The sequence below is a fragment of the Agromyces excoecariae genome, assembly GCF_051715505.1.
Classification (GTDB): domain Bacteria; phylum Actinomycetota; class Actinomycetes; order Actinomycetales; family Microbacteriaceae; genus Agromyces.
This window is the reverse complement of record NZ_JBPSLA010000006.1, coordinates 112,927-170,597: the sequence shown is the minus strand read 5'-3', so window position 1 is coordinate 170,597 and position 57,671 is coordinate 112,927. Positions and strand designations below refer to the sequence as shown.

49 protein-coding genes and 1 tRNA gene (2 of these 50 only partly in view) are annotated in these 57,671 nt (G+C 70.5%); 36 read left to right on the top strand and 14 right to left on the bottom strand.

The window, feature by feature from the left end:
* Together menD and ACSJD1_RS07995 are read left to right on the top strand one after the other, a co-directional pair.
* Positions 1-212, top strand: partial view of a 2-succinyl-5-enolpyruvyl-6-hydroxy-3-cyclohexene-1-carboxylic-acid synthase gene (gene menD / locus ACSJD1_RS08000; RefSeq protein ID WP_438854785.1) — the final stretch only. It extends 1,666 nt beyond the left edge of the window; only the last 212 of its 1,878 coding nucleotides appear in the window; the start codon falls outside the window, past its left edge; its stop codon occupies positions 210-212.
* Between the two features lie 121 nt (positions 213-333).
* Positions 334-1,158: a PPK2 family polyphosphate kinase gene (locus ACSJD1_RS07995; RefSeq protein ID WP_438854798.1), complete on the top strand. Its 825-nt coding sequence runs from the start codon at positions 334-336 to the stop codon at positions 1,156-1,158.
* Positions 1,159-1,189: 31 nt separating this feature from the next.
* On the opposite strand, the gene ACSJD1_RS07990 is transcribed toward ACSJD1_RS07995, so the two are convergent.
* Both ACSJD1_RS07990 and ACSJD1_RS07985 read right to left on the bottom strand, forming a co-directional pair.
* Complete coding sequence (locus ACSJD1_RS07990) at positions 1,190-2,494, bottom strand: isochorismate synthase (RefSeq protein ID WP_438854784.1); 1,305 nt, start codon at positions 2,492-2,494, stop codon at positions 1,190-1,192.
* Between the two features lie 31 nt (positions 2,495-2,525).
* Positions 2,526-2,810, bottom strand: a complete 285-nt coding sequence (locus ACSJD1_RS07985; protein WP_438854783.1) for a DUF427 domain-containing protein — start codon at positions 2,808-2,810, stop codon at positions 2,526-2,528.
* Positions 2,811-3,021: 211 nt separating this feature from the next.
* Here ACSJD1_RS07985 and ACSJD1_RS07980 point away from each other — a divergent pair, with 211 nt between their 5' ends.
* The 3 genes from ACSJD1_RS07980 to ACSJD1_RS07970 all read left to right on the top strand — a co-directional run bounded on the left by ACSJD1_RS07980 (position 3,022) and on the right by ACSJD1_RS07970 (position 6,338).
* Positions 3,022-3,741 (top strand): demethylmenaquinone methyltransferase, encoded by a 720-nt coding sequence (locus ACSJD1_RS07980; RefSeq protein WP_438854782.1) that lies wholly within the window; start codon positions 3,022-3,024, stop codon positions 3,739-3,741.
* 61 nt (positions 3,742-3,802) lie between these two features.
* A complete protein-coding gene (locus ACSJD1_RS07975; protein ID WP_438854781.1) occupies positions 3,803-4,921 on the top strand; it encodes a polyprenyl synthetase family protein in 1,119 nt (372 codons plus the stop codon).
* Positions 4,922-4,958: 37 nt separating this feature from the next.
* On the top strand, positions 4,959-6,338 hold the full coding sequence (locus tag ACSJD1_RS07970) for an FAD-dependent oxidoreductase (protein ID WP_438854780.1): 1,380 nt from the start codon (positions 4,959-4,961) through the stop codon (positions 6,336-6,338).
* Positions 6,339-6,350: 12 nt separating this feature from the next.
* Here ACSJD1_RS07970 and ACSJD1_RS07965 read toward each other — a convergent pair whose 3' ends face one another.
* Both ACSJD1_RS07965 and ACSJD1_RS07960 read right to left on the bottom strand, forming a co-directional pair.
* Entirely contained in the window at positions 6,351-9,413 is a 3,063-nt protein-coding gene (locus ACSJD1_RS07965; protein ID WP_438854779.1) for a cell wall-binding repeat-containing protein, read from the bottom strand.
* A 250-nt stretch (positions 9,414-9,663) separates the two neighbouring features.
* Positions 9,664-9,984 (bottom strand): hypothetical protein, encoded by a 321-nt coding sequence (locus ACSJD1_RS07960; protein ID WP_438854778.1) that lies wholly within the window; start codon positions 9,982-9,984, stop codon positions 9,664-9,666.
* Positions 9,985-10,063: 79 nt separating this feature from the next.
* Between ACSJD1_RS07960 and ACSJD1_RS07955 the strand changes: the two genes are divergently transcribed.
* The 9 genes from ACSJD1_RS07955 (at position 10,064) to ACSJD1_RS07915 (ending at position 18,257) form a co-directional block, all read left to right on the top strand.
* Complete coding sequence (locus ACSJD1_RS07955) at positions 10,064-10,723, top strand: prepilin peptidase (protein ID WP_438854777.1); 660 nt, start codon at positions 10,064-10,066, stop codon at positions 10,721-10,723.
* Positions 10,724-10,979: 256 nt separating this feature from the next.
* Positions 10,980-11,180, top strand: a complete 201-nt coding sequence (locus tag ACSJD1_RS07950) for a Flp family type IVb pilin (RefSeq protein WP_438854776.1) — start codon at positions 10,980-10,982, stop codon at positions 11,178-11,180.
* Between the two features lie 96 nt (positions 11,181-11,276).
* Positions 11,277-11,621, top strand: coding sequence for a TadE/TadG family type IV pilus assembly protein (locus ACSJD1_RS07945; protein WP_438854775.1), 345 nt, complete (start codon positions 11,277-11,279; stop codon positions 11,619-11,621).
* Positions 11,622-11,626: 5 nt separating this feature from the next.
* Complete coding sequence (locus ACSJD1_RS07940; protein ID WP_438854774.1) at positions 11,627-12,628, top strand: pilus assembly protein TadG-related protein; 1,002 nt, start codon at positions 11,627-11,629, stop codon at positions 12,626-12,628.
* A gap of 46 nt (positions 12,629-12,674) precedes the next feature.
* Positions 12,675-13,421 carry a Flp pilus assembly protein CpaB gene (gene cpaB, locus ACSJD1_RS07935; protein WP_438854773.1) on the top strand — a complete coding sequence of 249 codons (747 nt, stop codon included), beginning with the start codon at positions 12,675-12,677 and terminating at the stop codon, positions 13,419-13,421.
* A gap of 92 nt (positions 13,422-13,513) precedes the next feature.
* Positions 13,514-14,806: an AAA family ATPase gene (locus ACSJD1_RS07930; RefSeq protein WP_438854772.1), complete on the top strand. Its 1,293-nt coding sequence runs from the start codon at positions 13,514-13,516 to the stop codon at positions 14,804-14,806.
* Positions 14,807-15,051: 245 nt separating this feature from the next.
* Positions 15,052-16,431: a CpaF family protein gene (locus ACSJD1_RS07925; protein ID WP_438854771.1), complete on the top strand. Its 1,380-nt coding sequence runs from the start codon at positions 15,052-15,054 to the stop codon at positions 16,429-16,431.
* Positions 16,428-17,381, top strand: a complete 954-nt coding sequence (locus tag ACSJD1_RS07920) for a type II secretion system F family protein (RefSeq protein WP_438854770.1) — start codon at positions 16,428-16,430, stop codon at positions 17,379-17,381. Before ACSJD1_RS07925 ends, ACSJD1_RS07920 begins: the two co-directional genes overlap by 4 nt.
* A 9-nt stretch (positions 17,382-17,390) precedes the next feature.
* Positions 17,391-18,257, top strand: coding sequence for a type II secretion system F family protein (locus ACSJD1_RS07915; RefSeq protein ID WP_438854797.1), 867 nt, complete (start codon positions 17,391-17,393; stop codon positions 18,255-18,257).
* A 48-nt stretch (positions 18,258-18,305) separates the two neighbouring features.
* Here ACSJD1_RS07915 and ACSJD1_RS07910 read toward each other — a convergent pair whose 3' ends face one another.
* Together ACSJD1_RS07910 and ACSJD1_RS07905 are read right to left on the bottom strand one after the other, a co-directional pair.
* Entirely contained in the window at positions 18,306-19,145 is an 840-nt protein-coding gene (locus ACSJD1_RS07910) for an HTTM domain-containing protein (RefSeq protein WP_438854769.1), read from the bottom strand.
* Positions 19,142-19,510, bottom strand: a complete 369-nt coding sequence (locus tag ACSJD1_RS07905) for a hypothetical protein (RefSeq protein ID WP_438854768.1) — start codon at positions 19,508-19,510, stop codon at positions 19,142-19,144. The genes ACSJD1_RS07910 and ACSJD1_RS07905 overlap by 4 nt, the downstream gene beginning before the upstream one ends.
* A 93-nt stretch (positions 19,511-19,603) precedes the next feature.
* Here ACSJD1_RS07905 and ACSJD1_RS07900 point away from each other — a divergent pair, with 93 nt between their 5' ends.
* A complete protein-coding gene (locus ACSJD1_RS07900) occupies positions 19,604-20,659 on the top strand; it encodes an alpha/beta hydrolase (protein WP_438854767.1) in 1,056 nt (351 codons plus the stop codon).
* Between the two features lie 51 nt (positions 20,660-20,710).
* On the opposite strand, the gene ACSJD1_RS07895 is transcribed toward ACSJD1_RS07900, so the two are convergent.
* Complete coding sequence (locus tag ACSJD1_RS07895) at positions 20,711-21,109, bottom strand: nuclear transport factor 2 family protein (RefSeq protein WP_438854766.1); 399 nt, start codon at positions 21,107-21,109, stop codon at positions 20,711-20,713.
* A 145-nt stretch (positions 21,110-21,254) separates the two neighbouring features.
* Positions 21,255-21,743, bottom strand: a complete 489-nt coding sequence (locus ACSJD1_RS07890) for a YajQ family cyclic di-GMP-binding protein (RefSeq protein WP_129233407.1) — start codon at positions 21,741-21,743, stop codon at positions 21,255-21,257.
* A 372-nt stretch (positions 21,744-22,115) separates the two neighbouring features.
* Here ACSJD1_RS07890 and ACSJD1_RS07885 point away from each other — a divergent pair, with 372 nt between their 5' ends.
* Entirely contained in the window at positions 22,116-22,976 is an 861-nt protein-coding gene (locus ACSJD1_RS07885) for a hypothetical protein (RefSeq protein WP_438854765.1), read from the top strand.
* 219 nt (positions 22,977-23,195) lie between these two features.
* Here ACSJD1_RS07885 and ACSJD1_RS07880 read toward each other — a convergent pair whose 3' ends face one another.
* Together ACSJD1_RS07880 and ACSJD1_RS07875 are read right to left on the bottom strand one after the other, a co-directional pair.
* Positions 23,196-24,944, bottom strand: coding sequence for a glycoside hydrolase family 13 protein (locus tag ACSJD1_RS07880; protein WP_438854764.1), 1,749 nt, complete (start codon positions 24,942-24,944; stop codon positions 23,196-23,198).
* A 117-nt stretch (positions 24,945-25,061) separates the two neighbouring features.
* Positions 25,062-27,182, bottom strand: a complete 2,121-nt coding sequence (locus ACSJD1_RS07875) for an alpha-galactosidase (protein WP_438854763.1) — start codon at positions 27,180-27,182, stop codon at positions 25,062-25,064.
* A 116-nt stretch (positions 27,183-27,298) separates the two neighbouring features.
* Between ACSJD1_RS07875 and ACSJD1_RS07870 the strand changes: the two genes are divergently transcribed.
* A complete protein-coding gene (locus ACSJD1_RS07870) occupies positions 27,299-28,504 on the top strand; it encodes an ROK family protein (protein WP_438854762.1) in 1,206 nt (401 codons plus the stop codon).
* Between the two features lie 156 nt (positions 28,505-28,660).
* Here the strand turns inward: ACSJD1_RS07870 and ACSJD1_RS07865 are convergent, their stop codons facing one another.
* The gene (locus ACSJD1_RS07865; protein ID WP_438854761.1) at positions 28,661-29,680 is read right to left on the bottom strand and encodes a LacI family DNA-binding transcriptional regulator; all 1,020 of its coding nucleotides are present in this window, start codon (positions 29,678-29,680) and stop codon (positions 28,661-28,663) included.
* A 176-nt stretch (positions 29,681-29,856) separates the two neighbouring features.
* Here ACSJD1_RS07865 and ACSJD1_RS07860 point away from each other — a divergent pair, with 176 nt between their 5' ends.
* From ACSJD1_RS07860 to ACSJD1_RS07840, 5 genes are all read left to right on the top strand, one after another.
* Positions 29,857-30,021, top strand: a complete 165-nt coding sequence (locus ACSJD1_RS07860; RefSeq protein ID WP_401000898.1) for a hypothetical protein — start codon at positions 29,857-29,859, stop codon at positions 30,019-30,021.
* Between the two features lie 10 nt (positions 30,022-30,031).
* Positions 30,032-30,709: a PH domain-containing protein gene (locus ACSJD1_RS07855; protein WP_438854760.1), complete on the top strand. Its 678-nt coding sequence runs from the start codon at positions 30,032-30,034 to the stop codon at positions 30,707-30,709.
* 98 nt (positions 30,710-30,807) lie between these two features.
* A tRNA-Tyr gene (locus ACSJD1_RS07850) sits at positions 30,808-30,892 on the top strand.
* Positions 30,893-31,001: 109 nt separating this feature from the next.
* Positions 31,002-31,838 carry an inositol monophosphatase family protein gene (locus tag ACSJD1_RS07845; RefSeq protein WP_438854759.1) on the top strand — a complete coding sequence of 279 codons (837 nt, stop codon included), beginning with the start codon at positions 31,002-31,004 and terminating at the stop codon, positions 31,836-31,838.
* Between the two features lie 1,384 nt (positions 31,839-33,222).
* Positions 33,223-34,455, top strand: coding sequence for a M23 family metallopeptidase (locus tag ACSJD1_RS07840; protein ID WP_438854758.1), 1,233 nt, complete (start codon positions 33,223-33,225; stop codon positions 34,453-34,455).
* A gap of 147 nt (positions 34,456-34,602) precedes the next feature.
* Here ACSJD1_RS07840 and ACSJD1_RS07835 read toward each other — a convergent pair whose 3' ends face one another.
* On the bottom strand, positions 34,603-36,285 hold the full coding sequence (locus ACSJD1_RS07835; protein ID WP_438854757.1) for a glycoside hydrolase family 13 protein: 1,683 nt from the start codon (positions 36,283-36,285) through the stop codon (positions 34,603-34,605).
* A gap of 251 nt (positions 36,286-36,536) precedes the next feature.
* On the opposite strand from ACSJD1_RS07835, the gene ACSJD1_RS07830 reads away from it, so the two are divergent.
* From ACSJD1_RS07830 to ACSJD1_RS07820, 3 genes are all read left to right on the top strand, one after another.
* Positions 36,537-37,769, top strand: a complete 1,233-nt coding sequence (locus tag ACSJD1_RS07830) for a sugar ABC transporter substrate-binding protein (protein WP_438854756.1) — start codon at positions 36,537-36,539, stop codon at positions 37,767-37,769.
* Between the two features lie 134 nt (positions 37,770-37,903).
* A complete protein-coding gene (locus ACSJD1_RS07825; protein WP_438854755.1) occupies positions 37,904-39,526 on the top strand; it encodes an ABC transporter permease subunit in 1,623 nt (540 codons plus the stop codon).
* The gene (locus ACSJD1_RS07820; protein ID WP_438854796.1) at positions 39,523-40,518 is read left to right on the top strand and encodes a sugar ABC transporter permease; all 996 of its coding nucleotides are present in this window, start codon (positions 39,523-39,525) and stop codon (positions 40,516-40,518) included. The genes ACSJD1_RS07825 and ACSJD1_RS07820 overlap by 4 nt, the downstream gene beginning before the upstream one ends.
* Before the next feature lie 66 nt (positions 40,519-40,584).
* Here the strand turns inward: ACSJD1_RS07820 and ACSJD1_RS07815 are convergent, their stop codons facing one another.
* Positions 40,585-42,735 (bottom strand): hypothetical protein, encoded by a 2,151-nt coding sequence (locus ACSJD1_RS07815; RefSeq protein ID WP_438854754.1) that lies wholly within the window; start codon positions 42,733-42,735, stop codon positions 40,585-40,587.
* Between the two features lie 79 nt (positions 42,736-42,814).
* Positions 42,815-43,132, bottom strand: coding sequence for a PAAR domain-containing protein (locus ACSJD1_RS07810; RefSeq protein ID WP_438854753.1), 318 nt, complete (start codon positions 43,130-43,132; stop codon positions 42,815-42,817).
* A gap of 162 nt (positions 43,133-43,294) precedes the next feature.
* Here ACSJD1_RS07810 and ACSJD1_RS07805 point away from each other — a divergent pair, with 162 nt between their 5' ends.
* The 11 genes from ACSJD1_RS07805 to ACSJD1_RS07755 all read left to right on the top strand — a co-directional run.
* The gene (locus tag ACSJD1_RS07805) at positions 43,295-43,918 is read left to right on the top strand and encodes a response regulator transcription factor (RefSeq protein ID WP_438854752.1); all 624 of its coding nucleotides are present in this window, start codon (positions 43,295-43,297) and stop codon (positions 43,916-43,918) included.
* A 113-nt stretch (positions 43,919-44,031) separates the two neighbouring features.
* Positions 44,032-44,670 (top strand): DUF4255 domain-containing protein, encoded by a 639-nt coding sequence (locus tag ACSJD1_RS07800; protein ID WP_438854751.1) that lies wholly within the window; start codon positions 44,032-44,034, stop codon positions 44,668-44,670.
* 1 nt (position 44,671) lies between these two features.
* Positions 44,672-46,723 (top strand): ATP-binding protein, encoded by a 2,052-nt coding sequence (locus ACSJD1_RS07795; protein ID WP_438854750.1) that lies wholly within the window; start codon positions 44,672-44,674, stop codon positions 46,721-46,723.
* Positions 46,720-49,134 carry an SH3 domain-containing protein gene (locus ACSJD1_RS07790; protein ID WP_438854749.1) on the top strand — a complete coding sequence of 805 codons (2,415 nt, stop codon included), beginning with the start codon at positions 46,720-46,722 and terminating at the stop codon, positions 49,132-49,134. Before ACSJD1_RS07795 ends, ACSJD1_RS07790 begins: the two co-directional genes overlap by 4 nt.
* Positions 49,135-49,241: 107 nt before the next feature.
* Positions 49,242-49,952: an eCIS core domain-containing protein gene (locus ACSJD1_RS07785; protein WP_438854748.1), complete on the top strand. Its 711-nt coding sequence runs from the start codon at positions 49,242-49,244 to the stop codon at positions 49,950-49,952.
* Positions 49,953-50,025: 73 nt separating this feature from the next.
* Positions 50,026-53,898 (top strand): phage tail protein, encoded by a 3,873-nt coding sequence (locus ACSJD1_RS07780; RefSeq protein WP_438854747.1) that lies wholly within the window; start codon positions 50,026-50,028, stop codon positions 53,896-53,898.
* Positions 53,899-54,016: 118 nt separating this feature from the next.
* Positions 54,017-55,579, top strand: coding sequence for a phage tail sheath family protein (locus ACSJD1_RS07775; protein WP_438854746.1), 1,563 nt, complete (start codon positions 54,017-54,019; stop codon positions 55,577-55,579).
* Between the two features lie 70 nt (positions 55,580-55,649).
* Positions 55,650-56,096: a phage tail protein gene (locus ACSJD1_RS07770; protein ID WP_401000940.1), complete on the top strand. Its 447-nt coding sequence runs from the start codon at positions 55,650-55,652 to the stop codon at positions 56,094-56,096.
* On the top strand, positions 56,096-56,569 hold the full coding sequence (locus tag ACSJD1_RS07765) for a hypothetical protein (protein ID WP_438854745.1): 474 nt from the start codon (positions 56,096-56,098) through the stop codon (positions 56,567-56,569). Before ACSJD1_RS07770 ends, ACSJD1_RS07765 begins: the two co-directional genes overlap by 1 nt.
* The gene (locus ACSJD1_RS07760) at positions 56,566-56,724 is read left to right on the top strand and encodes a DUF6760 family protein (protein WP_438854744.1); all 159 of its coding nucleotides are present in this window, start codon (positions 56,566-56,568) and stop codon (positions 56,722-56,724) included. Before ACSJD1_RS07765 ends, ACSJD1_RS07760 begins: the two co-directional genes overlap by 4 nt.
* 3 nt (positions 56,725-56,727) lie before the next feature.
* Positions 56,728-57,671 carry the 5' portion of a hypothetical protein gene (locus ACSJD1_RS07755; protein WP_438854743.1) on the top strand. The gene runs 1,552 nt beyond the window's last position, so the window shows 944 of its 2,496 coding nt (coding positions 1-944); the start codon lies at positions 56,728-56,730; its stop codon lies beyond the right edge, outside the window.

Genomic DNA, 57,671 nt, shown 5'->3' with positions numbered 1-57,671 from the left:
GCACGATCTTCGACGCGCTCGAGGTCGCGGCATCCGCCCCGGACGACGCCTTCGACCGCGTGCAGTACACGCCGCAGTCGGTCGACCTCTCGGCGCTCGCGGCGGCCTACGGCTGGGAGTACCGGCGCGCGGCAACGCGCGGCGAGCTCGACGAGGCGCTCGGCACGGCCGTCACGGGCCCGACGCTGCTCGAGGTGCCGCTCCCACGCTGAAGCCCGTGGCGCGACCCCTTGCCGTGGCATCCGTCGGCCCCCGATGATGGGGGAGCGCCGCGGCCGTCGCGGCCGTGAGGGGAGCACCGTGGGGCTGGAGAAGTACTGGGCGAGCGATCCGATGGACGTGCTGCGCGTGCGGCAGGACTTCGTGCTCGCCGATGTCGAGACGGGCTCGACTCCCGGGTTCGAGGGCAAGAAGCGCGAGGCCGAGAAGTCGCTCGACGTCGGTGCGAAGATCTTCGCGGACCTGCAGGAGCAGCTCTTCGCCGGTCATCAGATGGGCGACGACCCGCGCCGCGTGCTGCTCGTGCTGCAGGCGATGGACACCGCCGGGAAGGGCGGCATCGTCAAGCACGTGATGAGCGCCGTCGACCCGCAGGGCGTGCAGCTCGCGACGTTCAAGAAGCCCAGCGAGGAGGAACTCGCGCACGACTTCCTCTGGCGCATCCGCAAGGAGGTGCCGGAGGGCGGCATGATCGGCGTGTTCGACCGGTCGCACTACGAGGACGTCCTCATCGCACGGGTGCGGGAACTCGCGCCGCCCGAGGAGATCGAGGAGCGCTACGAGGCCATCAATGAGTTCGAGGCCGAGCTCGCCGCATCCGGCACGACCATCATCAAGGTCATGCTGCACATCTCGATGGACGAGCAGCGGTCGCGCCTCCTGAAGCGCCTCAAGCGGCGGGACAAGCACTGGAAGTTCAACCCGTCCGACATCGACGAGCGCATGCTCGCGCCGAAGTACCGCGAGGCGTACCAGCTCGTCTTCGATCGCACGACGACGCCGTACGCGCCCTGGTACGTGGTGCCCGCCGACCACAAGTGGTACGCGCGACTCGCGGTGCAGCACCTGCTCATCGACGCGCTCGAGGGCATGAAGCTCGACTGGCCGCTCGCGGACTACGACATCGAGGAGCAGAAGGCGCGGCTCGCGACGGGGTGACGCGCGGGCGGATGCCGCCTCGCCGACGGGTCTAGGGAACCGGCGGCGACGGCGGCGGCGCGCCGAACGCCTCGACGATCGGCCGGAACTTCATGTCGGTCTCGGCGAGCTCGTCGGCCGGCACCGAGTCGTGGACGATGCCGCATCCGGCATATGCGCGCACGGTGCCGTCCGCCGACACCTGCGCGCAGCGCAGCGCGATCGCCCACTCGCCGTCGCCCTCGGCGTCGACCCAGCCCACGGGCCCGGCGTAGCGCCCGCGGTCGAAGCCCTCGAGCTCGGCGATCGCCCTGAGTGCGACGGCCCGGGGCGTGCCCGCGACCGCGGCGGTCGGGTGCACCGCGCGGACGAGGTCGAGCGAGCTCGAGCCGTCGCCGAGCGTGCCCTTGAGGTCGGTCGCGAGGTGCCACAGGTTCGGCAGCTGCAGGGTGAACGGTTCGGGGCTCGCGTCGAGCCGGGCGGTGTGCGGGGCGAGCGTCGCGACGGCGCTCTCGACGGCGAGGGCGTGCTCGGCGAGGTCCTTGTGCGAGGCCGCGAGGTGCGCGGCCTGGCCGCGATCGGATGCCGCATCCCGTCCGCGCGACGCGGTGCCGGCGAGCACGCGCGCCGAGACCGTTCCGTGGTCGACGCGGACGAGGGTCTCGGGGCTCGCGCCGATGAGTCCGTCGACGGCGAAGACCCACGTGTCGGGGTAGTCGTCGGCGAGCTTCGCGAGTGCTGCACGCAGCCCGGCGCCCTCGTGCAGCGTGCCGACGATCTCGCGAGCGAGCACCACCTTCTCGAAGCGTCCGTCGTCGATGCGGCGCACCGCCTCGCCGACGGCGTCGGTGTACGCCTCGGGCGGCATGGCGCCGGGCTCGAAGCGCACCCGGGGCACGTCGCGCTTCGGCGCGGGATCGGGCAGTTCGACCGGTGCGGGCGGCGCAGCGGATGCCGCGTCGACGAGTTCGATCCGCGTGACCCACGCACGCCCGTCGCGCCGACCGAGCACGATCTCGGGGACGACGAGCACGCTCGTCGCCGCGGACTCGTCGGCGAACGCGATCGCGCCGAACGCGACGAGCCCGCTGCCGGGGAGGCCGACGCGGTCGTCGACGTCGGCCGCGGCGGCGACGCGCTGCCACTCGCGCGCGGCGTCGGCGACCCGATCGGGGCCACGCGACTCGATGCGCAGCACCTCGCCGAGGCCGATGATGCCCTCGCCGCGGCGCATCCAGAGCAGCGGACGCCTCGGGTCGAGGCGTGGCACGAGCGGAGCGGTCTCGTCCACCGCGACGGTGCGGACGCGCAGCCCCGTGTCGGCGGCGGGAGGCGCCGCGGCATCCGTTCGCGTCACCGGACCAGCCTACGCCGGGCCGTCGGCCGGATCAGGCCGGGACGACGTCGACGCCGTGCCAGAACGCGACGTACTCGCGGATCTCGGCGGCCGCGTCGGAGGGGGTGTTGTAGGTCCAGGCGGCGTTCGGGTTGCGCTGCCCGTCGACCTCGACGTGGAAGTAGTTCGCGGTGCCCTTCCAGTGGCACACGGTGCGGTTGTCGCTGGCCACGAAGTACTCCGGGCGGATCGCCTCACGCGGGAAGTAGTGGTTGCCCTCCACCACGACGGTGTCGTCGGAGTCCGCGATGACCGTGCCGTTCCAGATCGCCTTCATGCCCAGTTGTTCCTTCCTTCGAGCGGATGGCGCAGCCGCGCCGTCCACCACCATTGAACGCCGCCCGCGCACCGATTCATCCCGATGCATGGAAATTCTCAGGTTTGCGGTCAGTGAAGCGCGGATTCTCATGCAGGAGCGGGGGAGGCCCGTGCGCGGAGCCCCCGCCCTCACCGGGCCCGTCCAGCCGGGCGACCGTAGACTCGCAGGCATGACGCGCGCAGACCTCGGCAAGGACCCCCGTGACGTCTCGGCGATGTTCGACCGGGTCGCGGCGCGCTACGACCGCACCAACGCAGTGCTCTCGGTCGGCAACGCCTCGCTGTGGCGCGTCGCCACGACGAAGGCCGTCGCGCCGAAGCCGGGCGAGCGCATCCTCGACGTCGCCGCGGGCACGGGCACCTCGAGCGCCAGCCTCGCGAAGTCGGGCGCGAGCGTCGTCGCCGCCGACTTCTCGCCGGGCATGATCGAGGTCGGCCGACGCCGCCAGGCGCACGTGCCGAACCTCGTGTTCGTCGAGGCCGACGCCATGAAGCTGCCGTTCGGCGACGCCGAGTTCGACGCGGTCACGATCTCGTTCGGCCTGCGCAACGTGAAGGAGCCGAAGGTCGCGCTCGCCGAGTTCCTGCGGGTCACCAAGCCGGGCGGGCGCCTCGTGGTGTGCGAGTTCTCGCACCCGCCGGTGGGCGTCGTGCGCGCCGGCTACGACTTCTACCAGAAGGTCGTCATGCCGCCGCTCGTGAAGCTGTCGAGCTCGAACGACGACGCGTACGAGTACCTCAACGAGTCGATCAACGCGTGGCCCGACCAGCCGACGCTCGCGGGATGGATCCGCGAGAGCGGATGGACGGATGTCGCGTGGCGCAACCTCACGGCCGGGATCGTCGCGCTGCATCGCGCGCGCAAGCCGATCGCCCCCGCGGAGCATTGAGCGCGGCGCGTTCGACAAGCTCGCAGCATCCGCTCGGCCGGCTCTCGGTAGGCTGGGGCTCGTGAATCCGAGCCACACGGTCCGTCGCGCCTCCTCGCTGGCGGCCAACCTCGGCCTCAGCGAGCGGGTGTTCGCCTCCTCGGCCGATCGCGCGATGGCCCGGGCCATCGACGACGGCCTCGAACGGGTCGAGGTGGGGCTCGTCGACCAGGTCCGCTTCGCGGACACCGTTGCGGATGTCACGAGCCGCTACCTGCTCGAGGCGGGCGGCAAGCGGGTACGCCCGATGCTCACCCTGCTCACCGCGCAACTCGGCGACGGCAGCGTCGACGACGTCGTGACCGCGGCGATGGCCATCGAGATCACGCACCTCGGGTCGCTGTACCACGACGACGTCATGGACGAGTCGGAGCGTCGCCGCGGCGTGCCGAGCGCGCAGACGGTGTGGGGCAACTCGGTGGCGATCCTCACCGGCGACCTGCTCTTCGCGCGGGCGAGCCAGCTCATGGCCAAGCTCGGGGAGCGCGCCATCCGCATGCAGGCCGACACGTTCGAGCGGCTCGTGCTGGGCCAGCTCAACGAGACCGTCGGGCCCGACCCCGACGAGGACCCGATCGAGCACTACATCCAGGTGCTGGCCGACAAGACCGGGTCGCTCATCGCGGCGGCCGCGCAGTCGGGCATCATCTTCGGCAACGCCGACCCCTCGCTCGAGGCGCCCATCATCGAGTTCGGCGAGAAGATCGGCGTCGCGTTCCAGCTCATCGACGACGTCATCGACCTGTCGCCCCAGCCGGAGGAGACCGGCAAGGTCCCCGGAACCGACCTGCGCGCGGGCGTCGTGACGCTGCCGCTGCTGCGGCTCGAAGAGCTGGCGAAGACGGATGCCTCGTCGGCCGACCTGCTCGACCGCATCCGCCGCGACGTGCTGCCGGCGTCGGCCGATGATCTCGACGACCCGTTCGACACCAACACGCTCGCTGCGCGGATCGTGCCGTCGCGGGCGACGATCGACGGGATCGTCGCCGAACTGCGCGAGCATGAGGCGACGCGCGCGACGCTCGCGGAGGCCCACCGCTGGGCGCGCGAGGCCGTCGAGGCGCTCGAGCCCGTACCCGAGGGCAGCGTGAAGAAGGCGCTGACGCGCTTCGCCGACACCATCGTGGAGCGCTCGAGTTGAGCCCTGCTCCTTCGACGACGACAGGAGGTCACCGACGGTGACGAGGAACAAGTTGCGCCTGGCCATCGTGGGCGCCGGCCCGGCCGGCATCTACGCCGCCGACATCCTGCTGAAGTCCGAGCGGAACTTCGACGTGTCCATCGACCTGTTCGATCACCTGCCGGCGCCCTACGGGCTGGTCCGCTACGGCGTCGCGCCCGATCACCCGCGCATCAAGGGCATCATCACGGCGCTCCGCGAGGTGCTCGACCGCGGCGACATCCGCATCTTCGGCAACGTGCGCTTCGGCGAGGACATCACGCTCGCCGACCTGAAGAAGCACTACAACGCGGTGATCTTCGCGACGGGTGCGGTGAAGGACGCCGACCTCAACATCCCGGGCATCGAGCTCGAGGGTTCGTACGGCGCGGCCGACTTCGTCAGCTGGTACGACGGGCACCCCGACTACCCGCGCGAGTGGCCGCTCGAGGCGGCATCCGTCGGCGTCATCGGCAACGGCAACGTCGCACTCGACGCGGCGCGCATGCTTGCCAAGCACGCCGAGGACCTGCTGCCGACCGAGATCCCCGCGAACGTCTACGAGGGGCTGAAGGCCTCGCCCGTGACCGACGTGCACGTGTTCGGCCGCCGCGGCCCGACCTCGGTGAAGTTCACCCCGCTCGAGCTCCGCGAACTCGGCGAGCTGCGCGACGTCGACATGATCGTCTACGACGAGGACTTCGACTACGACGACGCCGCGCGCGCGGCCGTCGCCGGCAACAAGCAGGTCTTCGTGATCGACAAGGTGCTGCAGCAGTGGCGCCAGCGCGAAACCGGACAGGCCTCGCGCCGCCTGCACCTGCACTTCTTCGCCAAGCCCCTCGAGGTCGTCGACGACGGCAACGGTCGCGTGGCCGCGCTGCGCTACGAGCGCACCGCGCCCGACGGCGAGGGCGGCGTCGTCGGCACCGGCGAGATCCGCGAGATCCCGATCCAGGCGCTCTACCGCGCGGTCGGCTACTTCGGTTCGCCGCTGCCCGGGATCCCGTTCGACAAGAAGTTCGGCGTCATCCCGAACCACGAGGGCCAGGTGCTGATCCGCGACAAGGAGACCGGACAGTCGCGCCAGATGTACGGCGTCTACGCGACCGGGTGGATCAAGCGCGGACCGGTCGGCCTCATCGGCCACACGAAGTCCGACGCGATGGAGACCATCAAGCACCTCATCAACGACCTCGGCAACTGGTGGCGGCCCGAGTCGCCGTCGGAGGAGTCGGTGATCGAGCTGCTCGAGTCGCGAGGCATCGAGTGGACCGACCTCGACGGATGGCACCGCCTCGATGAGCACGAGCAGGCGCTCGGCGCCGCCGAGGAGCGCCGCCGCATCAAGGTCGTGCCGCGCGACGAGATGGTGGGCATCTCGCGGGGCGAGGTCTAGCGACCCTCTGGTTCAGGGTGCCAGGTACGCGTTCAGTTGCGCGCGCACCGACTCCGAGACGGCACCGGTTCCTCCGAGCACCACGATCCGCTTGGGCTTGAGTCGCTGCAACTCCGCTGCGACCGGGGCTGGGATCGAGGCGGCGTTGGTGAGGAGGACGGGGCCGCCGTACGTCGCTGCTGCAGGGGCGCCCGAGAGCGCGTCGGGGAAGTTCATGCCGTTGGCGATGTACGCGACGGGTACTCCTGCACCGAAGGAGGCCGTGCTGATCGCTGCCGAGGTCGCGAATCGGTCGGCCCCGGCGAGGCGGGTGACGGTTCCGCTCGTGTACGACTCGAGGGCCTTCCGCAGGGTGTCGCTGACGGCACCGGTGCCTCCGAGCACCACGATCCGCTTGGGCTTGAGTCGCTGCAACTCCGCTGCGACCGGGGCTGGGATCGAGGTGGCGTTGGTGAGGAGGACCGGACCGCCGTACGTCGCTGCTGCAGGGGCGCCCGAGAGCGCGTCGGGGAAGTTCATGCCGTTGGCGATGTACGCGACGGGTACTCCTGCACCGAAGGAGGCCGTGCTGATCGCTGCCGAGGTCGCGAAGCGGTCGGCCCCGGCGAGGCGGGTAACGGTTCCGCTCGTGTACGACTCGAGGGCCTTCCGCAGGGTGTCGCTGACGGCACCGGTGCCTCCGAGCACCACGATCCGCTTCGGTGCGAGGCGGAAGAGTTCGTCGCTGACCGTCCAGGGCAGGTAGTCGTTCGCACCGTTCAAGAGGATGGGCCCGCCCGAGATCCCGGCTGCGGGCGCCCCCGAGAGTGCGTCGGGGAAGTTCAGACCGCTCGCGACGTAGGCGACCGGCACTCCCCGCGCGAAGGCGGCCCTGCTGATCGCGGCCGAGGTCCCGAATCGGTCCGCGCCCGAATGACGCGAGTTGGTCTCGAACGTGACGGCAGCCGTCTCCACTGAGGTCCGCGCGAGCGTCGGATATCCCGACTGCGTACCCGTCACCTCCACCGTCAACCGCATGCCCACGAGCGTGGGCTCCACGGTGTAGGTCGAGGCCGCGGCGCCCGGGATGACGATGTCGTCTGCATACCACTGGTAGGCGAAGTCCGTTCCGGAAGTCCACGGGCCGGGCGACGCGCTGAGCTCGGAACCCACGTACGGCGCTCCCGCGATCTGGGGCGTGGCGGCCACCGCCACGCGGAGTGTGGGCTCGGATACCTTCACCGGCGTCGGGTACCCTTCCAGCTTCCCGGAGACGGCCACCGTGATCGCCTTGCCGACGAGGTCGCTGTGCACCGTGTAGGTCGACCCCGTCTCTGGAAGGATCTTGCCACCGGCCCACCACTGGTAGTAGAAGGACGTACCAGGGGTCCACGCTCCGGCGGACGCAGAAAGCGTCGCCCCGACCGTGGGCACGCCCGAGATGGTCGGGACCGCGCTCCTGCCCACGCCCGGCGTCTCTGCGGAGATCGCCGAATGCGCGGGGTGGCCTGGCTTCGTGCCCGTGACCTTCACGCTGATCCGCGCGCCGGTCACGGAGTCGGGGACGACAAGCCTCGATTCCGTCGCGCCGTCGATCTCGGACCCATCGGCCATCCACTGATAGGCGAACTCCGTCGATGCGCTCCATGTTCCCGGAACGGCGTACACCGTGCGACCGACCCATACCGTTCCGTCGAGCGTGCCCGAGATCGTCGGTGTCGCCCAGTTGAGTACTCGGAGCGTCGGGGCCGAGGTCCTCGACACGCCGATGTAGCCGGCCGCCCCGCCGGTGACTTCCACCGAGATGGCCTTTCCCTCCAGCCCCGGCCAGGGCGAGAGCGTCGAGCGGAACTCAGTCGGAAGCAGCTCGCCGTCGGCGAACCATCGATATGAGAAGTACGCCCCTGCCGCCCATCCGTCTGTCACGGCGGTCAACTGCGACCCGACGACCGCAGTGCCCGAGATCGTCGGCTCTGCTGATGGGATGGTTGGAAGCGAATCGAGCTCGACCTGCGCATCGAACGTCTCACCGCTGGTCAGTTCGATCCGAGTTGCGGTCGCGAGGTCGGCCTGGTCCTGCCACCATTCGTCGATCTGCGGCCACCGTCCTCGGAACGAGAGGGCGTAGGTGCCGGGTACGAGCCGGAACTCGAAGGTGCCGTCGTACCCGGAGATCGTCGACGATGCGCGCCTGGGTTCCCGGCCATCGGAATAGATCTCGTAGGCGTCGATGTCGATGTCGGACAACGGAGCGCCGACGCTATCGCGCACCGAGCCCGTGATCGTGACCGGCTTGTCCAGCTCGACGTCGACGCCATCACGGAGCTCGCCGGGTTCGAGGTTGAGGTGCGTCGGCGAACCCTGGCCGTTCGATCCGTCGTCCCACGTCTCGCCGATCACGGTACCGTCGAACTTCCCGAACCCGATCGAGTAGTCGACGCCGGGTGAGAGGCGCAGCGCGAATCGCCCCTCCGCATCCGTCAGGGTGGCGACCCACAGGTTGCGGTTCGCCCATCCGACGTTCACGTCACCGATGGTGGCGGGTGAGGCACGTACCCGGGCGCCCTCGACCGGGCCGTCGATGGTCGTGACGCGCCCGGTGATGATCGCAGCACTCACCCGCGTGATATCGATTCCGTCCACCGGCTGCCCGGCTTCGACGTGGATCGGAGTCGCCGCGGCAGGCAGCGTCGTCCCGCCGAACCAGGTGGGGGCGGCACCACGATCGAGCGTGGCGCCCACGACCGGGCCATCGCCGGGAGCGACCGCGAAGTAGTCGCCCGAGGGAAGGCCGGCGACGGTGTAGGAGCCGCCGCCATGCGATGCGCCGATGCCCTCGACGACCTCGAGTTGGCCCTCGGAGTCGGTGCGATAGATCGTGGGTACGAGTGCGTCGGCTGTCTCCCCGTTCGGCTCCGTGATGGTGCCTGAGATCGAACCGTCCGCGGTGGGCTCCGTACTCGCCCACCGGTGCGACGTCTCTCCGACGGCCGCACCTGCATGCGCTGCAGCCGGCACACCGAACATGGTGACCGCGAGGACGGCGAGCGTCGTCGACGCCCGTGCCACGAGCCGTGTTGCACGAACCCGGTGCATTCTCCTCCTTGAGCGACGCGAAACAGGTCGCTGCGACCGCACGACAACCGAAGTCATGCGTCGCGGCCGAAGGGCCGCGACGCATGGTCACGCAACCGTATCGGAGAACGAGGAGGACGCGAAGCGCGCGCCTGGTGACCCTCCCGAATCGTGCCTGCCGTGTACGCCACTCAGACTGGGGGCGGCGAGGCGATACCCCGGTAGGTCGGGTCGATTCGAGCGTCGGCGCTATCGAGCTCCGAGGGCAGGACTACGACTGGTGCCCGACGGGCGGCTCCCCGACGAACTCGTGCGCCTCGCGCGCCAGCTCCGACCAGAGCTCGCGATCGCTCACGCGCACCCACGTGCGGCTGTCGCCGCCGCGCGCCGAGTGGAACGGCACGACGATGCCCCGCGCCTGCAGGTCGGCCGACCGTGCCGCGGGCAGGTCGACCACGAGTTGCCCGCCGTCGAGGAACGCGAACAGCCGGCCCTTCACGAGCAGCCCATCGGGCGTGGCATCCACGTCGTAGTCGGCGTCGTGCAGCAGCTCGTTCGCCACCGCGTCGTAGGTCGCCAGCGCGTCATCCATGTCATCCCCCCCCTCATCGATGCCTTCGCGGGGGAGCCTACGCCGCGCGCGCCCCGCGCGCCGCGCTACGCTGCACACCATGCCCCTCGCCCCCGTCGCCCTCGTCGTCGGGGCCGCCCTCCTCGGCGCCGTGCTCGGCTGGTGGCCGCTCGCCGTCTGGACCGACCGCAACATCCATCGAGAACGATCCGAGCGGATGCCGCTGCGCGCCCTCCGCGCCTGGACGGCCGGCACGACCGGCGTGCTGTTCGGGGTCATCGCCTGGCGCTACGGGCTCGACCCCGTGTTGCCGGCCCTGCTGGCGCTCGCCGCCGCCGGCGTCGCCCTCTCGATCGTCGACCTCACCGAGAAGCGCCTCCCGAACGCCATGGTCTTCCCGACCCTGCTCGTGGTCGCGGTGCTGCTCGTGGTGGCGGCCGTGCTCACGGGCGAGTGGCTCGCGCTCGCCTGGGCGGCCGCCGGCTCCGCCGGCATGTTCCTCTTCTACTTCGTGCTCGCGCTCATCTCGCCGAAGGCGATGGGAATGGGCGACGTGAAGTTCGCGCTGCCGCTCGGGCTGGTGCTCGGCTGGTTCGGCTGGGTGATGTGGGTCGCCGGGCTGATGGGGGCGTTCCTCGTCGGCGGCGTCGTGGCGATCGTGGCCCTCGCGCTGCGGCGAGTGACGCTGCGCGGATCGGTGCCGTTCGGGCCGTCGATGGTCGCGGGGGCGGTGCTGGCGCTGGTCGTGCTCGCGCGCTGAGGACGGCATCGCCGGGGCCTAGTGCGGGTCTGTCCCCTGACGGTCCGGTCCCTGTCCCCCGAAAAGCGGACTCTAGCATTCGGATGGCGGATCGCGAGTTACGCGAAGATCACGTTTGTACCCCGGCCTGTACCCAATGAGGGGGTGCCCCGAAATGGGGCATAGCGGCCGATTCGTACGTATCGATACGTTCTTCGAGCCGCTTGCGCCAGTGGGCGGCACCCCCAGATTCTGATCGACCCGAAGGGTGTCACTCATGCTCAAGCTCTTTACGCGCGGCCAGGCGCTGATGAACTCGCTCCGCTCCGAAGAAGACGGCAACGCCGCGGAGTACGGCCTGATCATCGCGATCGTTGCACTCGGCATCATCGTCGGCCTCGGAGTGCTCGCCGGCGCGCTGAACGGCATGTTCGGCCGCGTCGGCACCTCGCTCGGTGGCGTTCCCGCTGCCCCGTGATCCTCAGCGATGCGGGCCTCGTTGGCGCGAGGCCCGCTTCGCCGTTCCCCGGAGGCGTTGAGCGTGAGCCGTAGATCAGAGCGTGGCGCATCCGCCGTGGAGTTCGCACTCATCATTCCGGTACTCCTTCTGCTCGTGTTGGGCATCATGGAGTTCAGTCGGCTGTACAACTACCAGATCTCGCTGGCGAACGCCGCGCGGTCGGCTTCGCGCGTGATGGCCATCTCCAATGATCAGGTCGCCGCCGTCGATGCGGCGATCGCAGCTGCCCCCGCACTGAGTCCCGCGTTGACTGGCGGGAACATCGCGTTCTCGCTGCCGACCTGCTCGACCGGAGCTCGGATGGGTGTCACGATTACCTACGCTACGACCCTGATGACGGGTGCTTTCGGCCCCTCGATCACCTTGACGGGAACTGCCGCCACACCTTGCGGAGGATGAAGGCCATGCGAAAGACGACGGGCTGGCGCACGGTTCGCTCGCTCCGAGCGAGCGAACGCGGGGCGAGTGCTGCTTTGATCGGACTCCTCCTCGTTCCGTTGCTCGGTTTCGCCGGGATCGCGATCGACGTGGGCGCCCTGTACGCGGAGAAAGCCGAACTGCAGAACGGCGCGGATGCCGCGGCGCTCGAGATCGCCGTGGCATGCGCCAAGGACGAAGCTGCCTCCGCCTGCATCAGCGCGTCGCCGGCCGGGATCGCGGGAGCGAACGACTCGAACGACGGCGTCGAGGACATCGGATCCGTCAGCCTCGACCTCAACGCGAATACCGTCACCGTTATTACGAATACCGAGGACATCGGCGTTCGCCACCCGCTCGCATCGATGATCCCTGGCATCGGCGATGCCACCGTGGTCGTTGCAGAGGGGGCGGCGGAGTGGGGTGTACCAGTTCGCGGAACCACGCTGGCGCTCGCGATCGGATACTGCGAATTCGCTGATCACCCGCCGCAGGAAGGTGTCGCGAACCCCACCAAGATCCTCATCGAGTACGAGACCGAGACGCGTCGAAACTGTCCCGGCGCCTTCGCACCGGGCGGGTTCGGATGGTTGCCCTCGCTGGACTGCTCTGCGGACATCGACATCGCCGATCCCTGGGTGGCGAGCAAGCCCGGAAACTCGACCCAGCACACGGGCTGCAGTGACGCCTACATGGCCGCCCTCCTCGGGGAGACCGTCTTCATCCCGATCTACGACGACTTCCGCGGGACCGGCGCCAATGTGGAATTCCACATCCAGCAGTTCGCCGCGTTCAAGATCACCGGTTTCAAGATTTCGGGCCCGAACACGTACATTGACCCGACGGCGCCGGGATGTCCGGGCAATTGTCGAGGGATTCAGGGCTACTTCATGAAGTTCGTGTCGCTCGACGACGCGTTCGACCTCGGCAATCCGAGCGGACCCAACAGCGGTGCCGCTCTCGTGCGACTGATCCTGCCGGGCACGTGATCGGCCTCGCGATCATGCCGCACTCCCTACAAGAAAGGCCCTGACGTTGATTCGAATCATCGGCGCGATCGTTGCCGTGGTGCTGGCCCTCCTCGGCGGCGTAGCCCTGTTCATCTACGTCCAGGGAGCAGATCAACGCGCGGCGGACGGTGCCGAGTTCCGCCAGGTGTACGTGCTCACCCAGGAGGTCCCGAAGGGCACGGCGGGCGAGGCCATCTCCGAGTTCGTCGAGATCGACGAACTCCCGGCGCTCGCGATCCAGCCGGACATCGTCACGGACCTGACCACGCTCGCTGGTCTGGTGACCAATGCATCGCTGCTCCCTGGTGAGCAACTCCTGATGGCGAGATTCTCCGACCCGGAGGACCTGGCCGCCGCTGGCGACGTGGCGATCCCGGATGGCTATCAGGAGATCACGATCGCCCTGCCGGTCGAACGCGTCGTCGGCGGCGCCATACAGCCGGGCAGCACGGTCGGGGTCCTCTTCACGAACACGACCCAGTCTCCGGCATCGAACGAGCAGCTCGCCGTGACGAAGTTCATGTACCACGGCGTCCTGGTGACTAAGGTCACGGCCGGCCGAACGCTCGTCACCAACGAGACCGAAGAGAGCGCGCGAGAGGTCAGCGCGTTCCTGCTGACTTTTGCGGTTACGACCGCTCAGGCGGAGAACATCGCCTACGCGGCTGAGCAGCAGGACGACGGGAACGGTGGGATCTGGTTGACCCTCGAACCGGAGGGTGTGGACACCAGCGGCTCGCAGCTGCGTAGCGGACAGAACGTCTTCCAGTGACGCGGTACCTCCTGGTCAGTCGCAGTGCGGAGTACGAGTCTCGGCTCCGCCGGCTCCTCCGCGCCCGGCTGCAGGTCGTTCCCGGCGAGTACGTGACCTTCGGGCCCGACTCGGTCCTCGGGCAGGTGGAGCGTTCGCCGCGGATCGCGCTGCTCGGGCCGCTGCTGAGCTACGAGGAGACGAAGTCGCTCAGCGGCGCGCTCGCGGAACGGTATCCCGGAATCGGCCTCATCGTGGTTCGGGAGCAGCGGTCGGACCTCGAGGATTGGGTCGACGGCATGGAGATCCACGCGGTACTCAGCCCCGAGGCAGCGGAGGGCACAACCGAGGCGCTGCTCGAGCGTCTCGACGACTGGCTCGTCGCGTCCGGGCGCCTCCCTGAGATAACTGCGGATGAGCTCGCAGCGGAGGCCCGGCGAGACGACGTCGCGAGTGTCTTTGCCGAAATGTCGACCGTCATCGACGACGATCCGAGACCACGCCTGTTGGCCGTTGGTGCCGAGCCTGAGATCGAGTCGGTTTCGGAGCTCGAACTCGAGCCTGAGCCACAGCCGGAACCTGAGCCACAGCCGGAACCTGAGCCCGAGTGGGTCCTCCCGCCGATCGGCGCAGGTACCCGATCGGAGATCATCGTGGTCGCGGCGCCGAAGGGTGGCCAAGGCAAGACCACGACCGCGATGAACCTCTCTGCGGGACTCGCTGAGGTTCACCCGAACTCCGTGGTTCTGGTGGACGCCGACGTGCAGTTCGGCGACATCGCGAATGCGCTCGACCTGAATCCTCAGTACTCGCTCGCCGATGTGGTCGGCGTGGGTGAGGACGAGGTGGCCATGAAGGCCCTGCTCACCCGGCACAACGACGACTTCTTCGTCGTCGCCGCGCCGCCGTCTCCCGAGATGGCGGACCAGATCCCTCCGACGGCCCTCGCAGCCCTTCTGCGACGGCTCGCCGGCATGTTCCGTTTCGTCGTGGTGGACACGACGCCAGGGCTCGGTGAACATACCCTCGTTTCGCTCGAAGAGGCGACCGATGGTGTGTTCGTGACCAACATGACCGTGCCGAGCCTTCGCGCGTTGCGCAAGGAGTTCGAACTGCTCGTTGCGCTCGACATGCTGCCCACCAACCGTCACATCGTCCTGAACTTCGTCGAGAAGAACACCGGCCTCTTGCCCAAGGATGCCGAGCGCATCCTCGGGGCACAGGTCGACGTCGAGGTCCCACGATCCCTCGGAGTCGTTCACGCCTCGAATGCCGGGACACCGCTCATCCATCACGACGTCCGGGACCCGGCCGCACGGGCGATCCGTGCTGTGGTCCAGCGGATCGAACCCGAAGCCATCCCCACCCGCAAGCGCATCCACAGGAAAGCGAGGGCAGCGCAATGAGCCTGAGCGATCGACTTGAACGAGCCCGAGGAGCTCGCCGTAGTGCGGGCATCGAGGCGCCGCCGGACTACCTCGCCGAGAACAGGCTCGGCGCCCCCTCTGCCGCAAAGCCGGACAGTACCGATGAGGAGCGTGTCTCGTCGACGCCTCCCGTGGAAGACGCTGGCGCCGACTCAGCGAGCGCCGATTCGTCAGGGTCGCAGCCACCCGGCGGCCCGTCTGACGGCGGCGGCGCGACATCCGGGATGCACGACGGCGACACCCACGAGGAGCACACAAGCACCTGGGCGGCGCTCGCGGGAGACGACTATGCACCGACCCACGCCGTGGATCCCCTGACCGACCTCAAGGAGCGCGCGGCACAGGAGCTCTTCCGGCGCATCGGCACGAGACTCAACGACTCGAGCATGACCGAGGAACGGCTGCACGCACTCGCGCGCGAGGAACTCGGGTTCATCGTCGAGGCGGAGCAGGTCGCCCTCACGACTGCGGAACGCAACCGTCTCATTACCGAGATCGGGGCCGACGTGCTCGGCTTCGGGCCGCTCGAGCCGCTGCTCGATGACCCCGAGGTCACGGAGATCATGGTGAACCGTTTCGACCAGATATTCGTCGAGCGGAGAGGTCGGCTCTACGAGTCCCGCAATCGGTTCACCGGGGAGCCGCAACTGCGTCGTGTCATCGAGCGGATCGTGTCGCGAGTCGGACGTCGAATCGACGAGTCGTCGCCCCTCGTCGACGCTCGCCTCGCGGACGGCTCCCGTGTCAACGCGATCATTCCGCCCCTTGCTGTCGACGGCTCCTCGCTCACGATCCGAAAGTTCGCGCGGACCCCGTTCACCGTCGAGGACCTCGTCGGCTTCGACACCCTAACGCGTGAGATGTCCACGCTTCTCGACGCGGCCGTCCGCGCAAAGCTGAACATCCTCGTGTCCGGCGGCACAGGCACCGGTAAAACCACGCTGCTGAACGTTCTCTCCGCGTTCATCCCCGGTGACGAGCGCATCATCACGATCGAGGATGCGGTCGAACTCCAGCTCCAGCAGGAGCACGTGGTGAGGCTCGAGTCGCGCCCGGCGAACATCGAGGGTCGTGGTGAGATCACGATCCGCGACCTCGTCCGCAACTCGCTCCGCATGCGCCCAGACCGGATCGTCATCGGCGAGGTCCGAGGCGGGGAGAGTCTCGACATGCTGCAGGCGATGAACACCGGCCACGAGGGGTCGATCTCGACGATCCACGCGAACTCTCCGCGCGACGCGCTGTCGCGCCTCGAGACCCTCGTGCTCATGGCGGGCATGGATCTGCCCTTGCGCGCCATTCGCGAGCAGATCGCGTCGGCGATCGACATCGTCGTGCAGATCTCGCGTCTGCGCGACGGCACGCGTCGCGTCGTCTCCGTCACCGAAGTCCAGGGGATGGAGGGCGAGATCATCACGCTGCAGGACGCGTTCGCCTTCGACTTCGCCGCGGGCATGGACGCCGAGGGGCGATTCCTCGGGCACGCCGTCCCAACGGGTGTGCGTCCCCGGTTCGTCGACCGATTCGAGGAACTCGGCATCGCGATCCCCGCGAGCATCTTCCGGTACGAACCACGCGGGTATGGCATCGGGGAGATAGCGTGAGCCTCGTCTTCAGCGCCGGCCTGCTCCTTTCGGTCCTTGCTCTGCTCGCTCTCGTACTGTTCGTCATCGCGCCACCGCCGAAGCGGGTTGCGGTGGAGCGGCGGATCGCGCCCGGCGAGGAGTACGTCTCGGCACTCTCGCGGGCGACGGACAAGACCGTCGCGGTCATTGATAGCGCCATGGCCCAGCGGAACCGTGGCATGTTCAATGAGGAGCGCCTCGAGCTCGCCGGCATCCGCACCTCGCCGTCGGGCATGATCATCATCACGTTCTCCCTCGCCGCGGTCTTCGCCGTCCTCGGGGTGCTCGTCGGCTTCGGGTCGTGGTGGGCACTCCTCTGGGCGGTGCTCTTCGCCATGCTCGCTCCGCTGTTCGTATCCCTGGTGCTGACGATCCGGACCGGTCGTCGTCGCGCCGCATTCGCCGACCAGCTCGACGATACCCTGCAGTTGGTGTCAGGCAACCTCCGAGCGGGCCACGGCCTCACACAGGCCTTGGACTCGGTCGCACGCTTCGCGGACCCGCCGACTACGGAGGAGTTCTCACGCATCGTCAACGAGACGAGAATCGGTCGCGACCTCGGTGACGCGCTCATGAGTACGGCCGACCGCATGCGCTCCGATGACTTCACGTGGGCGGCCCAGGCCATCGAGATCAACCGCGCCACCGGCGGCAACCTTTCGGAGACGCTGCAGCGGACCGCGGCAACAATTCGCGAGCGCAACCAGATCCGCCGCCAGGTGAAGGCGCTCAGCGCCGAGGGACGGCTATCGGCAATCATCCTGATCGTGCTTCCCGTCGCCGTGTTCCTCGGCGTCCTGCTGCTTCAGCCGGGGTACCTCGCACCATTCTTCGTGCCTCCGTGGGGTTGGATCGCGATGGCTGTCGCTGCCGTCCTCATGGCCGTGGGCACGGTTTGGATGCTCTTCGCCGTCAGAGTGAAGTTCTAGGTGGCTGACATGTGGATCGCGTATGTCCCCGTCGCCGTCATCGCCCTCTCGGTCGGCGTGCTTGTCTTCATCGTGTTCACGACAATCCCGGTGAAGGCCGATGTCGTCGCTGCAGTCGCCCCCGCGACAGAGACCGAGCGCGCACGCGTCGAGAAGGCTTCGTTCGCCGAGACGCTCGCCTCCGTCATGCCCACGGGCTACACGGGCTGGGTCCAGCGGAAGATCATCTACGCCGGACGAGCGGGTCGGTGGACGGTCGGCGGTTTCCTGATCGTCCGACTCGTCGTCGCGATCTTCGGGATCCTGTTCATCGCCCTCGCAGCGTTCGGCTCGGATGTGCTGCTGCTTCGCATCGGTGGCATCGTCTTCGGGTTGCTGGTTCTGCTGGCCCCGGAGATCATGCTCGCAAGCCGGGCCGACGACCGGCAGAAGGCGATCATGCTGGCCCTGCCCGACACGCTCGACCAGATGACGATCGCCGTCGAGGCCGGCCTCGGATTCGAGGCTGCGATGGCCAAAGCCGCGCAGGGGAGCCGCGGGCCGCTCTCGGAGGAGCTCATCCGCACCCTGCAGGACATGAGCATCGGGCGGTCGCGCAGCGACGCCTACTCGGCGCTCCTCGCGCGCACGGACTGCACCGATCTGAAGCGGTTCGTCCGGGCCGTGCAGCAGGCCGATCGCTACGGCATCGCCATCGCGGACGTGCTCCGCGTCCAGTCCGGCGAGATGCGGATCAAGCGCCGCCAACGCGCCGAGGAATCAGCGATGAAGGTGCCGATCAAGGTCGTCTTCCCACTGGTCTTCGCGATCCTGCCGGTGCTGTTCATCGTGCTGCTCTACCCGGCCGTGGTCGGCATCATCGCCGCCTTCTCCTAACACCATCTCGAGGGAGGGCCCGTCGCCTCGCACCGCAGGTGCTCGCGATCACCTGTCCGATGCGCCGTCATCTGGGAGCAACGACTCGCGAACGTGAGGCATGGGTGCTGAGTCATCTCTTCGCGCGCCCCGTTCCCACGGCCAAATATCAGGTCTAGTGAGGAAGAGCGGATAAAGGCAGACGCAGGTGATGGTGAAAGCGATCAGGGCGGGGCGCTCATCGACCATCAGGATGAGGATCGAACCATGCAGTGCGAGACCCAGTGCCACGGCGATCCGACGGCTCGAACTGAACCAGAGACCCACTGCGATGAAGATCTCGACCAGGATCGTATTCGCTGACGCGATCACGAACATCCGCTGCGGCAGCTCGATCCATACCCATGACTCGAGCGGAACCCCAGAGAGGAAGACGGGATTGAGCTTGCTCAGTCCCGCGAAAAGGTAGCAGACGGACAACTGGGTCATGAGGAGCAGTTGCGGCCACCAGGGAACGACTGTACGCCGTGCCCGTGAATCGACTGACCACGCCGATCCGGCTCGCGCGAAGATCAGGCACGCCATGAGCAGGGTCGCCAACCATCGATGACTGCTGTACATCTGCTGGTCCCACGCGAGGACGAAGACGCCGAGGGCGGTCGAGGCAATCGCTGCGATCTCGACGTGCCATCCCACGGCTACCGCAATGCCGGCAAGAATCGAGGCACCGACCACGACCATGACGCGAACCTCGGTCACGTCGACCGCGAATGCTTCCCATGGCACCTTGACGTCGAGGCGCACGATCCGGTTCAGGATCTCCCAGGCTTCCAGCGAGTTGAGGACAGCAGCAATGCCGATACCGGTACGCGCGACGGCGACAGGGCGAGGATCGGTCTGCAGCATCATGAGATGCACGTGAGGCTCCGAATTCGTCCATCCTGTTCGACGAGGACCTCGACGGCAGTCGGGATACCCGAACACATCGCTTCGGGCAGCGCCGGCAGCCAGTCGATGTCTGGACGGTACTTCGCGACGAACGGCCGAGGATCCAAGTGTTCCGTCCGCCCGTCATCGTGTACTACCTGAGCCGAAACGCCGCCGATGCCGGAGTACATCTGGAAGCCGAACTTCGCCGGCGGGGGACTCAGCAGCGCGATAGTGGGGACCACGATTTGGGCGAGCATCACGCCGGCGACCCCGAGCGAGAGCAGGCGTCCGCGCCCGAGTGATCGGGGTGTCGGCGTGTGGGATCTCTGCGCATTCTGTCGCACGCCTCAACGCTAGGGGGCCGATCGTGCGACCGGTACTCCCCGGTCCGTGGCGCAATGGGAGAAGGTGCCTAGGCTGGCCCCGAGGGGGTCCGCATGGGGGATGCAGCCGGCTGGCGGCCCGATGTGCTCGGGCCCGGGTTCGAGCAGCTGACGCTGCCGCTCGAGGCTGACGATGAGGGCGAGGTCGTCGCGACGCTCGTGCGGCATGCCGCTGGCGAGAGTGGCGAGGCCGCGGCATCCGCTCGGCGCCGGTGGCGCTGGCCCTGGGAACACGAACCCGAGCCGCAGCCGTGGCCCGCGGCAGCCGGGTGCGACGTGCTGTACGTGCACGGGTGGAGCGACTACTTCTTCAATCCCGAGCTGGCGCGGTTCTGGAGCGATGTGGGGGCGCGGTTCTACGCGCTCGACCTGCGGAAGTACGGGCGGAGCCTGCGGGAGTGGCAGACGCCCGGGTACATGACCGACCTGGCGGTGTACGACGAGGACATCGAGGCGGCGCTCGGCGTCATCGCGCGCGAGGGTGGGCCGGAGGCATCCGCTCGGCCGTTGATTCTCGTCGGGCACTCGACCGGCGGGCTGACGCTCAGCCTGTGGGCGGCGCGCAACCCGGGGCGGGCGGCGGCGGTCGTGCTGAACAGTCCGTGGCTGGAGTTCCAGCTGAGCGGCATCGGGCGGCAGGCGATCCAGCCGGTGATCGGGTTCCGAGCGCGGCTCGCGCCGATGGGGCCGCTGCCGAACGTCGACCTCGGGTTCTACGCGCGGTCGGTCGCGAAGGAGCTCGACGGCGAGTGGGAGTACGACCACGCGTGGCGGCCCGACCGCGGGTTCCGCACGCATCCGGCGTGGCTGACCGCGATCCTCGCGGGGCACGCGGTCGTCGCCGCCGGCATCGACGTCGGCGCGCCCGTACTGACGCTCGTGTCTGCGCGGTCGGTGCTGCAGGCGACGTGGGATGATGCGATGCTCACCTCCGACATCGTGCTCGTCGTCGACGAGATCGCGCGCCAGTCGTTGAAGCTCGGGCCGAATGTCACCGTCGCGCGCATCGACGGGGCGCTGCACGACGTGTTCCTCTCGCGGGAGCCGGCGCGGGCCGCGGCGTACGCAGCGATCACGGGGTGGCTGGAGGGGTACGGGCCTCGACAGTGAGGCCGGGTGCGGCCATGTGATGCCGTCGGCACCGACGCCCGGCCGCGGGCGCTACTCGGCGACGGTGTCGCCGTGGCGGTGGGCGACCCGCCACTCGCCGCCCTCGCGCCGGTACACCTGCGTGACGCGCAGCGTGTAGGCGCGCGGGACGCCGTCGACCGACACCGCCGTGCGCTCGAGCGCCACGGTGTACGCGGCGTCGCCGATCACGTCGGAGGCGAGCACCTCGATCTCGAACCGCGTGCAGTCGGAGAAGCTGCGCTCGAGGAACGCGAACAGCTCAGCCGTCTCCGCCAGCCCGATGGCGTTCTTCCAGGCGCCGAGCACGCTCACCGGTTCGACCGGCGACCAGAGCGCACGGCGCGGGCCCGCGTCGCCCTCGTGCAGGGCTCGCTCCGCTGCGGTCAGCGGGCCGCGGACCCACTCCAGGAAATCGTCGTGCTCGGTCATACCGTCAGGATGCGACGGGCGAGGCTCGAGCGCAATCGGTCGGCGCAGGTGTCGCGCGGGGTCGCCGTTCGTACGCGGCTGCGCCGCGGCATCCGCTCGCCGTGGTCTCGGGCCGGCCGCGCGCGCCCGCGTCCGCGCCCGCGTCTCAGCGGAAGTTGACGAACTGGAGGTCGACGTCGAGGTCGGCGGCCTTCAGCAGGCGGATGGTCTCCTGCAGGTCGTCGCGGCTCTTCGACGAGACGCGCAGCTCGTCGCCCTGGATCTGGGACTTGACCGTCTTCGGGGCCTCGTCGCGGATGAGCTTGCCGATCTTCTTCGCGTGCTCCTGGTCGATGCCGTTCTTCAGGCCGATCTCGATGCGGAACTCCTTGCCCGACGGGTAGGGCTCGCCCGCGTCGAGCGACTTCAGCGAGATGCCGCGCTTGATGAACTTCGACTGCACCACGTCGAGCACCGCCTTCACGCGCTCGTCGGTCGAGGCCTTCAGCAGGATCTTCTCGCCCGACCACTCGACCGACGCGCCCACGCCCTTGAAGTCGTAGCGCTGCTCGACCTCCTTGCGGGCCTGGTTGACGGCGTTCTCCGCCTCCATCTTGTCGACCTTGCTCACGATGTCGAACGTCGAATCAGCCATGCGGGTCAGTCTAGCGAGGGGGGCTCTCGTGCCTCTCCGTCTCTCGTGCCGCTCGAAGTGAGGTTTCTGCGTGTAAGTCACCTGCGGGAGTGGACTCGGGCGCAGAAACCTCACTTCGGGCGAGACGCACCACGCCGCGGCGGCGCCCGTCCTCCACTGGAGGCGTGCCCGCGAATGCGCCCACTCGGATCGTCGCTGCAGGCGGAAGGAAGGACGCTGCCGGGCACCATCGGCGGAGTGATCGATGAGCTTCCCACTGCCGAGCACGGGCTGGTGCTCGCTCGAGACCTGCGCGCAGCCGGGCGCGAAGCAGAGCTCTATGCAGCGGTCCGAGCGGGGTCGCTCGAGCGCGTTTGGCGCGGGGCATATCGGGTGCCCGGCACTGCCGAGGCGACCATGCCCGCGGCGAAGGTTGCGGCGATACGTTATCGGGCAGTCGTCCAGGCGGCGGCGCTCAAGCTCGCCAAGCCGGTGTTCACCGGTCACTCCGCTGCGGCACTCGCCGGGCTACCGATCGTCGGGCCTTGGCCGTCCCATGTCGTCGTGATGTCGCGTGACGGCCTCGGGAGCCGTCGCCCAGGCGTGGTGTCCGTCGCGCGACCTGCGTCGCTCGCTGTCTCCGAGACCGACGGGTGTCGGACGACGAGCATCGAGTTCACCCTCATCCAGCTCGCCAAGCACGCGCCGCTCGCGGCGGCCCTGGTTGCGACGGATGCCGCACTGCACGTTCCGCGACGAGGCGATCGTCGCATACCGCTCACGACCCTCGGGGCGCTGCGAGCTGAGCACGAACGCCTCGGCCGATATCCCGGATGCCTTCGCGTCGACGCCGTGCTCGACCGCGCCACGACCGACTCGGATTCACCGCTCGAGACCATGAGTCGCTTGGTCCTCGAGGAGTTCGGCTTCCCGATCCCAGTTCTCCAGCACCGCTTGTGGTTGCCGGAGTTGCAGCGCAATGCCGACCTCGATTTCTTCTGGCCCGAGTACGAGGTCGCCGCGGAGGCGGATGGGGAAGGCAAGTACCTCGGCGCGGGCGGTGTCGTTGCCACTTCCACGAGCGTGGTGCGGGAGAAGGAACGAGAGGACGCGATCCGACGTCTCGTTCGCGGATTCGCTCGCTGGGACTGGAATGAGATGTGGAGGAAGGAGCCCGTGCGTGCGCGTCTCAGTTCCGCAGGCCTCCCCACGGTGCGGACGCCGGTCCGATTGATCGTGCTCGGCTCGAAGTGAGGTTTCTGCAGGTGAGTGAGGTGTCGAAACGAACTCAGACGCGGAAACCTCACTTCGAGCGAGTCAGACGACGTGCGGAGGCGGCGTGCCGGAAGCGCTGGTGCCCGAAGTGAGGTTTCTGCAGGTGAGTGAGGTGTCGAAACGTACTCAGACGCGGAAACCTCACTTCGAGCGGGATGCCGCGGCGTGCGCGGCGTGCGCAGCCGCGCGCGGCGAGCGTCAGCGGAGCCAGAGGGTGGTCTCGGCGGGGACCTCCGCCGGGTCGGCGAGCGGGGAGCTCGAGAGGAGCACCTCGAGCTCGGCGAGCTCGGCGGGCAGCGCGAACGGGGTCGTGCCGAAGTTCGTCACCACCGTCCATCCGGTCGGGCGCTGGAAGGCGAGGACGGATGGCTCGCCGAGCGTGATCCACGCGAGCTTCTCGGCGCCCTGCAGCTCGTGCCGGAGCGCGAGGGCGCGCCGGTACATCGAGAGCGTCGACGACGGATCGGCCGCCTGTGCGGAGACCGCGTACGACGCGAACCAGGCGGGCTGCGGCAGGTGCGAGGCATCCGAGCCGGCGGGCCCGAAGCCGAAGGACGGCAGGTCGGCATCCCAGGGGAGCGGCACGCGGCATCCGTCGCGCCCGACCTCGACGCCGGCGTTGCGGAAGAACGTCGGGTCCTGGCGGTCCGCATCGGGGATGTCGCCGACCTCGGGGAGGCCGAGCTCCTCGCCCTGGTAGAGGTAGGCGCTGCCTGGCAGCGCGAGCAGGAACAGCGTCGCGGCGCGCGCTCGCCGGAGCCCGCGGGCGGCGTCGACCTCGTCGGGCGACCCGCCGCGGAGCAGCCAGTCCTTGCCGGGCGTGCCGTCGCCCGAGGGGTCGGCGGGCAGGCCGTACCGCGTCGCGTGCCGCACGACGTCGTGGTTGGAGAACACCCAGGTGTTCGACGACCCCGTCTCGGCGGAGAACACCATGTTGCGGTCGACGATGTCGTGGAACTCGGCCGCGGAGAAGTTCGCGCGCAGCAGGTCGAAGTTGAAGGCCTGGCCGAGGCTCGTCGGCGCCGCGTACCGGTGCCGCCGCGAGGGCTCGACCCAGGCCTCGGCGACCGCGATGCGCGGCGGGTCGTACTCGTCGAACACGGCACGCCACTCGGCGTAGATCTGGTCGAGCTCCTCGCGGTCCCAGAGCGGGTGCGAGCCGTCGGTGACGAGCTTCATCTCCTCGAGCTCGGCGTGCGAGCGGAGCGGGTACGTGAGGTCCTTGGCGAGGGCGTGCGCGACGTCCACGCGGAAGCCGTCGACCCCGCGGTCGGACCAGAAGCGGAGCGTGCGCAGGAAGTCGTCGCGCACCTCGCGGTTCGCCCAGTTCAGGTCGGGCTGCTCGGGGGCGAAGAGGTGCAGGTAGAACTGCCCGTCGCCCACGGGCTCCCACGCCGAGCCGCCGAAGATCGACTGCCAGTCGCTCGGCGGCTCCGAGCCATCCGGCCCCTCGCCGTCGCGGAAGATGTAGCGCTCACGGGCCGCCGACCCGCGCGGGGAGGCGAGCGCCTCGCGGAACCACTCGTGACGGTTCGACGAGTGGTTCGGCACGATGTCGGCGATGAGGCGGATGCCGGCAGCGTGCAGCGTCGCGATGAGCTCGTCGAAGTCGGCGAGGGTGCCGAGCCTGGGGTCGACGTTCCGGTAGTCGTCGACGTCGTACCCGCCGTCGGCGAGCGCCGAGGGGTAGAACGGCGACAGCCACACCGCGTCGATGCCGAGTTCGACGAGGTACGGCACGCGCGAGGTGATGCCGCGCAGGTCGCCGATGCCGTCGCCGTTCGCGTCGGCGAAGCTGCGCGGGTAGATCTGGTACACGGCGGCCTGGCGCCACCAGTCGGGGTCGGCGGCGAGCACGGTCGCGTCGGCGAGGGTGGCGGGGGCGGGCGGGGCGGCGTCCCCGGCCGGAACGGGCGCGTCGGTCGTGGAGAGCCGGGCGTCGGTCATCTGGGGTGGTTCCTTTCGAAGGGTTCGAACGGATGCCGCGGGACGGGGCCTGCACGCAGCGCCCGCCGCGCGGCATCCGCGCACATTACTTGATCGAGCCGCGGGTCACCTCGGAGATCACCCCGTGAGTTCGAGCAGCACGAGCTGCGCGGGGAACAGCACCGGGGCCTGCAGGCCCACGGTGCCGAGCTGGCGGCCGGTCAGCGCGATCGGCTGCTCGGCCCACGGCAGCGGCGACTGGCCGGGGCCGTGGGCCGGGCCGCCCGCGGCGACTCGCACGACGTAGCGGCGGTCGGGGTCGAGGCCCGGCAACGTGAAGCGCCCGGGCGGGAGGGTCACGCCGGTGGTCACCTGCGTGAAGGTGAAGAGGGCGGATGCCGCGTCGTGCGCGACCACGCCGCGGACATCGGTCGCGGCATCCGTCACGTCGCCGTGCACGAGCGTGCCGGTGTGGATGAGGTCGCGGTGGCGCGTGTGGCGAGCGACCCAGGCGGCGACGGCGTCGAGGCCGGCGTCGTCGAGGTCCGCGAGGTTCCACTCGATGCCGAAGTGGCCGAGCAGCGCGACGCCGGCGCTGAGGTCGAGGCTCACGGACCGGCCGGTCGAGTGGACCTGGGGGCTCGTGAGGTGCGCGCCCATGAGCTCGGTCGGCACGAGCAACCCGGTGTACTTCTGGATCTGCAGGCGCTCGATCGGGTCGAGCGTGTCGGAGGTCCAGATGCGGTCGGTGTGCTCGAGGATGCCGAGGTCGACGCGGGAGCCGCCCGACGCGCACGACTCGATCTCGAGGCCCGGGTGGCGGCGCTTCAGCGCCGCGAGCAGGCGGTAGAGCGCCAGCACGTTCTCGTGCACGCGGGGACGACCCGTGTCGGCGGCGCCGGCCTCGAGCAGGTCGCGGTTGTGGTCCCACTTGAGGTACGCGATGTCGTTCTCGGCGAGCAGCGCGTCGAGCCGATCGAGCAGGTACTGCCACGCATCGGGGTTGGCGAGGTCGAGCACGTGCTGCTGGCGGGCCGGCACGGGCAGTTCGTCGCGGCCGCGGAGGATCCAGTCGGGGTGCTCGCGCGCGAGGTCGCTGTCGAGGTTCACCATCTCGGGCTCGACCCAGAGGCCGAACTCCATGCCGAGCCCCCGGACGCGATCGATGAGCGGCCCGAGCCCGTCGGGCCAGACGCCCTCGTCGACGGTCCAGTCGCCGAGCCCGGCGGTGTCGTCGCGGCGGCCGCGGAACCAGCCGTCGTCGAGCACGAACCGCTCGACGCCGACCCGGGCCGCCCGCTCGGCGAGGGCCGTGAGCGTGTCGAGGTCGTGGTCGAAGTACACCGCCTCCCACGTGTTGAGGGTGACCGGGCGGGGGCGGCGCGGATGCTGCGGCCGGGCGCGGAGCTCGTCGTGGAACCGCTTCGACAGCTCGTTCAGGCCGTCGCCCCACGAGCCGAACGCCCAGGGCGTCGTGTACGACTCGCCCTCGGCGAGCTCGATCTCGCCGGGCGCGAGCAGTTCGCCGGCGGTGAGGAACGCCTCGCCGGTCGGGGTGCGCTCGGCGAACAGCCGGTGGTTGCCGCTCCACGCGGTGTGCACGGCGAACACGAGGCCGCGCTCGAAGCCGAAGCCCGTGCGGCCTGCGGCGAGCAGAAGGCTCGCGTCGGAGCCCGGTCGGCCGCGCCGGCTCTCGCGGAGGTGCGTGCCGATCGTGAAGGCGTGCCGCTGCGGGCTGCGCTCGCGGAGGTGGCGGCCGGTCGTGTCGAGCAGCTCGCCGGCGGACTGCGGGACCGGGAAGGTCGGTGCGAGGGCGGTGAGGGCGTAGGGCTCGGCGGCGAGGTTCTCGAGCGTGATGCGCTGGCGGAGGAGGCCGGAGTCGGTCACGTGCAGCTCGATGGTCGCGGCGAGGCCGGCCGAGACATCCGTCGCCCGGATCACGGCCGAGGCGCCGTCGACCTCGACGGTCTCGGTGGCGAGCCGCGTCGAGAAGTCGCGCCCGCCGCGGTGCCCCGCGAGACCGGGGGTGCCGAGCCAGCCCCCGGACTCCTGGGGGATGAGCGTGAGGGCCGCCGGACGGTCGAGGTTGCCCGAGACGCGCTGGGGGAGTGCGGCGATCGCCATCGCCTCGAGGTCGTCGGCGGTGACCGCGCCGAGGTCGGCGCCCCAGTGGACGATCGCCGGGAGGGCGGCGCGCGTGGGGTCGAGCACCACGCTGGTGCCGCCGTTGCGGAGGTGGATCGGCGCTGATCGGAGCATGACTAATTTCTAAGACGAAAAGAACATGATGTCAATACCAGGGAACCATCGGATGAAGTCGAAGATTGGACTTCGGTTCGTGCCATCATGGAACGAATCGTGGTGAGGAGGCGCGGATGACCCAGGTCGAACTCGGCGACTCCGCACGCGAGCTGGCCCGCGAGGTGCTGATCCACGGTCCGATCTCGCGCGCCGAACTCGGCCGGCGGCTCGGGCTCTCGCCCGCGAGCCTCACGCGCCTCTCGAAGCCGTTCCTCGACCGCGGGCTCTTCGTCGAGTCGGCCGACGCCGTGCAGGGCGCGACCGGGCGGCCGGCGCGGCCGCTCGACGTCCGCGTCGACGCGCAGCGGTTCATCGGCATCAAGGTCACGGGCGAGGCGGCGTACGGTGCGCTCACCGACCTGCGCGCGACCGCGATCGCCCAGGCCTCGCGCGAGTTGGACGGGCACGACGTCGACGGGGTCGTCGGGGTGATCGTGGGGCTCGTGGAGGAGCTCGCCGGGGCCGGGGCCGGGGCCGGGGCCGGGGTCGGCCCGGGCGGCGCGGCCGCCGCGGCCGCCGCGGCATCCGCTCTCGGAGGCCTCGGCGGCGTCGGGCTCAGCGTCGGCGGCAACGTCACCGGCCAGCGCGTCGTGACCCGCGCGCCGTTCCTCGGATGGCGCGACGTGCCGCTCGCCGACCTGCTCGAGGCGCGGCTCGGCGTGCCGGTCGACCTCGAGAACGACGTGACCGCCCTGACGACCGCCGAGCAGTGGTTCGGCCCCGCCCGCGCGCACGACGCGTTCGCCGTGGTGACGGTCGGCGCCGGCGTCGGCTACGGGCTGGTCATGCACGACCGCGTCGTCACGACGCCCGACACCGGCCTCGGCCTCGGCGGCCACCTGCCGCTCGACCCGAGCGGCCCGTTGTGCCTCGACGGCCACCGCGGGTGCTCGACGGCGATGCTCGCGATCCCGAGCATCTGCGCGCAGGTCGGCATCGCGCTCGGACGCGAGGTCGGCTACGACGAGGTCCTCGAACTGGCCGCGGCGGGGCATCCGGCCGCGCGATCGGTGACGGATGCCGCCGGCCGTGCGCTCGGCCGGATGATGGGGTACATCGCGAACCTCACCATGGTCGAGGCGATCGTGCTCTCGGGAGAGGGCGTCGGGCTCTGGGGGGTCGCCGGAGACATCGCGCTCGCCTCACTCGCCGCCGACCGCGACCCCGAGGCGACCCCGGTCGACGTGTTCGTCGACGCCGCGGGCTTCAGCTCATGGGCCCGCGGGGCGGCGGCCGTCGCCATCCAGGCGTCCCTCGCGCGCCTTCGCCTGCCCGCCTGACGCGCGCCCTCCCGCGCCGCTCCTACTGCGGACGATTTCTGGGGTGGAGGCCCAGATGAGGGCGCACTCCACCGCAGAAACCGTCCGCGATCGTGACCGTGGGCGTCATGGTTCGCCGGCGCGAGGGTGAACGGACGTGCCGGCCGGGGGCGCGCGTCAGCGCTCCGGCGGGACCGCCGTGGAGGAGCGCACGCGCAACTCGAACGGCAGGGGGGTCGCCGCCGGCGGTGCGGCATCCGGACCGGGCTCGAGCTGCTCCATCAGGATCTCGACGGCCTTCTCGCCCTGGCCGCGAGGGAACTGCGCCACGGTCGAGAGTCCGAAGAACTCGGACAGGTCGTAGTCGTCGATGCCGATGATCGACACGTCGCGCGGCACGACCATGCCGAGGTCGCGCGCGGCGAGGATCGAGCCGATCGCCATCTCGTCGGATGCGGCGAAGATCGCGGTCGGCCGATCGTGGGGCACGCCGAGCAGCTGCTTCGCGGCGTGGTAGCCGCCCTGGATGGTGAAGTCGGCCGGCGCGAAGATGCTCGGGTCGGGCTCGACGCCCGCGTCGCGCAGCGCCGCCTCGTACCCGAGACGGCGGTTCGTGGGCAGGTGGAAGTCGAGGTCGAACTCGAGGTCGCCGCCGATGTGCGCGATGCGGCGGTGCCCGAGCGCGATGAGGTGCTCGGTCGCGAGTCGCGCGACGGCGGCGTCGTCGATCGTGAGCGTGCGGACGCCCGGGATCGGACCGCCGACGCCCACGAGCGGCTTGCGCAGCTCGTGCAGGCGCTGCACCTCGTGCTCGGTGAGCTCGAGCGAGACCGCCACGACCGCGTCGACGCGCTGCCGCAGCAGGAAGTGCTCGAACACGCTCGACCGCTCTCGGCCGTCGCCCGACAGGTTGTAGAGCGTGATGTCGTACCCGTGCCGGAGGAGCGCCTGCTGCGCGCCCTCGAGCACCGAGGAGAAGAACCACCGGTTGAGGAACGGGATCACGACGCCGACGTTGCGCGTGCGACCCGACGCGAGACTCGACGCGTTCGACGACACGACGTACCCGAGCTGCGCCGCGGCATCCTCCACCTTGGCCTTCGACGCCGGGGAGACGTGGCCGCGACCGCTCAGGGCGCGCGAGACCGTCGCGGTGGAGACCCCCGCGAGCTTGGCCACCTCTTCGATGCCGACCATGGATTCCTCGCCTGACGTCGTCCGCCGGAAGCGCGGAACGGGACAGCCGATCCTATCGCCGCGCGGAGTGGCGCGTTGATGGGCACCCCGGCGTGCGGTAGAAAGGGGCGGGTCCGGGGCGGGCCTTCAGGGGGCCGGCTTGCCCATACCCACCGCTACTCGAAGGGATCACCGCCGTGAAGTGGGTCAAGCGCATCGCCATCGGGCTCGTCGTCGGGTTCGCCCTGTTCTACACGATCACCAGGCCCGAGGATGCCGCGAACGCCGTGCAGGGCGCGTTCGCCGCCGTCTGGGGCGCCGCCGAGTCGGTCGGCCGGTTCTTCACCTCGCTCGCATCCTGACGGGGCCTCCGTGAGCGCCGACGCCCGCAGCATCTTCGACCCGCACGTCGAGCGGTTCCTCATCGCCGACGAGGGCGAGGTCGTCGTCGACGAGGTCGCGAAGCACTGGGCCGCGATCGTGACGCCGGTGCTCGGGCTCGTGGCATCCGTGCCGCTGCTGCTGCTCGCGTTCGTCGTGCCGCCGCAGGCGTGGTGGCTGCCCGCGGTCCTCGCGATCGGGCTCGCCTGCTATTGCCTGTGGCGGATCCTGCAGGCGCAGATGGACCGGTTCGTGATCACGAACATGCGCGTGTTCCGCGTGCACGGCATCCTCAGCCAGAACATCGCGACCATGCCCCTCTCGCGGATCCTCGACATCTCGGTGCACCGGCCGGTCGTCGGCCGCATCTTCGGCTTCGGCCACATCATCTTCGAGTCCGCGGCGCAGCGGCAGGGCCTGAACGAGATCCGATTCGTGGGCTCGCCGAACGAGCGCGACCTCACGATCCAGCGGGTCATCGCGCGGGCAGGCCTCCGCGGGCCGCTGAATCGGGCGACGGGCGCGCCGCTCGGCCCGGGCGGAGCCGCCGCGGCGGCCGGCGCCCAGTCGGCGTCGGCGACCGGTGCGGCGCCGCGCGTCGCCTCGGGAACCGCGGAGCGGCCGGACGGCCTCGGCCCGAACGACACGGTCCCGATCGAGCGCCTCTGACCCGTTCGGCGCCGCCGTTCGCCCCGATTTCACGCATCGGCCCACCGCGGGTATCCTTGTGTGGCCCCCGGTCATGTGAACAACGTGGTCGGGCGTTCGGCGAGTTACCCAAGCGGCCAAAGGGATCTGACTGTAAATCAGCTGTCTACGACTTCGGGGGTTCGAATCCCTCACTCGCCACCACCTGGAAGCCCCGGTTCGCCGGGGCTTCTTCCGTTTCCGGGGGCGGATGCCGCGGTCGGCCCCCGGACCGGTCCGGTCCGGTGCGGCGGGGCGGGCGTAGCGTGGGGGCATGACCCAGAACGCCGCGGACGCGGCATCCGTCGACCTGCTCGCCATCGCCCGCCGGATCGCGACCACCGTCGCCGAGACCGCGCTCGAGGAACGCCGTCGCGGCATCGCGGTCGCGGCCACGAAGTCCACGCCGACCGACGTCGTCACCGCCGTCGATCGCGACACCGAGGAGCGCATCCGCGCGATGATCCTCGACGCGCGGCCCGACGACGGGATCTTCGGCGAGGAGGAGGACACGCACGTCGGCTCGAGCGGCCTGAACTGGGTCGTCGACCCGATCGACGGCACCGTGAACCTGCTGTACGACATCCCGTCGTGGTCGGTGAGCATCGCCGTCGTCGACGGGCCACCCGACCCCGGGCACTGGCACGCGCTCGCCGGGGTCGTCGTGAACCCGGTGACCGGGGAGGTGTTCGAGGCGAGCGTCGGCGGCGGCGCACGGCTCGTCGACCCGCGGCTCGGCGAACGCGCGTTGCGGGTGAACGACGACGTGCCGCTGTCGCGGGCGCTCGTCGCCACCGGGTTCGGGTACGCCGCCGAACGGCGCGCGAGCCAGGCGGAGGTGCTCGTCGACGTGCTGCCGCGCATCCGCGACATCCGCCGCATCGGATCGGCCGCGCTCGACCTCGGCGCGGTCGCGGCGGGCCGGCTCGATGCGTTCTACGAGCTCGGGCTGAGCCCGTGGGACCACGCCGCCGGCGCGCTCATCGTGCGCGAGGCGGGCGGGCGGGTCGGCGGCCTCGCCGGTGCGTCCGAGAGCGACCGGATGCTCGTGGCCGCCGCGCCCTCGCTCTTCGACGCGCTCGCCGCGCTGCTGGAGGAGGCGGGCGCCTGAGGCGGTTCGTGCCTCTATCCGGACGACCTCCTCCGTATATCGGTCGGCGTGGCGATCCTCCCCTCGACCGGTTACGCTTTATCGATCCGTGATCTCGGCCCTTCCCGGGACCGCGAGCCCCCGTCAGCCCCCCGAACGAGCGAAAGTCCCCCACGTGCCCGAGTATCCCCTCGTGCCCGACCATTCAGCGCCAGGCACCAGAGACCGCTTGCGGTCCGAGCGATCGCCGTCGCGCCGTGAACTGCGGGACCGCACCTCAGCTTCCTCACCGGCCGAGCCGGCCGACCATCGGGTCGGCGACTCGGCCGTCGGCATGTCCGGGGGTGTCTCGTTCGAGTCGTACCTGCCGTCTCGGCAGGGTTCGTCGGCGTCTGCGGGCTCTGCGGGTTCCGCGGGATCCACCGGCTCTGCCGGCTCCGCCGGTGAGCCGGGGCGGCGTGCGGATGCCACGGGGCCGCTGCGACCACGGGATCGCCGCGAGGCGGCGGTGGATGGCGGCCGGACCGACCTGCCGTCCGGCGCGGCCCGCCCGGCGACGCCGCCCGCTCCGCCGACGGAATCGCGCCGCCTGCGGCGCGATCCGCTCCCCGCACAGGACTCCGCCCCCTCGCGTCCGGCAACGCACGGCTCGAGCGACGGCCACGCCCGGCCCGTCGCCCCGACTTCGCACGGCACCGCCGCAACGCCCGCGAACCCCGCTCCCCGGACCGGCCGACGCGCGGCCGCCGGGCCCGTCGACGTTCCGGGCTCCGGGCTTCGCGCCGACCTTCCCGAGTCGGCACCCCGAGCCTCCACGCCGCCGTCGTCCGCGGGTCGCCCGGCCGGTCATTCCTCGCCTGCTGCCACGACGGCATCGGGCGTCGGCCCCGCATCGGCCGGCCGACCGTCATCGAGTCCTGCGTCGACCACGGCAGCCGGAGCGTGGCCGAGCCGGCCGGCGCCGGGTGCACCCTCGCCCGAGTGGACCCCGCAGCGACGCGCCGACGCCGCCCGCCGCGAACGCGCGCCTGAGCCCTCGGCCGCTTCGCGTCGGGATGGGGCGTTCGAGCGGCCGCAGGCCGGTGCCGCGCCCGCCGGTGCCCGCTCCGACGACCAGCGGTTCGCGGCAGGCGGCCCGGGAGACCCGGGCCGTGGCCGATCGAACTCGACCGACGCGACCGCTGCTCGTCCCGGTGGTCCGGGCCGATCGGCGCCGCAGCCGCCGCGTCGACCGCAGGCCGGCGCGCCCGAGGCCCCGCAGCGCGGGCCGATCCCCGCACGGGAGCAGGCGTTCCTCGAGCAGGGGCGGCCCCAGCCCGGCGCACAGCGCCGCCAGCGGTACGCCGGTGCGAGCGACGTTCGCGACCCGCGGGCGCAGTCGGCGGATGCTCCGCCCGCCGCGCCGATGGGCCGGGCCGCAGGCGCGGTCGACGATCGCGATCCCCGCCTGACCGCGCGGCCGAAGCCCGAGCGGCGCCCGACGCCCGAGCAGCGGCTCGCGCCCGAGCAGCGGTCGACGGCCGAGCTGCGGCGTGCGCCTGACCAGCGTTCTGCGCCCGAGCAGCGTTCCGCTGCCTCCGCGGGACGGCCGGGGCAGCGTCCTGCGGAGCGGCTCGACGGGCTGCCCGCCGACGCGCGCGCTGCCGCGGCATCCGACCCCGCGGTGATCACCGCGAACGACGTCAGCGACCTGTTCGGGCTCGGACGGCGCGAGGCGCGCGATCTCGACGCCAGCCTCGAGGCCGCCCGCGTCGACGAGCACGGCACCGCGTCTCACGCGGGCTCCGACCGACGCGGCCGGGCCGCCGCATCCGCCCACCGCCCGCCCGTGGCCCGACGGACTCCGGTCGGTCCCTGGTCCCCGGAGCGACCCACGGGGCGCTCCGACGAGCGGTCCTCGTCTCCGAAGGCCCCGCCGCGAAGCCGCAAGCGCACGCTGACCACGAGGTTCGCGAGCGTCGTCGCCATGGGATTCGTCGCGATGCTCGCCGTCGCGACATCCGTCCCCTCGCTCTCGCTGCTCACCCCCGAGGAGGTGCAGGCGATGGCGCTCTCGCAGACGACCGGCACGACCCTCGACGGGCAGCGCGTCGACATCTCCGGCGGCACCCTCGCCGCGGGGATCGGCCGCGAGGACTACCAGGCGCAGACCATCGAGGAGTACGCGCAGGCCGCGGGCATCCGCGCCGAGGCGACCTTCACGAACAACCCGCTCGGCACGATCCAGTGGCCGTTCGCGGTCGGCGTCCACATCGGCGACCGCTTCGGCTACCGCGACTGCTACGGCTGCTCGTCCGACCACCACGGCCAGGACTTCAACCCCGGACTCGGCGCGCAGATCCAGGCCATCGCCGACGGCGTCGTGTCCGGATCGACCGACGCGGGCGGTTCGCTCGGCGTCGTGACGATGATCGACCACGTCATCGACGGCCAGGTCATCACGAGCGTGTACGCGCACATGGAGTACGGGTCGCGCCGCTTCGAGGTCGGCGACACGGTCGAGGTCGGCGACGTGGTCGGCACCACCGGCAACACGGGCATGTCGACCGGGCCGCACCTCCACTTCGAGATCCGAATCGGCGGCATCGACGGGTACTGGGTCGACCCGCTCGAATGGCTCTACGCCAACACCAACTGACCTCGCCCGCCCCCGGGGCCTGCCCCGCGCGGGTATCGCAGGCCTGGGGCGTCTCATCCCGCACGTCCTCGCACTGGCGGCCGGGGGAGCGCCGACCAGGGGCGGATGCCGCGCGGCATCCGCCCCTCAGGTGCGTGCGGGGCGCGGCTAGGCCTGCAGCCAGACCGTGGTGTCGGCCGGGAGGCGACCGCCGTCGAGGTCGCCGCTGGCGAGGATCACGTCGCCGTCGGGGAGGTCGACGGGCTCGGTGCCCGTGTTGGCGACCACGAGCACGTCGCGGTTGCGGAGCACGAGCACGCCGTCCTCCGCGGATTCCTGCCACGCGATCTCGCCCGTCGCGAGCGAGCGCGCGCGGCGCTCGGCGAGGAGCGAGCGGTAGAGCTCGAGCGTGGATCCGGCGACCCCGCGCTGGCGATCGCGCGCGAACGACGCCCATTCGGCGGGCTGGGGGAGCCAGGCGGCATCCGACGGGCCGAAGCCGTACGAGGGCGCGTCGGCCTCCCAGGGCAGCGGCACGCGGCATCCGTCCCGGCCGTAGCGCTCGCCCTTCGTGCGGAACCAGGTCGGATCCTGGCGGGCCTCGTCGGGCAGGTCGATGGCCTCGGGCAGGCCGAGCTCCTCGCCCTGGTAGAGGTAGGCCGAGCCGGGGAGGGCGAGCATCAGCGCGGTCGCCGCACGCGCGCGGCGCAGGCCGACGACGGGGTCGGGCAGGCCCGGGCTCTTCGGCCCGATGCCGTGGCCCTGCAGGCTGTCGGCGGTGAGGGCGAGGCGCGAGGCGTGACGGATGACGTCGTGGTTCGAGAGCACCCAGGTGGAGGGTGCGCCCACGGCGCCGAACGTCTCGATCGAGTGGTCGATCACGGCGCGGAGCGGCGCGGCCTCGAACGGCGTCTCGAGGTAGGCGAAGTTGAACGCCTGGTGCATCTCGTCGGGGCGGACCCACTTGGCGACGCGCGAGAGCGGGTCGACCCAGGCCTCGGCGGCGAGGATGCGCTCGCCGTCATACTCCTCGAGCACCTTGCGCCAGTCGCGGTAGACCTCGTGGACGCCCTCCTGGCCCCAGTAGGGCGCGCCGACGTTCTCGTCGTGGATCGCGGGTTCGAGCGGCACTCCGCCCTCGAGGCCGTGCTGGTTGCCGCCCATCGAGCCGGCGTCGGCCGGCGGGGTGTAGTCGGGCAGGCCCGCGGCCTTGATGAGTCCGTGGGCCACGTCGACGCGGAACCCGTCGACGCCCCGGTCGAGCCAGAAGCGCAGGATGCGGCGGAACTCCTCGCGGACCTCCTCCTGCTCCCAGTCGAAGTCGGGCTGCGAGCTGTCGAAGATGTGCAGGTACCACTGGCCCGGCGTGCCGTCGGGGTTCGTGGTGCGGGTCCACATCGACCCGCCGAACACCGACTCCCAGTTGTTCGGCGGGAGGTCGCCGTCGGCGCCCCTGCCGTCACGGAAGATGTAGCGGGCGCGCTCCGGGCTGCCGGGGGCGGCCGCGAGGGCCTGCTGGAACCAGGCGTGCTGATCACTCGAGTGGTTCGGGACGAGGTCGACGATGACCTTCAGTCCGAGCCGGTGCGCTTCGGCGAGCATCTCGTCGAAGTCGGCGAGCGTGCCGAAGCGCGGGTCGACATCGCAGTAGTCGGCGACGTCGTAGCCCGCGTCCTTCTGGGGCGAGGTGTAGAACGGCGACAGCCAGATTGCGTCGACGCCGAGCTCGGCGAGCTCGGGAAGGCGCGAGCGGATACCGGCCAGGTCGCCCATCCCGTCGCCGTTCGCGTCGGCGAAGGACCGGGGGTAGATCTGGTAGATCGCGGCGGTGCGCCACCATTCGGAAGTCATGGAGAAAACCTTAAGCCAATCTCAGTTATCTGGAAGCGCTTGCACGTTCAAGCGCCCCGCAGGAGCCTAGCAACCCGGTATCGATCACGTAACGCCGAGTTGTCAATGTGACGCGAAGCAGGTATACCTGAAACCGCTTGCAATCACATGGCGGGCAACATCACACGGAAGAACGGCCTTTCGAGCACGGTGCGCGGAACTCCCCACCAGGCGAAGGCGCCGATCTCACGCACACTGAGAAGGGCACACCAATGCGGGTGAACAAGAAGAGCCTCCTCGCGGCCGGCGCCGTCGCCGTCGTCGCGACCCTGGGTCTCGCCGGTTGCGCCGGCGGCGACTCCGGCGAGGGCGACAACGGCGCATCGGCCGGCGGCACGCTGACCGTCTGGGTCGACTCCGAGCGCGTCGACGCGCTGAAGGGCGCAGCCGAGGCGTACACCGAGGAGACCGGCGTCGAGGTCGAACTCGTCGGCAAGGACAACGCCACCATCAAGGACGACTTCATCCAGCAGGTGCCGACGGGCGAGGGCCCCGACATCACCATGGGTGCGCACGACTGGCTGGGCGAGCTCTCGACCAACGGCGTCGTCGCGCCGCTCGAGCTCGGCGACTCGGCCGGCGACTACCTCCCCGTCGCGATCGACGCGGCGACCTACGAGGGCACCGTCTACATGCTCCCCTACGCGGTCGAGAACATCGCCGTGCTGCGCAACGCCGACCTCGTCGCCGAGCCGGCCACGAGCTTCGACGACATGATCGCGAAGGGCAAGGCCGCCGGCCTCGACCAGCCGTTCGTCGTCGAGCAGGGCGCCGAGGGCAACCCCTACCACCTCTACCCGTTCCAGACGGCGTTCGGCGCCCCGGTGTTCGGCACCAACGACGAGGGCTACGACCCCACCGACCTGCAGCTCGGCAGCGCGGGCGGCACCGAGTTCGCGACCTGGCTCGGCAGCCAGGGCAAGAACGGCACCGGCGTCTTCAACACCGACATCGACGGTGACATCGCCAAGCAGGCCTTCCTCGACGGCACCGCGGCGTTCTGGCTCACCGGCCCGTGGAACGTCGGCTCGGCCATCGACGGCGGCATCAACGTCGCGATCGACACGGTCCCCAGCCCGACGGGTGAGGCCGCTGCGCCGTTCGCCGGCGTCAAGGGCTTCTTCGTCTCCTCGGAGTCGGAGAACAAGGTCGCCGCGAACGACTTCCTCGTGAACTACATCGGCACCGAGGACGTCCAGCTCGAGCTCTTCAAGGCCGGCAACATCCTGCCCGCCCTCTCGGCCGCCGCCGAGTCCGCTTCGAGCGACCCGATCATCGAGGGCTTCGCTGCTGTCGGCCAGGAGGCCGTCCCGATGCCGGCCATCCCCGCCATGGGTTCGGTCTGGCAGTACTGGGGCATCGCCGAGGCCTCGATCATCAACGGCGAGGACCCGACGGCGACGTGGGAGAAGCTCACCGCCGACGTCCAGGCTGCGATCGGCTAAGACGGACACGGGCTCCGGGCCGGATGCCACGCTCGCGCGGCATCCGGCTCGGAGCCACTCGCATCTCCGGGCGCCTGACGGGCGCGTGACGAGCGAGCCGAACGAGAGAGCAAGAGACGGCGAGAGAGCAGCAGATGAGCACCATGATCGACGAGGACGTCGCCGCGGAGTCGGCGACGCCGCCCACGAAGCGGCAGAAGCGCGCCGCACGAATCGCGGACGCCGCGTCAGGCGGCATCCGTTCCATCCTGATCAAGCTCCTGCTGCTCGGCATCGTCGACGCGATCGCGGTCTACGCGATCCTCGTCCTCGCGCTCGCGCAGGAGTGGTTGGTGCTCGCGGTCGTCGTCGGCGTGACCGCGCTCGTCAACTGGATCTACTTCTCGCGAAAGACCCTTCCGGCGAAGTACCTCACGCCGGGCGTCATCTTCCTCGTGCTGTTCCAGGTGTTCGTGCTCGTGTACACGGGCTACATCGCGTTCACCAACTACGGCACCGGGCACAACGGCTCGAAGGAGCAGGCCGTCAGCTCGCTCATGGCCGCGTCGCTCGAGCGCGTGCCCGAGTCGCCGACCTACCAGGTGACGGTCGTCGACCAGCTCGGCACGCTCGGCCTGCTCGTCACCGACCCCGACGGAGACGCGAGCCTCGGCACGACCGAGCAGCCCCTGCAGCCCGTCGACCCGACCGAGGTCGACGGCGGCAAGGCCGTCGCCGTCGACGGCTGGACCACGCTGCAGTTCAGCGACGTCATCGCCCGGACGAACGAGATCACCGAGCTCGCCGTGCCGTTCTCGGACGACCCGAATGACGGTGCGATCCGCACCCCCGACGGCTCGAACGGCTACCTCTACACGTCGAACCTCGAGTACGACGAGGCCGCCGGCACCATGACCGACCTCTCCACCGGCACGGTCTACTCCGACATCGGCACGGGCGCCTTCACCGCGGAGGACGGCACCGAGCTCCTGCCCGGCTGGCAGATCACGGTCGGGTTCGACAACTTCGTGCGCGCGGTGACCGACTCCCGCCTCGCGGGCCCGCTCGTCTACGTCACGCTCTGGACGTTCGCGTTCGCGCTCATCTCGGTCGCGACCACGTTCTTCCTCGGCCTCTTCCTCGCGATGGTGTTCAACGACATGCGGATGAAGGGCCGCCGGTACTACCGGGTCGCGATGATCATCCCCTACGCGATCCCGTCGTTCCTGTCGGCGCTCGTCTGGGCGGGCATGATGAACGAGAGCTTCGGCTTCATCAACCAGGTGATCTTCGGCGGCGCATCGATCCCATGGCTCACCGACCCGTGGATGGCGAAGGTCTCGGTGCTCATCGTCAACCTGTGGCTCGGCTTCCCGTACATGTTCCTCATCTGCACGGGCGCCCTGCAGTCGATCCCCGACGACGTCAACGAGGCATCCAGCATCGACGGGGCGTCGGCCTGGCAGACGTTCCGGCACATCAAGCTGCCGCTGCTGCTCGTGAGCGTCGCTCCGCTGCTCATCGCCTCGTTCGCGTTCAACTTCAACAACTTCAACGTCATCTACATGTTGACGAACGGCGGGCCGCGCGACACCGGCGCGCCGATCCCGGTCGGCTTCACCGACATCCTCATCTCGATGGTCTACAAGGTCGCGTTCACCGGCCAGAACCGCGACTACGGGCTCGCGGCCGCGTACTCGATCATCATCTTCATCGTGGTCGCGGTGATCTCGATCATCGCGTTCCGTCGCACCAAGTCGCTCGAGGAGATCAACTGATGGCCGACAAGGACACCAAGCAGCCGCGGCGGTCCTGGGTCGAGAGCCCGGCGGTCGAGGGCGAGATGCTCGCCCTCTCGCTCGAGGCGCAGGCCGAGCGCGATGAGCACCCGCGCGGCACGCCCGTCAAGCGCCCGTTCCGATTCGGCCGATGGTTCAAGGCGACCGGATGGCGCCACCTCGTCGGCCTCGTCGTGGTCGTGTTCGCGCTCTTCCCGGTCGTGTTCGTGATCTCGTCATCGCTCAACCCGAAGGGCACGCTCACCGGCTCGAACGCCCTGTTCTCGCAGATCGGGTTCGACGCGTACGCGCGCATCCTCACCAACCCGCAGGTGCCGTTCACGACGTGGTTCGCGAACACGCTGATCATCGCCGGCGTGACCGCCGTGCTCACGGTGTTCCTCGGCGCGCTCGCCGCCTACGCGTTCTCGCGCATGCGGTTCACGGGTCGCCGGTTCGGCCTCATCACCATCGTCGTCGTGCAGATGTTCCCGCAGATGCTCGCCGTCGTCGCGATCTTCCTCGTGATGACCGCGATCAGCGACTGGTTCCCCGCGATCGGCCTGAACACGCACATCGGCCTGATCATGGTCTACCTCGGCGGCGCGCTCGGCGTGAACACGTACCTCATGTACGGCTACTTCAACACGATCCCGGCGTCGATCGACGAGGCCGCGAAGATCGACGGTGCGGGCCACGCGCGCATCTTCTTCACGATCATCCTGCGCCTGGTCGCCCCGATCCTCGCGGTCGTCGCGCTGCTGTCGTTCATCTTCTCGGTGAACGAGTACGTCGTGGCCTCCGTCATCCTCATCGACACCGAGAACCAGACGCTCGCCGTCGGCCTCACGAAGCTCGTGTCGAACCCGCGCTACGCGGACTGGGCGGCGTTCTCGGCCGGCGCGGTCATCGCGGCGCTGCCGGTCGTGCTGCTGTTCCTCTACCTGCAGAAGTACATCGTCGGCGGCCTGTCGGCCGGCGCGGTGAAGTAGGCGGGGCAGCGAACCACGACGGATGCCGCGTGCGGGGGACCGCACGCGGCATCCGTCGTCACGGGCTCACCCGAACTCGAAGTCCAGGGACTGGATCTGCGTCGCGTCCCAGCGGATGGGCCATCCGCCGGGAACGTCGGCGCCGCCGGTGAGGTCCTCCTCGTCCTCCGGCGGGTAGGTGAGCACGCTCGCCTTCACGAGCAGTTCGGCGTGGTCCGCCCCGCTCGACGTGGCGTCCTCGTCGACGGTGAAGGTCAACACGACGTCGGGGATCTCCTCGCCCGCCGCCGGCTCGTCGAGCGTGCAGACACGGCTCTTCGGGTCGTACTCGGCGCATCCCTCCGGGTCGCCGACCAGGTTGAGCTGGTCCCACCAGAGGAACTCCAACGCCAGCAGGCGCGAGCCGTCATCGGCGGCCGGGCGGTCGTCGAGGATCGCCGCGGTCAGTTCTACCGTCGCCTGCACGGTCTCGCCGCCGGGCGCCGAGGAGGGGTCGAACTCGACGTCGACGGGGAAGAGGTCGGAGCCCAGCACGAGCGGCCCCGTCGCCGGCGGGATGAGGTCGGCCGTCGCCTTCGCGCCCAGCTCGTCGTCGCCCTCGGTGAGGCCCACGGCTTCGACCGAGACGAGCCCGGCGTCCGACTCGTCCGTGGGGACCTCGATCGGCACGAAGACCCACTGCGTCTCGAGCGCATCGTCGACCCACCTTCCGCCGCCCTGGTCGAACGGATCGACGTCGACCGGGAAGTCGACCACGCAGACATCGTCCTCGGGCACGTCGACGCAGGCGCCCGCGCCGCCCACGACGAATGCGCCGAAGAGGTTCGGCGGGTCGGCGAAGTCCGGCACGGAGATCCGCAGGGCCACCCGCGCGTCCTGGGTGTCCGCGTCGAGGGTGCGATGGACCGCCATCACGAACAGGCGAGTGCTCGACCCGGGTTCGGGCCGGTACTGCTCGACCTGCAACCAGAACGGGGCCGGGTCGAGGGTGAGCGCGACCTTCTCGTCGAAGCTCTTCCGGACACCGGGCTCGACCTCGACGGCCCGGTCGCCCTCGATGGTCACGAGTCGGCTCGCCTTGGCGCTCACGGTCTCGGAGAAGCCCTCACGCGGGCCCGTGAACTCGAGGTCGGCCTGGGCACGGAGCGTGCCGGGGTCGATCAGGCACTGGTCGCCCGGGCGCACGAGTCCGGGGGTCTCCGGCGCGATCACATCGTCGGTCGAGCCGTCGAGCCATCCGAGGCAGGATGCGCTCGCGAGGGCGAGCCGGTCGGGCCACGTCACGGCGACGGCGATGAGCGCGTCCGGCGGAGCATCCGCGGCCTCGATCGCGAGGGTGGCGACCACGCTCCCACCGGCCGGGTCGGGGTCGGCCGGGGCCGTCAGGTCGGTGACGACGACCACGGGCTCCGCGGTCGGCGGGGGCGCCGAGGTATCGGACGCGGCCTCGGTTGGGGGGGGCGTGACCACGGGGCCGGTGACGGCGTTCCACACGAGGACGGCCAGCCCGACGAAGATGCCGAGCCCGATCACGGCCGCCGCGACGATGGCCGCGACGAACGTCCAGCCGGGCAGGAGGGGGAGCCGGCGGAACGTCCCCTCGAGCGGTACCGACGGCTGCCCCTCGGGCGTCACCGTGACCGTGAAGTCGTGCTGCTCGGGATCGCCCCGCCACAGCACGCCCCTGGCGTGCACGCGGAGCGCGACCTCCTGGGTGGAGCCGGCCGGCAGCGCCACCCGAGGACGATCGATGGTGAGCTCGAGGTTGCCGGCCGAGACGGCGAGGTCGGCCTCGGCGTGCGCGTTGCCCGTGTTCGTGACCGAGATGCGCGTCGACGCGCCGCGGCGTCCCTCGAGCGTCGGCGGCGTGAGCACGGCGGCGACCTCGCTGAACGACTGGATGGTCGCGATCGCCTCGAGCACGAGGAAGTCGTCGGGGGCGCCGGCCGGGACGACCCGGAAGCGCACGACCATCTCGCCCACGGCCCAGTTCCCGCCGTGCGCGAGCTCCAGGGTGGCGACGGCGGTTCCGGTCTCGCCGGGGTGGACGAGCACGGTGTCGGGCTCGATGGCGACGAGGTCTGCGGCGTCGTCGATCGCGGTGAGCCGGTACGCCTCGACGTCGTCGCCGTCGTTGCGCAGCGTGAGCGTGAACTGCTCGGACGTCCCGGGTGTGATCGTCAGCGAGGCAGGCTCGATGTCGGCGACCGTGGCCATGCATTCGACGCTACGAACGGTCGCGCCGCGCGTGACGGCCCTCCGACCCGCCTTCCGGGCACGAGCGGTGCCCTTTCGGTCACCCGCCGATGATCACGGTCGGCGCACCCGGGCCCGGAGCCACGGGGATGCCGTGCATCGACAGGTCGGCGAGCCTCGCGGCCGGGAAACCGCCGATCAGCACCGTCATGCTGCCCATCGCGATGCCGTTCGGAGCGGGCGAGGCGCACACGATGCCGCCCGGCACGCCGTTGGCCACGGCGGCGGGCATGCCGGCGATGAGCACGGTCGGCACCGAGGCCGCCGGCGTGATCGGACCGCCCACGTGCGGCGTCACGCCGTCGACGAGCGGGCACAGGGCCATGTCGCCGACGCGGAGGGCGGGACCGACGGGCATGCCCCGACGCTACTCGGCATGCCGCACCGGGCAGCGGGTGAGCGGGCGGGCGAACGGGCAGCGCCGCCGCCCGTTGAGGACATGTTGAGTGCGCGGAGAGCGCCCCTTGCGATCGTGTCGGGGACGGCGCCGGCCGGTCGCCGCCCACCCGAGGAGGATGCCATGTCACGCATCGCCGTCCGCGTGTACGCGCGGGATCCGATCTCCGAGGCCGGAGTGACGAGTGCGCTCCGTCCGCGTCCGGAGGTGCGGATCGTCTCAGCCGAGGGGGATGAGCCGCCGGACGTCGTCCTCGTGATCGTCGACGCCGTCGACGACGAGTCGCTCAACACCCTGCGCTTCGTCCGCCGCAACGGCGAGGCCCGCGTCATCCTGATCGCCGCCCAGCTCGACGACCAAGACCTCGTCCGCGCCGTCGAGAGCGGTGCGGTGGGGTTCGTGCGCCGGTCGGAGGCCACGACCGACCGGCTCGTGACCTGCATCGTCTCGGCGGCCGCGGGCGAGGGCACCGTCCCGCCGGACCTGCTCGGACGACTGCTCGACCAGGTCGGCCGGCTGCAGCGCACGGTGCTCGACCCGCGCGGCATCGCGTTCACGGGGCTCGCGTCGAGGGAGATCGAGGTGCTCCGGCTCGTGGCCGACGGCTGGGACACGGCCCACATCGCCGCCGAGCTCTGCTACTCGGAACGCACGGTGAAGAACGTGCTGCACGACGTCACGACCCGCCTGCAGTTGAGGAACCGGTCGCACGCCGTCGCCTATGCGATGCGGGAGGGGCTGATCTGACCCCGCCCGCGCGGCGCCGCGCGGCCCGGTTGCCCGAGGAGGAATCCGACGCTGCCCCCGCGGATGCCCCGGGCCATCCGACCGGTGCAGCCCGCCGCCCCCACACTTGACGCATGATCGGCGAGATCGACGATGCGATCCGTGCCCTCGTGCGACGGTCGGAGGGGATCGCCGCGGACATCGAGGTCGCCCTCGACGCGCCGACGAAGGAGTGGGCGGCCCGCCGGAACGCGCCGACGGTCGACCTCTTCCTCTACGACATCCGCGAGGACACGCGCCGCCGCGAGCACGGCTTCACCGAGGTGCGCGACGAGCACGGCGTCGTCACGAGCCGCGTGCCGGCCCCCCGGTTCTTCAAGCTCTCCTACCTCGTGACCGCGTGGACGCAGCGGCCCGACGACGAGCACCGCCTGCTCGACGCGCTGCTTCGATGCTTCCTGCAGTACGACGCGGTTCCCGACTCCTTCGTGGTGGACACGCTCGCCGAGACCGGCCTGCCGTGCTCGATCAACGTGGCCCTGCCGCCGCCGGAGGATCGCGCGTTCGCCGATGTCTGGTCCTCGCTCGGCGGCGAACTCAAGCCGTCGCTCGACGTGGTGATCACCGCGCCGATCACGCGCGGCATCTCGTACCCCGCCGGCCCGCCGGTCGATCGCGTGGAGACGCGGATCAGCGCCGACTCGATCGGCGTGCCCGACCAGGTCGGCTCTCGGCCGCGGGTCGGCACGGGCGATGCCCGCTCGGGGAGCTGACATGATCTCCGACCCCGGCATCGTGCACCTGCTGGGTCGGGTCGGCGTCATCGAGGACCGGATCCGACGGCTGGTGGCGGCGCGCCGCGCGGTCGACCCGCAGCCGGACGACCCGTTCCGCGGGCTGTACCTCAGCGACGAGATGGTCGACCGACTCCTGGCCGGGGCGCCGGGGGTGCCCGACTGGTCGGATGCCTCGGCTCGCCTCGCCGAGACCGAGCAGGCCGCCGACCTCGCCGAGGCCGCCGGGCATCAGCTCCGGCTCCGACGGATGTCGCAGGCGTTCGGGCTCGGACCGATCGACGAGGACCTGCTCGTGATCGCCCTCGCGGCCGACCTCGACCCGCGGTTCGAGCGCTTCTTCGGGTACCTCAACGACGACGTCGGGCGTCGCCGTCCGTCGTTCGCGCTCGCGCTCGAGCTCTGCGGGGTGCCGCTCACGTCGGCCGCCGACCGGGCCCGGCTCATCTCCGGGCCGCTCGTCGCGGGCGGGCTCGTCGTGGTCGAGGACGACGAGCGACCGCTGCCGGGGCGGGCGGTGCGGGTGCCCGACCGCGTCGTCGGGCACCTGCTGGGCGACGACGGCCCCGACCGGGCGCTGGAGGGAGTCGTGCGCGACCCGTCGTCGGTCGAGTGGGGCGACCCGAGCGGCGTGGCGGCCGCGCTCGCGGCAGGCATCCGTCTCATCCACCTGCGCGAGCCGGCCACGGGCTCGGGCGAGGCCGTCGCGCACCGCGGACTTCGGTCGCAGGGGCTCGGCGCGCTGTACCTCGACCTCTCCCGGCTCGGCGGCGAGCAGGAGGCGATCCCGCTCGCGCACGCCGCCGTCCGCGAGGTGCGGTTGCGCGGGGCCGGCCTCATCGTCGGGCCGCTCACCGAGACGACCCCCGCAGCGCTCGTCGAGGTGCTCGCCGACTCGCCCCAGCCGACGGTGTTCGTCGGCGACTCGACGTGGGACCCGACGTGGTGGCGCGAGCTGCCGGCGATGATCGACGTCGAACCGACGACGGTCGAGGACCGGGCGCGGCTCTGGCGCGACTTCCTCGGACCGGCCGCCGAGTCGATCGACGTCGCCGAGGTGACCGGCCAGTTCCGGCTGCGACCCGAGCAGGTGCAGCGCGCCGCACGGACCGCCCGGACGCAGGCGACGGTCTCCCGCAGCGGCTCGCTCACGGCCGGCGACCTGGCCGCCGGCGCACGAGCTGAGAACGCGTCGGCGCTCGACCGGCTCGCGCGCCGCGTCGACCCGCGGGTCGGCTGGGACGACCTCGTCCTCCCGGCGGCGCCGCTGAACGCCCTCCACGAGATCGAGCTGCGGGCACGCCATCGCGAACAGGTGCTCGGTGATTGGGGTATGCGGCCGGGCGGTGGTCGGGGCCACGGCGTCGTCGCCCTCTTCGCCGGCGATTCCGGCACGGGCAAGACGATGTCGGCCGAGGTCGTCGCCGGCGGGCTCGGGCTCGACCTCTACGTCATCGACCTGTCGACGGTCATCGACAAGTACATCGGCGAGACCGAGAAGAACCTCGAGCGGATCTTCCGGGCTGCGACGGGCACGAACGCCGTGCTGCTGTTCGACGAGGCCGACGCCGTGTTCGGCAAGCGCAGCGACGTGAAGGACGCCCACGACCGGTACGCGAACGTCGAGAGCGCGTACCTGCTGCAGCGCATGGAGACCTTCGACGGGCTCGCGATCCTCGCGACGAACCTCAGGGCGAACATCGACGAGGCGTTCACGCGTCGACTCGACGTCATCGTCGACTTCCCGATGCCCGACGCCGCCCACCGGTCGAGGCTCTGGGACCGCAGCCTCGGCAGCCGGCTCGGCCGCGACGACGACATCGACCTCGAGTTCCTCGGCCAGGCGTTCGAGCTCGCGGGCGGCGCCATCCGCTCGGCCGCCATCACCGCCGCCTACCTCGCCGCGTCGGAGCACGGCACGGTGCACATGAAGCACCTCATCGTGGCCGTGCACCGCGAGTACCGCAAGCTCGGCCGGCTCGTCGTCGAGCGGGAGTTCGGCCGGTACTGGGCCGAGGTGGGGAGCGGATGACGCGCCTCGGCGTCGACGTCGGCGCATGCTCGTCGCGGCGGGTCGGGCGGGCCGACGACCGTCGACCGTCGACGCGCGCGAGTCCGATCGGCCCGAAGCGGGTGTCGGAGCTCCAGCGCTCGGCGGGAAACGCCGCCGTGGCCGCCCTGCTGCAGCGACAGGGCGCGCCGCCCGTCGCGGCGCCGGCGCCGTTCAAGCCCGCGGCGACGCTCACCGCCCTGACGCTCGGCGAGCTCGACGGCTACGCGAAGGACCGGCCCGACTGGATGACGGATCCCACGCTGGCCGCTGCGACCCGCAGGGACCTCATGGACCTGCTCAGGTGGGCGCGGCGCGGATCGCCGCCGCCGCTGGTCCCCTGCCGGCCGTTCACGTGCGCGGACCTCATCGCCCGAACGGCCTCCGACCGGCGGGACGTCGAGATCTTCGCGCGCGCGTCGAGTCGCAAGGATTCCGCGGTGCCTCCGGACGGGATCACCTCGCTCGTCGACGCCGTCGCCCTGGGCGGCGCGATCCGCGAGCTGGAGAACCGGCTGCCCAAGGCCGACCTCCATCGCGGACTCGGCGCCAAGGACGCGGCGAAGGCGGAGCTCAAGCTCCTCGCCGACAGCGGGAAGGCCGCCGACCTGGCGTCGTACTTCCGCCGTGCCCATGCCTACCTCGAGGCCGACAACGGGCGGGACTCGCGCTCGTATCGCGAATGGGGCGCCGACCCGGCGGACTACATCGGCAAGGTCGCCGACGTGCGCAACCTCCATCGCTTCCAGCAGGCCCTGCTGGACCGGCTGATCCTCAACCGGGCCGATCGCAGCCGCAGCAAGCCGCTCCTGCTCATCCTGCACAGCGGAACCGACCACAACGGCGCGTTCCACGGCGAGGCGGCGCTGACCTCGGTCTTCACGAACGCCAACAACCTCACGCTCATGATCGAGGGCGCCACCAGCCTCGAGGCGGCGGGGGCGAGGTTCACCGCGCTCGCGCGGGCGTACGGGCAGGCGGGCCGGGTGAAGCAGGTCATGCTCGCCGGACACGGCGGGCCGACGGAGATGGAGATCGCCGGCCGCCCCGGCGCCCCGGACCAGATCGAGTCCAGCGCGCCCGGCAGCCGCAGCCGCAAGCGGACCGAGAAGTTCATCCGAGGCCTCGTAGCCGTGATGGCGCCGGGGCCGGATGCCCACATCATCCTGAACGCGTGCCTCACGGCCGCCGAGCCGGTGGCCGACAACCTTCCCGCGAACCCGGCACTGGCACGGGCGACCATCCTGCACAGCCTCACCACCAACCCGAGCATCGCGACCCTGCTGCGCAACATGGCCGGCGGCCGTGCGGTCGAGGGCAACGTCGCGTCGGTCGGCGCCGGGTCGTACATCCTGCCGACGGGCGAGCTGCACCAGACGATCCCCGGCGACCCCGCCGCGTCCTCGGCGAATCCGGCCGACTACGTGGAGCGCGGTCACGAGCCGGAGGGGGCGGCGCGGACCCTCGTCGTGCTCTGGGCCCGCGGTGGCGCCGCCGCCGTGACCGCCGCCCTCACGGCGCGCAAGGGACACGCGTTCGCGTCGTACGGCGACCAGGTGATCTCGGCGATCTTCGACGTCTTCGAGTCGACGAGCGACGTCTCCGGTCTGGCGCGCGTGGCAGAGCAGTCCGCGCGCGGGCTGAGCGAGTTCGACCGTCGTGATCACCAGACGCCCGATGACGTGTGGGGCCTCGAGAACGCCGCCGCATTCGAGACCGCGCTCACGCCGAAGATCCGGGGGATCGCGTCGATCGGCGCCGGCGGCAGGGTCGCCCTCGACCAGGTCCGCCTCGCGGCGGACCCCTCGCGCGTCGGGGCGATCAGCGCGATCGTCCAAGCCGCGGCATCCCTCGACGTCCTCCGCCGTCACCTCGCGGCCGCGTGGCTGTCGACGCGTATCGCCGACCTGCTGCCGCATGCGAGTGCCCCCGCGCCGACCCGGGCGCACATCATGCTGGGCGGTGCCACCTGGCAGCACGCCCACGCCGAGGGCTTCTTCCGGGCCAATGCCGGCGGCGGAACGCGGTTGCGCCCGCCCGCCGGCGAGACCATCGACGGGCTGACCGATGCCAAGCCGTCGGAGGACGACATCCTCGACGCCCTCGGCATCGTGCGCGCCGCGCCCGTGGGGCCGGCTGCCGGGGGCGGTGGCGCGGGGGCCGGTGGCGCCGGCCCGGCCGGGCCTTCGGTCGAGTCGCTGTCGAAGGTCGGCCGCACGACGGCCGGCTGGCTGAACGTCCGCGAGGGACCGGACCTGTCGGCAGCACGAGTGGACGTGGTCCCGAGAGGCGCTCGTCTCGACATCATCGGGCAGAGCGGAGCATGGTTCGCTGTGCTCTTCGACGGGCACATGCGCTACGTGTCCAAGCGCTACGTCGTGGTGCTCGCGTGATCGTGACGGAGGCCGTTCGGGTGCATCCGGTTGCCCGAAGGGGCAGACCTCGCCCGGCGGCGGCCGCGCGGCGGTCCAATGGAATCGGGCGATCGTGGAGGTGGACCATGCACGCACACGACTGGGACCCCGCCGAGCCGGCGGCGGCCAGGAAGCCGGAGGCCGCACGCGACGCGGCGGCCGTGACGGCGGCGGCCGGGCTCGCGGCCAGGCGCACCGACGCCATCGGGGCCGCCGGCCTGCTGCGACTCCAGCGCGACGCCGGCAACGGTGCGGTCAGCGACCTCGTCGAGGAGGGCCGATCGCCCGTGCACGACGTGATCTCGTCGGGCGGCGCCTCGCTCGAGCCGGGCCTGCGCACCGACATGGAGCAGCGGATCGGCGCGGACTTCGGCGACGTGAAGGTGCACACGGATGCCCCGGCGCACGAGTCCGCGCGGTCGGTGAACGCGCACGCGTACACCGTCGGGTCGCACGTCGTGTTCCAGCGCGACGCGTACGATCCGTCGACGACGGCGGGGCGGACCACGATCGCCCACGAGCTCACGCACGTCGTGCAGCAGCGGTCGGGCCCGGTCGACGGATCGCCCGCCGGCGGAGGCATCAACGTGAGCGACCCGGGCGACCGGTTCGAACGCGCGGCGGCCGACAACGCGGCGCGAGTGATGAGCGAACCGGCGCCAGTGCAGCGCGAGGCGGATGGCTCGGGCTCGAGCTCGACCGTGCAACGCGAGGGCGAAGAGGAGGAGGAGCCCGTGCAGGGCCTCTTCATGCAGCGCCAGGAGGCTGAGGAGCCGGAGGAGGAAGCGGCGACCTGAGCCGCGACCGACCATGGCTCGGAGTTCCGCACCGCCTCGATCGACGCGCGACACCTGACCGGAGTCGACGTCGATGACGCTCGCCGCGGAGACGAAAGGCGACCGATCGCCGGTCGATCGGCGCCCGGCCGGCGGCATCCGCTCGGCGACGACGACCGCGCTCGCCGCGGTTCGTCGGAGCCTGGACCGTGGAGCAGCGCCGCCCGGCACCGAGTCGATCCTCGCGTTGCAGCGTGCGGCGGGCAACGCCGCGGTCAGTGCGCTCGTCGCCGCGAAGTGGCGGCGGCCCGGCGGCGACGCGATCGTCGAGATCGACGGGGCGCTCGTCGAGTTGCGCCGCGACGAGCCCGACGTGGAACGCGTCGAGCGCGGCCTCAAGCAGGCGAAGGCGGTCGGGATCCCGGTCGATCTCGAGGGCATCCGACCGCCGGCCTCGGCACTCGCGGTGCGGATCACCGGCTTCGGTCCCGCGTCGGTGCCGGCGAAGAAGCCCGTCCCACCGCCGAAGCCGGTGCCCGCCACGTCGCCGCTCGGGAAAGCCGCGGCCAAGCGCCCGGCGGTCAAGCGCCCGGCGGCTGCGGCCGCACCGCGCGGTCCGGGAGGCGGCGGCGGGGCGGCGGTCGTCGCAGGGCCCACGCCGCTGACGGCCGACAAGCTGCTCCTTCCGCCGGTGCCGCCGACCGCGGTCGCGCCGGCGAAGGACCCCGCGTTCACCCGGGTGTCGGGAGGGGTGAAATCGTTCGGGGCGGCCAAGCGCGCCCACCCGCCCGCCGCGTCGAAGGCGAAGGAGGCGCAGGACGCCGCCGTCGCCCCGAGCGACGATCTCGCCGGGCAGGCCAAGGCCGCCAAGGCCGACGCGATGGACGCCCAGCAACCGGGAACCTTCGACAAGAAGGCGTTCATCGCGGCCGTCAAGTCCGCGATCGAGGCGAAGTCGCCGAAGACGCTGAAGGAGGCCGACGACTACGCGAAGTCGGGCAAGGCCGGCGAGGTCAAGGGCGAGGTGAAGGGGCTCGTCGGCCAGGGCAAGGAGGGCGCGGCGCATGACATCGAGGCGGCGACGGCGGCACCGCCCGACCAGTCGAAGGCCGTGCCGAAGCCCGTCACGCCGATGGCGGCCGAGAACCCGGGCCAGGTCGCCCAGATCCCCGCGGCGGGAGCCGTGCCGAAGCCCGCGCCCGCGGAGCAGCTCAACCTCGAGGCGGGCAAGCGCGAGGTCGACCAGGAGATGGTCGAGGCGAACGTCACCGACGAGCAGCTCGCGAAGTCGGGCGAGCCCGAGTTCGAGGGCGCGCTCGCCGAGAAGCGGACGGCGGCGGCGCACGCCGACTCGGCGCCGGGCGAGTACCGGGCCGTGGAGCAGGCGACCATCGCCCAGGGCACCGCTCAGGCGGGCGCCGCCACGGCGGCGGGCGTGCAGGGCATGCAGGCCACGAAGGCGGCCACGCTCGCCAAGCTCGTCGCCGACAAGGGTCGCACCAAGACGAAGGACGAGCAGCGGCGGGCCGAGGTCACCGCGAAGGTCCAGGGGATCTTCACCGCGACCGAGACCGACGTGAAGAAGATCCTCGACGGCATCGACCCGAAGGTCGAGGCCGAGTTCGAGCACGGCGAGGCCGCCGCGAGGGCGCGCTTCGAGACGTACGTCGCGGCGAAGATGTCGGCCTACAAGCGAGACCGGTACGGCGGATGGCTCGGCGGCTTCCGCTGGGCCAAGGACAAGCTCTTCGGCATGCCCGACAAGGTCAACGAGTTCTACGTCGCCGGTCGCGAGCTCTACCTCGCGCAGATGGACGGCGTGATCGATCGCGTCGCGAACCTCGTGGGCGGAGCCCTGACCGCGGCGAAGCAGCGCATCGCGAAGGGTCGCGGCGAGATCGCCTCGTACGTGAAGTCGCTGCCGAAGGACCTGCAGCGGGTCGGGTCGGACGCCGCCAAGGAGATCGGCGACCGGTTCGATCAGCTCGAGAGCGACGTGAAGGACAAGGAGAACGACGTCGTCCAGACCCTCGCGACGAAGTACGTCGAGGCGCGCAAGGGGCTCGACGAGCGCATCGAGGCCCTCCAGGCGGAGAACCGGGGCCTCGTCGACAAGGCGATCGGTGCGATCAAGGCCGTCATCAACACCATCCGCCAGCTGGCCGCGATGCTGCGAAGCGCGCTCGCGCGGGCCGCGAGCGTCATCGGCGACATCGTCGGCGACCCGGTCGGCTTCCTCGGCAACCTCATCAGCGGCATAAAGGGCGGCATCGACAAGTTCTTCGCGAACATCACCACGCACCTGAAGAAGGGCCTCCTGGGATGGCTCTTCGGGCAGCTCGGCGACGCGGGCATCGAGATCCCCGACACGTTCGACCTCAAGGGCATCGTGAAGCTGCTCGCCTCGGTGTTCGGCCTCACCTGGGCGAACATCCGCAACCGGCTCGTGCGGCAGATCGGCGAGACGGCGATGGCGGCGGTCGAACGCGGTGTCGAGATCTTCCAGATCATCAAGGACCAGGGCGTCGCCGGGCTCTGGGACAAGCTCGTGGAGAAGATCGGCGACCTCAAGGCGATGATCGTCGACCAGATCCAGGACTTCGTGATCACGAAGATCATCACCGCGGGCATCACCTGGCTGATCAGCCTGCTGAACCCGGCGGCCGCCTTCATCAAGGCGTGCAAGCTGATCTACGACGTCGTCATGTTCTTCGTGAACAACGCCGAGCGCATCGCCCGGTTCGTCAACACCGTCATCGACGGCGTCGTCGACATCGCGAAGGGCCGGGTCGGCGTCGTCGTCGACAAGGTCGAGAGCGCGCTCGGGCAGATGGTGCCGATCCTCATCGGGTTCATCGCGAGCGTCCTCGGCATCGGCGGCATCGGCGAGAAGATCCGCTCGATCATCCAGGCCATCCAGCGGCCGATCAACAAGGCGCTCGACTTCCTCATCAAGACCGGGCTCAAGGTCGCCGGCCCGATCATCCGCGGCATCAAGGGAATCAGCACGAAGGTCAAGGCGAAGGTCGCCGCGGGCAAGGCGTGGGTGAAGGGCAAGGTCGAGGCCGGGAAGACCTGGGCGAAGGGGAAGGCACGGGACATCGGAGTGAAACTGGGAATCATCCGTCATCCGATCACGGCGGGCGGCGAGTCTCACACGCTGAGTTACAACGAGCAGACCGGTCAGATTCGAATGGCATCCGAGTTCGAAGGGGAGATACGCGCGGCCCTCAGGGCGCGGGTTCAGAAGGAGAACCGAGAGCGCGGGCTCAAGCTTGACACTTCGGCAATCGACAAACGGATCGAAGAACTCCTTGCCAAGCACAAGGACCTCAAGTCGCGGATCGATGCCACCGCAAAGCCGCATCATAAGAGTCGTCTGGCGTATGAAGCGCTCAAGGAGGTCGGGCTCGTCGTCCTCCAATGGTTGCTCATCGTCACGTCGCCCCGAGACACCACACCCACTCCAGCACCGAAGCAACTCGGCCAAGTGAAGCCCTACAAGGACTTCGATCCCGAACCAACCGACGACCGGTTGCGGAAGACCTGGCGCGAGCACGTCATCGCCGACTCGATCATCAACAGCTACTTCATCGCTGCAGGCAAGAGGCCGACGACGAACAGCGAATACGAGGCCATGCCCTGCGTGATGATTTACGAGACTGCCTCGAAGGTGAAAGATTCCGGACAGAAGCGGAAAGGCAAGTTCGGAGATCAACGGATCATCAAAGAGCTCCAGGCGCACATACGTGAGGCGCAAGCTGGTCGCGAAGCGAACATCGACAACGACAAACGGTTCCTCATCCTGGCCGATGATTCGCGCAACCGGCTCACTGGCGCAGTCCAGGCTGACTATCTCGCCCTCAAGGACTTGCGGGGGCCGACCGAGGAGCAGTCGCCCGACGCGTCGGCGATCATGAGAGCGTTCGGCGAACAATGGGAGATGGTGAAGAAGCTCCGTCCATGATGCCGTGCCCTGCCCGATCGCGCAGCCACGACTACCCACCCGCACGCACCGACAGACTGCACGTCGAGGCACGCGCGCGCGGACGCTGGAACCACGTGATCCAGCGAAGGAGCCTCCGATGCCCACCTACCTCTCTCCCGGTGTGTACGTGCAGGAGATCGAGGCCGGAACCCGGCCGATCGAAGGCGTCGGCACCGCGGTCGCCGCGTTCATCGGCCTCGCGCCGAAGGGCCCCGAGAATGCGCCCACCCTCGTCTCGAACTGGACCCAGTACGTCGAGAAGTTCGGCGGCCTGGTCGAGGGCGCGTACCTGGCCTATGCCGTCTACGGCTACTTCCTGAACGGCGGCGGCAATTGCTACGTCGTTCGGATCGGCGCCGGTTCGGGCGACGGCGGCGGCAAGGGCCGCAAGGGCCAGAAGCAGCTTCCGGCCGGCCCGCAGACCGCCAAGATCGGCAACTACGTCTTCACGGCGAAGAACACCTCACCGAACGCGAAGCCGGTGAAGGTCGAGGTGAGCGACACCGAGGCCGAGGGCGCCGAGGAGGGCAGCTTCAAGATCGCCGTGACCGTCGAGGGCCGCTCGCCCGAGGTGTACGACGGCGTGTCGGCGAGCCCCGCGAGCCCGAACTTCGTCGTGACGAAGCTCGCCGAGTCGAAGGCGGTCGTCGTCGAGGAGGCGGACGCCGCGGCCGGCGCCATCCGCCCGCAGAACGGCACCTTCGACCTCGAGGTTCCCGAACCGGAGGAGCAGCCCGTCGTGCACGAAGGGCTCGCGGCATCCGACTACATCGGCGACTCGGCCGACCGCACCGGCTTCAGCGGCCTCGAGGAGGTCGAGGAGGTCACGATGGTGGCGATCCCCGACCTGATGGCCGCATTCCAGCAGGGCGCGATCGACCTGAAGACGGTCAAGGCCGTGCAGCTCGCCGTGATCTCGCACTGCGAGCTCATGGGCGACCGCATGGCGATCCTCGACCCGCCGCCCGAGCTGTCGGCGCAGGGCGTCGTCGAGTGGCGGCGCAACGACGCCGGCTACGACTCGAAGTTCGCGGCGCTGTACTACCCGTGGTTCACCGTGCTCGATCCCGCGACCGGGACGAACCGCTACGTGCCGCCGTCCGGCCACATCGCCGGGCTCTGGGCGCGCAACGACAGCGAGCGCGGCGTGCACAAGGCGCCCGCGAACGAGGTCGTGCGAGGCGCCGTCGAACTGCAGACCCAGCTCACCCGCACCGAGCAGGAACTGCTCAACCCCATCGGCGTGAACGCGATCCGCAGCTTCCCCGGCCGTGGCATCCGCGTCTGGGGCGCGCGCACGCTCTCGAGCGATACCGCCTGGCGGTACGTCAACATCCGGCGGCTGTTCAACTACCTCGAGAAGTCGATCCTCAATGCGACGCAGTTCGCCGTGTTCGAGCCGAACGACCCGGCGCTCTGGGGCAAGCTCACCCGCTCGATCTCGGCGTTCCTGATCGGCGAGTGGCGCAAGGGCGCGCTCTTCGGCCGCACACCGGACGAGGCGTTCTTCGTCAAGTGCGACGACGAGACCAACCCGGCCGACGTCATCGACTCGGGCCAGGTCGTCTGCCAGATCGGCGTCGCCCCCGTGAAGCCGGCGGAGTTCGTCATCTTCCAGCTGTCGCAGTTCTCGGGCGGCACGAGCCTCGTGACCGAGTGAACGCGGGAGCGACCAGGACCACCATCCGACCCGGACCACCATCCGACCGAACCGAACCCAGGAGCACGCCATGGCACTCGCCGATTCCTTCGATTCCTCACCGGCCTACGCCTTCAAGGTCACCATCGACGGCATCGAGATCCCGAAGGTCACCGAGGTCACAGGCCTCAAGAACGAGGTCGACAAGATCGAACTCAAGCAGCAGCTCGCCGACGGCAAGTACGTGGCCCGCCAGCTCATCGGTCGCGCGAAGACGGGGGAGTTCACGGTCACCCGCGGCCTCACCGAGTCCAAGACGATCAGCGACTGGCTGAAGGTCGTCATGAACGGCGACGTCGCCGGGGCGCGCAAGAACGCCTCGGTCGAACTGCTCGACTACGAGGGCGGCACGCTCAAGAAGTACGAGTTCCGCAACTGCTGGGTGCGCTCGGTCGAGATCAACTCGCTGAAGGCGGGCGCGACCGAGCAGGCGACCGAGAAGTTCACCGTCTGCTTCGACGAGTCCGAGGTGACCTGATGCAGCGGGTCATCGCGACGATGCCGAGCACGGTGGCATCCGGCACCGACGACCCGCAGGCGCCCCCGGGCGCCGCGAGCATCGGGGCGGGCGACGACGGAGTCATGCGCACCGAGTTCGCGTTCGAGCTCCCGCGCGGCTACGTCGGCCAGGACGGGACGGTGCATCGACGCGGCGTGATGCGGCTCGCCACGGCGCGCGACGAGCTGCTGCCGCTCTACGACGCCCGCGTGCAGGAGAACGCGGCCTACACGACGGTGGTGCTCCTCGGCCGGGTGATCACCTCGCTCGGCACGCTGCCGTCGGTCGACGGCTCGGTGATCGAGAACATGTTCGCGTCGGATGTCGCGTTCCTGCAGGACTTCTACCGGCGCATCAACGCCGAGGGGCACACCCGGATCGCCGTGACCTGCCCCGAGTGCTCGCACCGGTTCACGGCCGACCTCGCGGGTGGGCGCCTGGGGGAATCATGACGTACCCGGCCGACCGCATCCATGAGGAGGTCGCGTACGTCGCCTATCACTTCCACTGGTCGCTCGACGACATCCTCGACATGGAGCACTCGGCGCGCAAGCGCTACGTGCAGGAGATCGCGGCGATCAACACGCGGTTGAACGAGGGCGGTTGAGCGGTGCGGTGGCCGTGGCAGCGAACCGCGCGGACGGGCACGGCTGCGGCCAGCCCGGCGGCGACGGATGCCTCGGGCTCAGCGAGCAGGTCGGATGCCCCGGCCCCGGCCCCGGCTCCGGCCCCGGCCGGCTGGGCCTTCCTGCCGCCGCTGCAGCGCGAGGTCGACGGTTCCCCGCCCGCCGCGCTGCGGACGGGGTTCGTCGATGCGCTTCCGACGAGGGTCGTGCCGACGTCGCTCGGCACGATGGGCCACCTCGTCGACGCCCGAGCGCCCGCGGGGACCGTCGCCGCCGACGACGCGGCGCTCGGTGCGCCGCTCCAGCGCGCGACGGCGGTCGACCTGCCGCTGCGCCCGCCGCGCCCGGCCGGCGGCGCGGGGCCGGGTCGACGGTGGGCCTCCGCGGTGGGCGTCCAGCGTGCCGCGGTCGACGAGGTGCCGCTGACGGATGTCGCGGCCGAGTCGGATGCCTCGGACGTGCCCGCAGCGACCGATGCTGCGACGGCGACGGATGCCGCGGACGAGCCGAGTCCTGCGGAGGGGGGCGCCCGCCCGGATGCGCCCGCGTCGACTCCCGCGGTCGCGCCGGGACCGACGGAACCGCCGTCCGCGGCGGAGCCCGCGACCGATGCGCCGACGCTCGGTGCGGCAGCGGATGCGGGCGACCTCGGGATCGGGTCGGTGACCGCCGCAGCTGTCGACCGCGGCGCTCGCGGCGAGGGCCTCCCGGTGATGGGATCGACGCCGCGGGATGTCGGCGCGGCCGGTCGCGGCGCAACCGATCTCCCCGTGCAGCGCACGACTGTCGAGAGCCACGCGGAGCACTCGGACCACCGACCTGCCGCGCGTGCCGCCCAGGAGGCGTCGAACGGCGAGCCCGCGGGCGAACGCCGAGGATCGGGCTCCGACGATCGGCCGGGTCCTCCGGGTGCGGTCCCGGGCGCGGC

Coding starts and splice junctions, on each gene's coding strand:
- ACSJD1_RS07995 (WP_438854798.1), top strand. CDS start 334: ATGGACGTGCTGCGCGTGCGGCAGGACTTCGTGCTCGCCGATGTCGAG.
- ACSJD1_RS07985 (WP_438854783.1), bottom strand. CDS start 2,810: ATGAAGGCGATCTGGAACGGCACGGTCATCGCGGACTCCGACGACACC.
- ACSJD1_RS07980 (WP_438854782.1), top strand. CDS start 3,022: ATGACGCGCGCAGACCTCGGCAAGGACCCCCGTGACGTCTCGGCGATG.
- ACSJD1_RS07965 (WP_438854779.1), bottom strand. CDS start 9,413: ATGCACCGGGTTCGTGCAACACGGCTCGTGGCACGGGCGTCGACGACG.
- ACSJD1_RS07960 (WP_438854778.1), bottom strand. CDS start 9,984: ATGGATGACGCGCTGGCGACCTACGACGCGGTGGCGAACGAGCTGCTG.
- ACSJD1_RS07955 (WP_438854777.1), top strand. CDS start 10,064: ATGCCCCTCGCCCCCGTCGCCCTCGTCGTCGGGGCCGCCCTCCTCGGC.
- ACSJD1_RS07950 (WP_438854776.1), top strand. CDS start 10,980: ATGCTCAAGCTCTTTACGCGCGGCCAGGCGCTGATGAACTCGCTCCGC.
- ACSJD1_RS07940 (WP_438854774.1), top strand. CDS start 11,627: ATGCGAAAGACGACGGGCTGGCGCACGGTTCGCTCGCTCCGAGCGAGC.
- ACSJD1_RS07925 (WP_438854771.1), top strand. CDS start 15,052: ATGCACGACGGCGACACCCACGAGGAGCACACAAGCACCTGGGCGGCG.
- ACSJD1_RS07915 (WP_438854797.1), top strand. CDS start 17,391: ATGTGGATCGCGTATGTCCCCGTCGCCGTCATCGCCCTCTCGGTCGGC.
- ACSJD1_RS07910 (WP_438854769.1), bottom strand. CDS start 19,145: ATGATGCTGCAGACCGATCCTCGCCCTGTCGCCGTCGCGCGTACCGGT.
- ACSJD1_RS07900 (WP_438854767.1), top strand. CDS start 19,604: ATGGGGGATGCAGCCGGCTGGCGGCCCGATGTGCTCGGGCCCGGGTTC.
- ACSJD1_RS07895 (WP_438854766.1), bottom strand. CDS start 21,109: ATGACCGAGCACGACGATTTCCTGGAGTGGGTCCGCGGCCCGCTGACC.
- ACSJD1_RS07890 (WP_129233407.1), bottom strand. CDS start 21,743: ATGGCTGATTCGACGTTCGACATCGTGAGCAAGGTCGACAAGATGGAG.
- ACSJD1_RS07880 (WP_438854764.1), bottom strand. CDS start 24,944: ATGACCGACGCCCGGCTCTCCACGACCGACGCGCCCGTTCCGGCCGGG.
- ACSJD1_RS07875 (WP_438854763.1), bottom strand. CDS start 27,182: ATGCTCCGATCAGCGCCGATCCACCTCCGCAACGGCGGCACCAGCGTG.
- ACSJD1_RS07870 (WP_438854762.1), top strand. CDS start 27,299: ATGACCCAGGTCGAACTCGGCGACTCCGCACGCGAGCTGGCCCGCGAG.
- ACSJD1_RS07865 (WP_438854761.1), bottom strand. CDS start 29,680: ATGGTCGGCATCGAAGAGGTGGCCAAGCTCGCGGGGGTCTCCACCGCG.
- ACSJD1_RS07845 (WP_438854759.1), top strand. CDS start 31,002: ATGACCCAGAACGCCGCGGACGCGGCATCCGTCGACCTGCTCGCCATC.
- ACSJD1_RS07840 (WP_438854758.1), top strand. CDS start 33,223: ATGGGCCGGGCCGCAGGCGCGGTCGACGATCGCGATCCCCGCCTGACC.
- ACSJD1_RS07835 (WP_438854757.1), bottom strand. CDS start 36,285: ATGACTTCCGAATGGTGGCGCACCGCCGCGATCTACCAGATCTACCCC.
- ACSJD1_RS07830 (WP_438854756.1), top strand. CDS start 36,537: ATGCGGGTGAACAAGAAGAGCCTCCTCGCGGCCGGCGCCGTCGCCGTC.
- ACSJD1_RS07825 (WP_438854755.1), top strand. CDS start 37,904: ATGAGCACCATGATCGACGAGGACGTCGCCGCGGAGTCGGCGACGCCG.
- ACSJD1_RS07815 (WP_438854754.1), bottom strand. CDS start 42,735: ATGGCCACGGTCGCCGACATCGAGCCTGCCTCGCTGACGATCACACCC.
- ACSJD1_RS07810 (WP_438854753.1), bottom strand. CDS start 43,132: ATGCCCGTCGGTCCCGCCCTCCGCGTCGGCGACATGGCCCTGTGCCCG.
- ACSJD1_RS07805 (WP_438854752.1), top strand. CDS start 43,295: ATGTCACGCATCGCCGTCCGCGTGTACGCGCGGGATCCGATCTCCGAG.
- ACSJD1_RS07800 (WP_438854751.1), top strand. CDS start 44,032: ATGATCGGCGAGATCGACGATGCGATCCGTGCCCTCGTGCGACGGTCG.
- ACSJD1_RS07795 (WP_438854750.1), top strand. CDS start 44,672: ATGATCTCCGACCCCGGCATCGTGCACCTGCTGGGTCGGGTCGGCGTC.
- ACSJD1_RS07790 (WP_438854749.1), top strand. CDS start 46,720: ATGACGCGCCTCGGCGTCGACGTCGGCGCATGCTCGTCGCGGCGGGTC.
- ACSJD1_RS07785 (WP_438854748.1), top strand. CDS start 49,242: ATGCACGCACACGACTGGGACCCCGCCGAGCCGGCGGCGGCCAGGAAG.
- ACSJD1_RS07780 (WP_438854747.1), top strand. CDS start 50,026: ATGACGCTCGCCGCGGAGACGAAAGGCGACCGATCGCCGGTCGATCGG.
- ACSJD1_RS07775 (WP_438854746.1), top strand. CDS start 54,017: ATGCCCACCTACCTCTCTCCCGGTGTGTACGTGCAGGAGATCGAGGCC.
- ACSJD1_RS07770 (WP_401000940.1), top strand. CDS start 55,650: ATGGCACTCGCCGATTCCTTCGATTCCTCACCGGCCTACGCCTTCAAG.
- ACSJD1_RS07765 (WP_438854745.1), top strand. CDS start 56,096: ATGCAGCGGGTCATCGCGACGATGCCGAGCACGGTGGCATCCGGCACC.
- ACSJD1_RS07760 (WP_438854744.1), top strand. CDS start 56,566: ATGACGTACCCGGCCGACCGCATCCATGAGGAGGTCGCGTACGTCGCC.